The organism is Thauera mechernichensis, assembly GCF_029588855.1.
GTDB classification, from domain to species: domain Bacteria; phylum Pseudomonadota; class Gammaproteobacteria; order Burkholderiales; family Rhodocyclaceae; genus Thauera; species Thauera mechernichensis.
Window position 1 is genome coordinate 1 of sequence record NZ_JARQZE010000012.1, and the last position, 57,671, is coordinate 57,671.

Annotated in this window: 50 protein-coding genes and 1 tRNA gene (1 of these 51 running past the window's edge); 17 read left to right on the forward strand and 34 right to left on the reverse strand. The window is 64.0% G+C overall.

Annotated elements, in window-relative coordinates; genetic code table 11:
- The first annotated feature begins 86 nt into the window (after positions 1 to 86).
- Positions 87 to 722: a tetratricopeptide repeat protein gene (locus P7F68_RS14615; RefSeq protein WP_338405592.1), complete on the forward strand. Its 636-nt coding sequence runs from the start codon at positions 87 to 89 to the stop codon at positions 720 to 722.
- 577 nt (positions 723 to 1,299) lie between these two features.
- Here P7F68_RS14615 and P7F68_RS14620 read toward each other — a convergent pair.
- From P7F68_RS14620 to P7F68_RS14710, 20 genes are all read right to left on the reverse strand, one after another.
- On the reverse strand, positions 1,300 to 3,219 hold the full coding sequence (locus P7F68_RS14620) for an AAA family ATPase (protein WP_277834208.1): 1,920 nt from the start codon (positions 3,217 to 3,219) through the stop codon (positions 1,300 to 1,302).
- A gap of 100 nt (positions 3,220 to 3,319) precedes the next feature.
- Entirely contained in the window at positions 3,320 to 3,820 is a 501-nt protein-coding gene (locus P7F68_RS14625) for a hypothetical protein (RefSeq protein WP_277834210.1), read from the reverse strand.
- A 238-nt stretch (positions 3,821 to 4,058) separates the two neighbouring features.
- The gene (gene mobF / locus P7F68_RS14630; RefSeq protein WP_277834212.1) at positions 4,059 to 6,653 is read right to left on the reverse strand and encodes a MobF family relaxase; all 2,595 of its coding nucleotides are present in this window, start codon (positions 6,651 to 6,653) and stop codon (positions 4,059 to 4,061) included.
- A complete protein-coding gene (locus tag P7F68_RS14635) occupies positions 6,650 to 8,473 on the reverse strand; it encodes a type IV secretion system DNA-binding domain-containing protein (RefSeq protein ID WP_277834214.1) in 1,824 nt (607 codons plus the stop codon). The genes mobF and P7F68_RS14635 overlap by 4 nt, the downstream gene beginning before the upstream one ends.
- A complete protein-coding gene (locus P7F68_RS14640) occupies positions 8,470 to 8,781 on the reverse strand; it encodes a hypothetical protein (protein WP_277834215.1) in 312 nt (103 codons plus the stop codon). Before P7F68_RS14640 ends, P7F68_RS14635 begins: the two co-directional genes overlap by 4 nt.
- Before the next feature lie 186 nt (positions 8,782 to 8,967).
- Entirely contained in the window at positions 8,968 to 9,393 is a 426-nt protein-coding gene (locus tag P7F68_RS14645) for a hypothetical protein (protein WP_277834216.1), read from the reverse strand.
- Entirely contained in the window at positions 9,390 to 9,662 is a 273-nt protein-coding gene (locus tag P7F68_RS14650) for a hypothetical protein (RefSeq protein ID WP_277834218.1), read from the reverse strand. Before P7F68_RS14650 ends, P7F68_RS14645 begins: the two co-directional genes overlap by 4 nt.
- A complete protein-coding gene (locus P7F68_RS14655; protein ID WP_277834220.1) occupies positions 9,663 to 10,412 on the reverse strand; it encodes a hypothetical protein in 750 nt (249 codons plus the stop codon). It abuts the gene before it with no gap.
- Positions 10,409 to 10,975: a hypothetical protein gene (locus P7F68_RS14660; RefSeq protein ID WP_277834222.1), complete on the reverse strand. Its 567-nt coding sequence runs from the start codon at positions 10,973 to 10,975 to the stop codon at positions 10,409 to 10,411. Before P7F68_RS14660 ends, P7F68_RS14655 begins: the two co-directional genes overlap by 4 nt.
- 1 nt (position 10,976) lies before the next feature.
- Positions 10,977 to 11,954: a type IV secretion system protein gene (locus P7F68_RS14665; RefSeq protein WP_277834224.1), complete on the reverse strand. Its 978-nt coding sequence runs from the start codon at positions 11,952 to 11,954 to the stop codon at positions 10,977 to 10,979.
- Positions 11,955 to 11,999: 45 nt separating this feature from the next.
- On the reverse strand, positions 12,000 to 12,326 hold the full coding sequence (locus tag P7F68_RS19980) for a type IIL restriction-modification enzyme MmeI (protein ID WP_386041813.1): 327 nt from the start codon (positions 12,324 to 12,326) through the stop codon (positions 12,000 to 12,002).
- Positions 12,327 to 12,339: 13 nt separating this feature from the next.
- Positions 12,340 to 13,605 carry a three-Cys-motif partner protein TcmP gene (locus P7F68_RS14670; RefSeq protein WP_277834226.1) on the reverse strand — a complete coding sequence of 422 codons (1,266 nt, stop codon included), beginning with the start codon at positions 13,603 to 13,605 and terminating at the stop codon, positions 12,340 to 12,342.
- An 87-nt stretch (positions 13,606 to 13,692) separates the two neighbouring features.
- Positions 13,693 to 14,451, reverse strand: coding sequence for a DUF5131 family protein (locus P7F68_RS14675; RefSeq protein ID WP_270069110.1), 759 nt, complete (start codon positions 14,449 to 14,451; stop codon positions 13,693 to 13,695).
- Positions 14,448 to 15,086: a LexA family protein gene (locus P7F68_RS14680; protein ID WP_277834230.1), complete on the reverse strand. Its 639-nt coding sequence runs from the start codon at positions 15,084 to 15,086 to the stop codon at positions 14,448 to 14,450. The genes P7F68_RS14675 and P7F68_RS14680 overlap by 4 nt, the downstream gene beginning before the upstream one ends.
- 85 nt (positions 15,087 to 15,171) lie before the next feature.
- Positions 15,172 to 16,026 carry a three-Cys-motif partner protein TcmP gene (tcmP, locus tag P7F68_RS14685; RefSeq protein WP_277834232.1) on the reverse strand — a complete coding sequence of 285 codons (855 nt, stop codon included), beginning with the start codon at positions 16,024 to 16,026 and terminating at the stop codon, positions 15,172 to 15,174.
- 199 nt (positions 16,027 to 16,225) lie between these two features.
- A complete protein-coding gene (locus tag P7F68_RS14690) occupies positions 16,226 to 18,277 on the reverse strand; it encodes an RNA-binding domain-containing protein (RefSeq protein WP_277834234.1) in 2,052 nt (683 codons plus the stop codon).
- A 760-nt stretch (positions 18,278 to 19,037) separates the two neighbouring features.
- Positions 19,038 to 19,940 (reverse strand): plasmid replication initiator TrfA, encoded by a 903-nt coding sequence (gene trfA, locus P7F68_RS14695; RefSeq protein WP_277834236.1) that lies wholly within the window; start codon positions 19,938 to 19,940, stop codon positions 19,038 to 19,040.
- Between the two features lie 736 nt (positions 19,941 to 20,676).
- Positions 20,677 to 20,753, reverse strand: a tRNA-Pro gene (locus P7F68_RS14700).
- A 38-nt stretch (positions 20,754 to 20,791) separates the two neighbouring features.
- Positions 20,792 to 21,760: an octaprenyl diphosphate synthase gene (gene ispB / locus P7F68_RS14705; RefSeq protein ID WP_002945576.1), complete on the reverse strand. Its 969-nt coding sequence runs from the start codon at positions 21,758 to 21,760 to the stop codon at positions 20,792 to 20,794.
- Between the two features lie 131 nt (positions 21,761 to 21,891).
- A complete protein-coding gene (locus P7F68_RS14710) occupies positions 21,892 to 23,151 on the reverse strand; it encodes an extracellular solute-binding protein (RefSeq protein WP_002945578.1) in 1,260 nt (419 codons plus the stop codon).
- A gap of 188 nt (positions 23,152 to 23,339) precedes the next feature.
- Between P7F68_RS14710 and P7F68_RS14715 the strand changes: the two genes are divergently transcribed.
- On the forward strand, positions 23,340 to 23,756 hold the full coding sequence (locus P7F68_RS14715) for a hypothetical protein (RefSeq protein WP_002945585.1): 417 nt from the start codon (positions 23,340 to 23,342) through the stop codon (positions 23,754 to 23,756).
- Positions 23,757 to 23,794: 38 nt separating this feature from the next.
- On the opposite strand, the gene P7F68_RS14720 is transcribed toward P7F68_RS14715, so the two are convergent.
- Positions 23,795 to 24,832, reverse strand: coding sequence for an aldo/keto reductase (locus P7F68_RS14720; protein WP_277834343.1), 1,038 nt, complete (start codon positions 24,830 to 24,832; stop codon positions 23,795 to 23,797).
- Positions 24,833 to 25,010: 178 nt separating this feature from the next.
- Here P7F68_RS14720 and rlmM point away from each other — a divergent pair, with 178 nt between their 5' ends.
- The 3 genes from rlmM to P7F68_RS14735 all read left to right on the forward strand — a co-directional run bounded on the left by rlmM (position 25,011) and on the right by P7F68_RS14735 (position 29,785).
- Positions 25,011 to 26,105 carry a 23S rRNA (cytidine(2498)-2'-O)-methyltransferase RlmM gene (gene rlmM / locus P7F68_RS14725; RefSeq protein WP_002945598.1) on the forward strand — a complete coding sequence of 365 codons (1,095 nt, stop codon included), beginning with the start codon at positions 25,011 to 25,013 and terminating at the stop codon, positions 26,103 to 26,105.
- A gap of 277 nt (positions 26,106 to 26,382) precedes the next feature.
- Positions 26,383 to 27,876 carry a DEAD/DEAH box helicase gene (locus P7F68_RS14730; protein ID WP_002945605.1) on the forward strand — a complete coding sequence of 498 codons (1,494 nt, stop codon included), beginning with the start codon at positions 26,383 to 26,385 and terminating at the stop codon, positions 27,874 to 27,876.
- A gap of 100 nt (positions 27,877 to 27,976) precedes the next feature.
- Positions 27,977 to 29,785, forward strand: a complete 1,809-nt coding sequence (locus P7F68_RS14735) for a putative bifunctional diguanylate cyclase/phosphodiesterase (protein WP_002945609.1) — start codon at positions 27,977 to 27,979, stop codon at positions 29,783 to 29,785.
- On the opposite strand, the gene P7F68_RS14740 is transcribed toward P7F68_RS14735, so the two are convergent.
- The 9 genes from P7F68_RS14740 to P7F68_RS14780 all read right to left on the reverse strand — a co-directional run bounded on the left by P7F68_RS14740 (position 29,779) and on the right by P7F68_RS14780 (position 39,112).
- A complete protein-coding gene (locus P7F68_RS14740) occupies positions 29,779 to 30,141 on the reverse strand; it encodes a hypothetical protein (protein ID WP_002945614.1) in 363 nt (120 codons plus the stop codon). The genes P7F68_RS14735 and P7F68_RS14740 overlap by 7 nt on opposite strands.
- A gap of 93 nt (positions 30,142 to 30,234) precedes the next feature.
- Complete coding sequence (locus P7F68_RS14745; RefSeq protein WP_002945623.1) at positions 30,235 to 31,614, reverse strand: NAD(P)(+) transhydrogenase (Re/Si-specific) subunit beta; 1,380 nt, start codon at positions 31,612 to 31,614, stop codon at positions 30,235 to 30,237.
- The gene (locus tag P7F68_RS14750; RefSeq protein WP_002945625.1) at positions 31,611 to 31,916 is read right to left on the reverse strand and encodes an NAD(P) transhydrogenase subunit alpha part 2; all 306 of its coding nucleotides are present in this window, start codon (positions 31,914 to 31,916) and stop codon (positions 31,611 to 31,613) included. Before P7F68_RS14750 ends, P7F68_RS14745 begins: the two co-directional genes overlap by 4 nt.
- A 12-nt stretch (positions 31,917 to 31,928) precedes the next feature.
- Positions 31,929 to 33,053 carry an NAD(P) transhydrogenase subunit alpha gene (locus P7F68_RS14755; protein WP_002945632.1) on the reverse strand — a complete coding sequence of 375 codons (1,125 nt, stop codon included), beginning with the start codon at positions 33,051 to 33,053 and terminating at the stop codon, positions 31,929 to 31,931.
- Positions 33,054 to 33,263: 210 nt separating this feature from the next.
- Positions 33,264 to 34,040, reverse strand: a complete 777-nt coding sequence (locus tag P7F68_RS14760; protein ID WP_002927575.1) for a PP2C family protein-serine/threonine phosphatase — start codon at positions 34,038 to 34,040, stop codon at positions 33,264 to 33,266.
- 122 nt (positions 34,041 to 34,162) lie between these two features.
- The gene (glcF, locus tag P7F68_RS14765; RefSeq protein WP_002927578.1) at positions 34,163 to 35,419 is read right to left on the reverse strand and encodes a glycolate oxidase subunit GlcF; all 1,257 of its coding nucleotides are present in this window, start codon (positions 35,417 to 35,419) and stop codon (positions 34,163 to 34,165) included.
- A 3-nt stretch (positions 35,420 to 35,422) separates the two neighbouring features.
- Positions 35,423 to 36,493: a glycolate oxidase subunit GlcE gene (gene glcE, locus P7F68_RS14770; protein WP_002943641.1), complete on the reverse strand. Its 1,071-nt coding sequence runs from the start codon at positions 36,491 to 36,493 to the stop codon at positions 35,423 to 35,425.
- A 65-nt stretch (positions 36,494 to 36,558) separates the two neighbouring features.
- A complete protein-coding gene (locus P7F68_RS14775) occupies positions 36,559 to 38,070 on the reverse strand; it encodes an FAD-linked oxidase C-terminal domain-containing protein (protein WP_002943643.1) in 1,512 nt (503 codons plus the stop codon).
- A 160-nt stretch (positions 38,071 to 38,230) separates the two neighbouring features.
- The gene (locus P7F68_RS14780) at positions 38,231 to 39,112 is read right to left on the reverse strand and encodes a LysR substrate-binding domain-containing protein (protein WP_002927590.1); all 882 of its coding nucleotides are present in this window, start codon (positions 39,110 to 39,112) and stop codon (positions 38,231 to 38,233) included.
- Positions 39,113 to 39,285: 173 nt separating this feature from the next.
- Between P7F68_RS14780 and P7F68_RS14785 the strand changes: the two genes are divergently transcribed.
- From P7F68_RS14785 to P7F68_RS14825, 9 genes are all read left to right on the forward strand, one after another.
- On the forward strand, positions 39,286 to 40,977 hold the full coding sequence (locus P7F68_RS14785) for a SulP family inorganic anion transporter (protein WP_002943645.1): 1,692 nt from the start codon (positions 39,286 to 39,288) through the stop codon (positions 40,975 to 40,977).
- A gap of 95 nt (positions 40,978 to 41,072) precedes the next feature.
- Positions 41,073 to 41,384, forward strand: a complete 312-nt coding sequence (rplU, locus tag P7F68_RS14790) for a 50S ribosomal protein L21 (RefSeq protein ID WP_002927594.1) — start codon at positions 41,073 to 41,075, stop codon at positions 41,382 to 41,384.
- A 20-nt stretch (positions 41,385 to 41,404) separates the two neighbouring features.
- Complete coding sequence (rpmA, locus tag P7F68_RS14795) at positions 41,405 to 41,668, forward strand: 50S ribosomal protein L27 (protein ID WP_002927597.1); 264 nt, start codon at positions 41,405 to 41,407, stop codon at positions 41,666 to 41,668.
- Positions 41,669 to 41,776: 108 nt separating this feature from the next.
- Positions 41,777 to 42,973: an Obg family GTPase CgtA gene (cgtA, locus tag P7F68_RS14800; RefSeq protein ID WP_277834260.1), complete on the forward strand. Its 1,197-nt coding sequence runs from the start codon at positions 41,777 to 41,779 to the stop codon at positions 42,971 to 42,973.
- A 37-nt stretch (positions 42,974 to 43,010) separates the two neighbouring features.
- Positions 43,011 to 44,120, forward strand: a complete 1,110-nt coding sequence (proB, locus tag P7F68_RS14805; RefSeq protein ID WP_277834262.1) for a glutamate 5-kinase — start codon at positions 43,011 to 43,013, stop codon at positions 44,118 to 44,120.
- An 83-nt stretch (positions 44,121 to 44,203) separates the two neighbouring features.
- On the forward strand, positions 44,204 to 45,430 hold the full coding sequence (locus tag P7F68_RS14810; protein ID WP_277834264.1) for a glycosyltransferase: 1,227 nt from the start codon (positions 44,204 to 44,206) through the stop codon (positions 45,428 to 45,430).
- Positions 45,431 to 45,595: 165 nt separating this feature from the next.
- Positions 45,596 to 48,370 carry an XrtA/PEP-CTERM system TPR-repeat protein PrsT gene (gene prsT, locus P7F68_RS14815; protein ID WP_277834266.1) on the forward strand — a complete coding sequence of 925 codons (2,775 nt, stop codon included), beginning with the start codon at positions 45,596 to 45,598 and terminating at the stop codon, positions 48,368 to 48,370.
- 62 nt (positions 48,371 to 48,432) lie between these two features.
- Positions 48,433 to 49,683, forward strand: coding sequence for a sulfotransferase family protein (locus tag P7F68_RS14820; RefSeq protein WP_232431669.1), 1,251 nt, complete (start codon positions 48,433 to 48,435; stop codon positions 49,681 to 49,683).
- 11 nt (positions 49,684 to 49,694) lie between these two features.
- Entirely contained in the window at positions 49,695 to 50,288 is a 594-nt protein-coding gene (locus P7F68_RS14825) for a hypothetical protein (protein ID WP_232431670.1), read from the forward strand.
- A gap of 156 nt (positions 50,289 to 50,444) precedes the next feature.
- On the opposite strand, the gene P7F68_RS14830 is transcribed toward P7F68_RS14825, so the two are convergent.
- From P7F68_RS14830 to P7F68_RS14840, 3 genes are all read right to left on the reverse strand, one after another.
- A complete protein-coding gene (locus tag P7F68_RS14830; RefSeq protein ID WP_232431671.1) occupies positions 50,445 to 51,449 on the reverse strand; it encodes an EDSAP-1 family PEP-CTERM protein in 1,005 nt (334 codons plus the stop codon).
- A gap of 231 nt (positions 51,450 to 51,680) precedes the next feature.
- On the reverse strand, positions 51,681 to 52,772 hold the full coding sequence (locus P7F68_RS14835; RefSeq protein WP_002927625.1) for a nitroreductase family protein: 1,092 nt from the start codon (positions 52,770 to 52,772) through the stop codon (positions 51,681 to 51,683).
- Complete coding sequence (locus P7F68_RS14840; protein WP_002943685.1) at positions 52,759 to 53,652, reverse strand: ThiF family adenylyltransferase; 894 nt, start codon at positions 53,650 to 53,652, stop codon at positions 52,759 to 52,761. The genes P7F68_RS14835 and P7F68_RS14840 overlap by 14 nt, the downstream gene beginning before the upstream one ends.
- 68 nt (positions 53,653 to 53,720) lie before the next feature.
- On the opposite strand from P7F68_RS14840, the gene P7F68_RS14845 reads away from it, so the two are divergent.
- The 3 genes from P7F68_RS14845 to P7F68_RS14855 are packed head-to-tail and all read left to right on the forward strand — an operon-like array spanning position 53,721 to position 56,959.
- A complete protein-coding gene (locus P7F68_RS14845; RefSeq protein WP_002943690.1) occupies positions 53,721 to 54,962 on the forward strand; it encodes an ABC transporter permease in 1,242 nt (413 codons plus the stop codon).
- A gap of 6 nt (positions 54,963 to 54,968) precedes the next feature.
- Positions 54,969 to 56,183, forward strand: coding sequence for an ABC transporter permease (locus P7F68_RS14850; RefSeq protein WP_002927630.1), 1,215 nt, complete (start codon positions 54,969 to 54,971; stop codon positions 56,181 to 56,183).
- Positions 56,184 to 56,185: 2 nt separating this feature from the next.
- Positions 56,186 to 56,959 (forward strand): PEP-CTERM/exosortase system-associated acyltransferase, encoded by a 774-nt coding sequence (locus tag P7F68_RS14855; protein ID WP_002943692.1) that lies wholly within the window; start codon positions 56,186 to 56,188, stop codon positions 56,957 to 56,959.
- 62 nt (positions 56,960 to 57,021) lie between these two features.
- On the opposite strand, the gene P7F68_RS14860 is transcribed toward P7F68_RS14855, so the two are convergent.
- Positions 57,022 to 57,671, reverse strand: partial view of a propionate--CoA ligase gene (locus P7F68_RS14860; RefSeq protein WP_277834273.1) — the end only. 1,243 nt of this gene lie beyond the right edge of the window; 650 of the gene's 1,893 nt are visible here — the last part of the coding sequence; its start codon lies off the right edge, out of view; its stop codon occupies positions 57,022 to 57,024.

Sequence of the window (57,671 nt, forward strand, 5' to 3'; positions counted from 1 at the left end):
GCCGGTGCGGCCACGAAGACAATTCGAACGCGGTGCGAAGGCGATTCCGGAAAACGATGTCACGATGAAATACGACCTGAACCTCAGTGCTGGCGCGGTACCGCCGGCTTTTGCATCACGCTGCTAGCGGAGACCTACTTGCGAAGGTCGAACTTGGCAGAATGTACATGTATGGATGGGGCGTACAAAAGGACTATAAGAAGGCGCTCAGCTTACTCTGGGAGGCCGCGAAGCAGGATCACCCGGTCGCTCAGCAAGCACTTGGATACTTCTACGCAAGCGGATATGCATTCGAGCCTGATAATGACTTTACGTTCTTCTGGTTCAGGCGAGCAGCAAAGAACGGCATGGTTCTTTCCATGTTCAATATTGGAACTGCCTACGAAAAGGGCTTGGGTGTCCAGAAGAACCTTGTTGCTGCTCACGCTGTATTCCATAGCCTGTCGCAGGATCAGTCCCTTAGCCGTAGAGGTGATGCCCAGGATCGCGCCATTGCCTTATCTAAACATCTAACGCCCAATGAGCTGCAAAAATCTATCTTGCTTAGCGAGGTCGTCTACCGCGACGGCGGGCTTGTTCCGGCGGAGATCGATAAGATGACCGGGGACAAAAGATTTGTCTTCGAAGATCACGAACCCAAGGGTTTTGAGATTGGCATGGCCGTAGACAAGCTTGCTCTCATCTCAATGCGAGTAGAGAGAGAGATTAGTATGATTAAGTAAATTTATAACATTGCCCACTATCCAGCAGGCGACTTGGTCTTTCTCGCCTGCCAGAAAACCAGTAGCAGAGGTTGTCCCGGCGACGGTTCAAGCAGGAAGAATCGGCCAGCGTCTTCGTTGCGTCGCCAGACGTTGATGCCATCGACAGCAAAGCCTGCGGGGTTCAGGTTGTCCAAGCACTCAAGATGAACGCCATGCTGCAAGGCGACCCGCCCGAAGCAGTTCCGGTGCGCAAGCTCGAGACCAAACCGGTCCGCGAGGCGCTCCAAGCGTGCGTCCTGTCGCCGAACGATGGACCTAAGGAGTCGGCTGACATTAGAGATTTTCATGACAGCGAACCAGCTCACGGAGAATTTCAAGCGCATCTGTCCTCGGCTTGAAGATCGTTCTGCCAATGCTTGTGAGCCGTTCAGTGGGCAACGCAAGAAAAATTTCTGCGAACCTCGACGAAACCGAATACTCGGAGCACGCCTTGTCAAAGTCGTCTTTGAGAGCGGAACGAAGCGCTGAGAAATAGTACGAGTTGAGCCGGTCATTCATAACGAGGTCCACGCATTGGGGAAGCGCCTTAGGCATGTCACACCTCCCCCAGCACATGGCGCAACGCAGCCTGGATGTCGGCCAGGCACACTGCTGACGCGCTCCCCGACGTCAGCTTCCGAACAGCTGCATAGGTGACCGCCTGCTGCAACACAGCCCCTACATCGGCTAGAGCGAGGCCCAGTAGCTGCGGTACCGCTTGAGCGCAATCGCCGGCCCACTGTGCGGGCGAAGCATCAAAAAATCGACCCACGAACTCACGCAGTGCGTCGACATCCGGTGGCAGAAACTCGATTTTTTCTGCAAGGCGCCCGCCGCGCAGCGCAGCGGGATCGAGCTGTTCGGGGTAGTTCGTCGCGGCAATCCAGAGTACGTCCGGCGTACGCCCCCCTGCCCCGTCGATCGCAGACAGTAGAGAGTTCGTTATGGAAACGAGGGCTGGATGATTCCCAGCCCGACGGCCGAGCACATCATCAGCCTCGTCGATGAAGACCACAACCGGCCGCAACTCACGTGCCTCGCGCATGAGCGCAACAAGCCTGTCCGGGTTCGACAACAACTCGTTGCCCGTGACGCAGACGAACGCCCAGCCCGCGGTTTTAGCGAGCGACTGCGCGGTGACAGTCTTGCCGGTTCCGGGAGGGCCGTAAAACAGCACCCCGGCCGGCACTGTCCCGCCCGCGTCCTCGATCTCCTCGGCATGGGTCATCCGCGCAGCAAGGGCATGGAGCGCCTCCTTCTGGGCAGACGAGAAACTGAGATCCTCGAGCAAGGGGGCCGCCTCAGGCAGCTTGCCGGCACGACCTTGGATGCTCCGCAGTGCTAACTTCAAAGTTTTATAGTCGACGCCGAGTTCTCGGAACTTCTCGGCTGTGCGCAGCGCTTCGTCGGCGACTGCACGAATTCTCGCCACGCTGAAGCCTGCCCATCGCCGCGAGGCACGATCGATCGCGTCCTCGTCGAGACGGATGCGGCCACGTCGAGCAGCAGTCAATAGCCCACAACGAGCCTCGAGATCAGGCGCAGGCACCTCGATCTTGAAGTCAAAGCGCCCTTCCCGAACTGCGGCTGTGTCGAGACGGTCAAGATGGTTAGTGGCGGCGATGACTAGAACGCCTACGCCTCGAATCTTGGTCAGCTCGGCCAGCAATGCATTCGTGGCTTTTGCCTCTTCGGAATCGGCCCGCTGGATCTGTGCGCGGTCCACCATTAGTGAGTCAGCTTCATCCAGGAACAGCACACACGGAGCCTGTGCTCGCGCGTCTGCGAATAGCTGCGCAATCATTTCGGGGGTCTGATTCACCCACCTCGAAGCGACATCCGCGACCGAGACAGCTATGAGAGGAAGCTTCAACTCACCAGCCAGCGCCTCGGCAAAGAAGCTCTTGCCGTTCCCCGGCTCGCCGAACAGCAGCACACCATTCCGAGCAGTGGCCCCAGTTTTTGACGCTTTCACTTCGGCCCCGGCCTCCGCGAGACGCGACTTCAGCTCACCCATCCCAACGACATCAACGAACGAATATCGAGCGAGCTCCGCGCGGAACATAGGCTCACCGCTCGCGGCTGCCTCGGCCAGTCTGTCGCCCGTCGGGTGTGCAAGAGTGCGGATTTGGGCAGGCGTCAATTTGCCGAGCATCCATGCCAGTGAAAGCCCCCCGGCAGCGACGGCAAGGCCGTAGCCCGCCCCGACGATCAAAGACTCGGACACGGCAGCCAAGATCACGAACAGGGTTAGCCGGCCAAGCTCGGGAACGGCTCGCGCACCGCGCAGGAGCAGCATGACCAGCGCAATGACGCCCGCGGCAACCACTGCGAGGGAGAAGAATGTTGACCACTGCACATACACGAGTCGCTGGCCGGAAAAAACACCAAAGGTTCCGAGCCAGAGGGGCACCTGTAGCAGAGCACACACCAGAACAAGCAAACGAAAAACCCCGTTCAGAAACGGCATCATCATCGCGGCAGCCCGTCAACAAACATGACGTACGCATGAACACCGGCGCCGACTACGGCAACGGCGATCGCAACAGCGAGAAGGCTTTCAAGTCCCCTTCGCTTCATGCCAAGACCTCAGGGTGTGGGTGTGCAGCCATTGCCGAAGCCTGGAGGTAACTGAGCGCCCGCATCCTAGGCGTGGATTTAAGAATGCCGTCCTCTTCAAAAAGGTCAATCCACCACCACCCCTCGCACGGCATTGCACTCATGAGGCACATGATCGACATGCACCCGCCTGCAAGCCTTTGTAGCTGGGTTTTGGGCATGGGTTGATCGGACAGCAGAAGGACCCCGGGCTCCGACTCAACGAAATCGATCTCGACGAGAGCCCGCTCCGTTTCGCCGAAGACAGTAGCAAGCTCAACGAACGGATCCCACCGTCGCCAGTCCACGACGCGAACCAAGCCCTTCATGCCGTGCTCGTCAGAATTCAGCCATCCCTTCGGGGGTGGCAGTACGAAATCAATCGGATTCACTTCATCGCCCTCGATGATTGCTTGAATGGTGTTTAAACGTTCCTTCTGCCGCACGCGGTGGGCCTTTTGCCTGGCCGCAGGCGTCATCTTGTCAGCCTTGGGTGGCCGTCCTCGTCCCGCCATATCTATGCCTTTATTTTCTGTTACCCGTAACCGTTAATCAAAATTATAAGTTACGCGTTACGTTAAAACAAGTTAAAGGGAATCGTGAGAACCGTCGTTGAGTCGACGATGAAACGACGGTGCTGGGTCTTGTCCGGCCCTTACCTCACCTTGGATAGCATCGTTGCGCATAGCACCGTCGATACAACGACGTTGCTCGGGCTCAGAGCGCCATTCCCTCACCTCGCTGCGGCAATGATTCCTCCATCGAGCGTATGTGCGAGGGGCTCGGAGGAGCCGGGTCAGCAACCTTAAAGTCGAGCGTCGATGCTTTCTGTTGGCTCTTGGACATTGCGTCGAGAGCACCACGGAGCCGCTCGATCATCTGCTGCTCTGATCCGGGTTTTACCCCTGCGCTCTCCTCGAGCTTCCGGACTTTCTCCCCGCTGAAGATCCAGCGGGTCTCACCCCTTGCCCGCGAGGCCTGGACGTATGCCATTTCTCTACTCGTGTGCTCGGAGCCAAGCACAATTGCCCGCTCGACGGTTGCGCCTTGCAGTCTGTGAGTCGTCGCCGCGTACCCGTGCCGCATGGCGACCTTGCGCGGATCAACTTCGATCGTCTCGCCCGTGCGATCAAGCCGCAAAAGCACGGCGTTCCGCGACACCCACTGGACCGTCGCAAAATCCCCGTTCTTGAGCCCAAGCCGGTTTTCGTTTCGCGTGATCACGATCCGCTCTGCCTGAGCGAGTTCAAGCTTTGCAGGCTTCTCTGGGTCTTTGCCGTCTCGGACCTGGATCTCCTGGGGGTCGCGAATCTCGCCAGAGGCTTTGAGTCGCTCGCGAATCTCGCTGTTTAAATCGCGGACCTGGGCATTCGTCGCCCCGATCGCCTGGACGCGCTCGGCGCCCACTTCCCCGCGGTCCATGACGAAGCGATCGGCTGCCGCTCGGACGGCGGCCGCATGGGTCCTCTCAACACGAACAAGTCCGCGATCGATGAACTTTGAGAGCGCCACTTCAGCCTCGCCCCGGCTCATCTCGCGAACCGCTTCGCGCGCCCACTGCTCGCGCTGGCGTCCGATCTGCTGCAGCCGAGCGACCGGCTGCTCGGCCGCCAGGTGTCGGAAGGTCGCACCCGCGCCGACCGGCTGCAGCTGCTTGTGATCGCCCACGAGAATCAGCTTTGCGCCCGCGTCGCGGGCCAACTGGGAGACCCGCGCCATCTTTCGCGAGTCGATCATTCCGGCCTCGTCGAGCACAATCACGGTTCTCGAGTTGAGGACTGTTCGCCCCCCGTCGACGTCGATCAGCAGGCGATCGATGGTGCTGGATTGAATCCCCGCACCCGCCTGGAGCTCGGCAGCGGCCTTGCCTGCCAAGGCTGCGCCGATTACTGAAAAACCTTGCGAAAGGTATGCCTCGCGGACCGCTGCCAGCGCAGTAGACTTGCCGGTCCCCGCGTCGCCAACCATCAGCGCCGTCGCACCTTGATTGGTCGTGAGCGCCAGCACAGCGTCACGCTGCTCCGCGCGAAGTCGGAACGGCGCACCACCTGTTGAGCGCTCTGCTTGCATTGCAGTGATGGCCTTTTCGACGACCTGAGGTGACAACCTGTGCGCTGATTCTTGGGCACGGGCACAAGCAATCTGGAGGACACTTTGCTCTGCGGCCAGCATCTCACGCGTGGTGTACAGTGTGCGCCCGCCGACATGATCGTACAGAGGGACCGCAAGCAGCTTCGCGGTCTCCGCTAGCCGGGTCGCATCCCGGATCCCGCCTGCGCCCTGGGCGGCCTCGGCCGCGGCCTGGTAGATCTTCCGCTCGTCGACAACCGCATCGAGCTCCGTCAGCTTGTCGAGCAGTTCGCCTGCTTTCAGCAACTCCAGCGGCCTGCCCGGCTCATCTCCGCGTAGCTCAGCCGCCGCCTCCGGGGTCAGCCCAAGCGCTTCCGCGCGGGCAGTCCACTGCCGTTCCAGTTCGAGCTGCCCGACTATCGCCTTGGCTCGCCGGGTTTCTAGCGCGACGTTCTCGCTAGATTTTGCATCGCGAAGCCCCAGCTCCTGGAGCCTAGCCGTGATCTGCTGCCGCCGCTGACTGAACTCGGCTTCGATGGCACGCGAAACGCCCACCACGCGGAACGCGTCGCCGTCGCGCTCAACCTGATAGCCCAACCCACGGAGATTCTCGGCCAGCTCGGCGCGATAGGCCGCGCCGATCGCCTTCTGCCAACGCATCATCTGGCGGGGGTCGATCGAGCTCACTTTCCCATCGTCGCGAACCGCGAGGTTCATGACGAAGGCGTGAGTATGCAACTGCGGATCCTGCTCGCGACTGGTGCCATGGCGGAACGTCGCGGCTACAAGCCGGGCCTGTTGCGCGACCTCACCGTCGCGACCTGTGCGAGCAAAGAAGGCCTTGCCCTCAAGCATTCTTAGTGCTGCATGGACCGCCTTCTCCTGCGCCTCTTCGACGGCTACACGGCGCTCGTCGTCGGCCAGCGCCCAGACCACCGACACGCCCTTCGGGGCAGAAAACGTGCAGTCCCACCCCGCGCGACGATCAGGGTCACCTGCGTTTTGCGCCAGCTTTTCCCCGCCAATTGAAATCCCCGCGGCGACGCGCGCGAACTCACCATCCCGAATTTCACCGGCTTGGAGTCCAACTCGTTCGAGCCCTCCACCGACCCACTTCCCGGGGTCGCCCTCCGCAGCGTAGTAGTCCTCTACCTGGCCTTTCTCAGCCGCTCCCTCCCGCAGATGCGTCGAAAAGTAGCTTGCGGCCGCGCCCGCGGTCTTCGGCTTGGAGATACTCATCATCGATGTCGCTCCTCACCGTCAAGGTCGCTCATCTCCTCATCAAGCTCGCCGTTTAACTCTGCCAAGAGCTCACGCTCATCAATCCCATCCTCCTCGATCTCTTGGTCCGGCTTCGTCTCAATGCTCTCTGGGCGGCGAATTTCCGTGACAAAATCCTCGCATGGAAGCCACGCCGCCACGCGTTTTTTGAAACTGATCACATCGATCTTGATGCGCGCAACGGGGTACTGACCAGCCAGCTTCAGAAAGCCCGCGAGCGGGGGAAGCGCTTGAATTTCGCTTGGCAGAACGGCCTTCTCCACGACCCGCGCCTGGCGTTTTGTGTGGCTGCTGGCATCACCGATCTTGCCGCTGGTGCTGGTTTCCTCTCTCGCCACCTCAGACTCCCCGAGCTCTCTGGACAGCAGATCTGCGGATTCGGAGTCTGCGGTTGAAAAAACGATCTTGTTTTGCAGACACGCAAGAACTGTTGTCGCTCCCTCCTTGCCGTAAAGTGCGCGGACCTGTGCGATGGTTTGGATCCCTGCAATTGCGCAAAGACCAAACTTTCGCCCTTGCGCGAGTGCGTCCGCAAGGGCGTTCACCTTTCCCAGCGCAGCAAGCTCATCGAGCACAAGAAACAGCCGACGGCCACGATCAGAACCCAGCGTCATCACAGCTGTGGTCGCAATATCAATAGCAGAAGAGAACAGCGTCGCGACCGCTGCGCGGCTGTCGGCGCGATAGGGAAGCCACAGCACCGCGCCAGTTTCGCGCGCCGACTCGACAAACCTGGCGATTGAGAACGACTCCTCACCGGCCTCTGGATCCAGGTAGCTGAATGGAGTAATGAAGGTCGTGATCACGCCAGTAATAGACCCAAGGGGCCGGTCGTTTGCTGGCTCAAACCACCTTGCGGCGGGCGAGTTCTGAACGAGGTTGGCCCACTCGTCCGTCGGCGCAGCGCAGCACATGTATGTCAACCAGCCGTTTTTCGCTCGCCCGGAGGCCCGGAGACGATCGATGGTGACCTGCAGAACTTGCTGCGCGTAGATTCGCCACTGCTGGTCTTGCCCTTCCGCGTCGGGGATGATTGACTTGACGATTCTGACTGTGTCGTGGGCGCCCCGGATCTCAGCGAAGGGTGACCATTTAGCGCTCCGCGCGTCGAACGGGTTCAAAATCAAGTCCTTTTTGAGCATCAGCGACTGCATGAGCTCGCCGCCCGAATCGGCAATCACGGCCGCGTCGCCGCGCTGCCGAAACTCAAGAACCATTCGACTGATCGCTTGCGATTTTCCGCTCCCAGGGGACCCGGCGAAGCGGAAACTCAGCGGCTCCAACGCACTCGGAATCGGTATGCCTGCTACTGTCAAACCGCCTGGTTGATCTTTCTTGGTTCGACGTCGGAGTCGATTTGCGGTCACGATTTGAGCGCCCCGCAGATGCTTCTTCCCGTCGGCACCTCCCGCGAAAAGCAGTCGCGGAGCAAGGTAGCTCGCGACGATCCCGGCCAGAAGAATGGCGAAACTGACTCCAACCATCTCCGCTACCAGCGGGAACGCTTGATCAAGCAACGGACCGAGATTTTCTCCAACCGTCCCCCGATACTGCCCGCCGTCGACCCAATCCATAACAAATGTAGACGTCGGGTCGGCCAGCGGACTGAGAACCCGCGGATTGCGCTGTACCACCAGAACCCCGCACGCGGCCACGCTGCCTGCATGGCAATCTGCAATGGTCGGCCAGCCAAGGTAGAGATAAAGGCAGACGAAGACAGAGGCGATCGCGACAGCAATCACACGGAAAGCGAGCTGCGTTTCTTTACCAACCAGGTTCATTTCTGCCCACCCTGCAGTATCCGGATCGCGTTGGCTAGGCGCTTTTGCTCGGCCTGGTCGGCAGCCTCAAAAAGCTTTTCAACCCCTCTTTCCAGCTCATCGAGTCGGGCGAGAACGGCCTCGACTGCTGCCTCGAGTCTGTTCGGATCGCACGTCTTTTCTTGATGCACATCCTCACGTCGCAGCCCGCGTTCGATCGCGCGTGCTGCCGCTTGCGAGCGCGGCAACCCGAGCCTGAGCGCTTCCCGGTCGAGCGCAGCAAGCGGCAGCGGTGAAAGTCGGACACTAAATTTTTCTGCCATGGTCATCCCTTAAGTCGGCAGCCAAGCGGCTGCCGGCAATTTCCGTGCGGCAGCCACATGGCAGCCGGAACGAAGCCCGGCATTTGCGCGAGCTTGCGGCGGTTTTGGCTGCCGATTGGCAGCCGGGTTGCATCGAAAGATGCGTGGGGTGTGAGAGAAGTTGGCAGGCGGAGCCTGTTAACTTCTCGACCCTCATTTGACTAACGTTTTGATTAGGGGAAGATCGTTTTCTTGCACCCAGACCGACGGACCAAATGAAACCTGCCCGTGGGATTTAGCAAGCCACTCTTCTAGCGTTGATGACTGCCGCGCGAAGGGGGAAAAATAGTGGACAGTGGTAGTGGGCGGCAGCCGACGGAGAAGTTGGTTCTGCTCGGTCTCGGTCATCGAAACGACAACGTATGTCGAATCGGACGCGTGGAAGCCCAAGCTTTCACTGTTTGCAGTCACAGCAACCAGGTGCAGATCTATGGTTATGCCCGAGCCGCTGAATGTCAGGCTGCCATCTTGTGCGCCAATCACATTCAGACCGCTTTCAAGTGTCATCTCAAACCAGCTCACGGGCCAGCGCGACGGCCCACCCTCTTCTTCCCGCTCCGTTTCTGTGCTCGTGATCACGATTGCAGTTGCTCCACGCGCGGCGATGCGGGCGCCTTCGCGCCCGCATCGCAATCCAAGCCAGCCGTTACGAGCTCGTTGCGGGCCTCAGCAATAATCTCCAGCAGAAGATTTGAAACAAGTTGCGTGACCGGAATCTCAAACCCTCGATCGCTGGCGATCTGCTTGACCTGATTAAGCTCTTCGATCAGACCCTTCGGCAACCTCACAGCAAAGGTGCCGTGTTCGACCGACTTGGCTGCAACCAAAACTGTTTTCTTCCGTGCCATTTATTTTGCCTCCTGAATTCTCTTGAAAACTGCTCGGGATTCTTTGTCGTGCTGTCGCGCGCGCCGCTGAACTGTTTCAGCCAACCCATTCAGGCGTTCTCGATCCGCATCCTCGATCATCTGCCGCTCGGTCACACGACGTGATTGTGCGGCGTTGAAACTCAGCATCTCGTTGATCGAACCGTTCAACATGGCCATTTGACCATTCATGATCTGAAGCGCCTGGTGGCTACCCTCTGTCCGTGGGATCTGTGAGGAGTATTCCCGCATCTGTTCGTAGTTGTCCTGTACGGAGTTCATGACATGAATCTCGTGATCAGTCATGACGCTGCCTGTTTGGCGGAAATGATCAGACATCCGAGCGGAGCGATTGATGTAATCCTCCCAGGTCAGACCACTGGCGCCGAACTCACGGTATCGGCCCTCCGCGAGGGATTTCATCTGCTCGAGTGATCCGTACAGCCGCTGACCAGTCGAATAGACCTGGGAGGCCTTCTGGATCACACCGTTCACTTGTTGAACGGTGTCTAACGCGCCTGTAAGCTCGGCCGGCATCTGCTGAAGGAGATCGGTGTAGTACTGCTCGAGTTGGGTCGCGTACTGCAGCTCTTGGTTAACCGACTGCATGGCCAGCTGGACGTTATTCAGAAGCTGCGTAACTTCGGTTGCTCCTCCCGTCATTCCCCCTCCCGCCATAGCAGGAGACACAGCTGAAAGAAAAACGAAAGCTGCAAGACTCGCGTTCTTCATCTTTTCACCATCTCGCCCATCGACTTTGCTTCCCCACCGAGCCGGTTGAATTGCTCTGCGAGCTCAGAGGTCAGCGTGATAAATATCTCTGCGCCTGCCGCGACAATCGCCTTCCGCGGCAGCAGCGACGTGGCGAACCGCGCACGCTTCTCGTCGACCATGACAGTGCCGTCTGGCTGCTCCACCACATCAACACCGCCCGCGGAAAGTGTTTGGTACATTTCTCTCATGAGAAAATCGTCATGTTCGAGCGTGGCTGCATCAAGCTCCACCACTTCAAGGCCGCTCAGCTCTGCCCGCGCGATCCCTTCCTGAGAAAGCTGCGCAATCAAGATCGAGCGTCGCTTTCCGCCTGAGCGTCGGCGAATCTCAACCCATCCCTGCCGCGCTGCGGCGCGCAGCGCCGCGCGGGCGCCCACTTCAGTCGCGAGCCCCAGGACTCTTTTTGCGACCGCGACTGAGATAAATCCATGACGTGCAAGCCACTGGATCAGCAACTCTGATTTTTCATCCTGGCGTTTCTGACGGGTTGACGGCGGCATCAGGTTTGCAGTAATGGACATATCACTTCCTATTGAAAATTGATTTGAGTTGGTTTGCGATCGTTGAGCCGATTCGTTCGCCACTGCTGTTAACCGCGCGCATGCTGTTCTGCCCGGCGCTGCCGATACTGAATGCGGTTGAGTTGAATCCTCTCGTGAGCCCGGATGCGATCGACTGGACCTGCAACATTAAGTAAGCCATAAGGCCAGACAGAAGAAAGACGCCCGCGTAAATCTGAAAATTTACCAAGGGATCACCAACGGCTGCGGCAGACATGTCTGCTGCTTTCTTGATAAATCCACCCGTAGCAGCCAACATCCCAGCACCGACAATCTTGAGTACCCCCGCGCTGACCATGAACTGAAACCAACCCGTCGCCAGCCAGCTGAAGCTATTAAGCAGCAGCCATGGGAGGAAAATTGGCGCTAGCATCCAGGCCAGGTCAAACATGATCTGGCTCAAGATGTAGTTGCCGGCATAAATCAGCGCGCTCGCGAGAATCAAGAGACTAGTCAAAATCTTGAATACTGCCCCGCTCAGGGCAACCGGGACCGAGAGCAAGCCATTCATCAATCCCTGACCGCTGAAGGCGCCCGCGAACTTATCCCAGGTTGAAATCTCCGGGGCTGGTGCAATCTCAGCCGCATCAAAACCCCACACGTTTAGTGCTGTGTAAAACATCCGGCCGAGCGCGGGCCCGAGCTCCGCTTCGGGCGCGATCGTTCTGGCGATTAGATCAAATCCTCCCCGGACCTCCTCTACCAACCCCGGGCTGGTCAGTGCAAATCGGACAAGGCCTGCGGAGAAAGCTGTGGTGATCAGGAGTGACACATAGCCATTAAATGACTCACCCTGCAGAAGGTGCTTTATGACACCCCATGAAATGGCGATTCCCGTGGTGGCTGCGAGCAACCACAAGCCGACATCAGTCAACAGCGAGGGATCAAATTGCGCCCGCAGTTCGTCGACAAGGCTCGGAAAAATCTGCGCCAGATCCATTATTATTTGCCGTTTGTTTTTACTGTCTGCAATTGTGCGCTCGAATTACAAACGGAGTTCCGGGACAAAACACCAGAAATGAGGTGTTTTGTGAGGTAGATAAATTCTCGCTGTTGATGTAAGTGTGGAACAAATGTGACGTGTGGATTGTGCAATCCAGCTAAGCGAAAAAAAACCCGCACGAGGCGGGTTCTTATCTAACTGGAAATCTCTCGCGATGATGTCCGCGCAGAGAAAGGCGGTGGGAATGAAGCGACGACGTTCGGACGAGACTTCGGGGACACCGAGATAGTCCTTGTCGCGTTGGCGATCCTGGGTAAAGAGCGTGGGCTTGTCCGCAAAGGCTTGAACGCTTTTGGTCGGACTCTTCAGTCGCGCCTAGGATCTAGATGCTGAAGTTGAAGGTGCGCTGCGAGGGCAGCCGCAACACATTGTCGGCCTTGAGCTTGACGCGTGCCTTGGACGCATCGCCGGCGTCATCCATAACGATGATTTCGCCGCTCTGATGTAATTCGAGCAGCGTCGCTTCTACCATGTTACGCGTTGCTGGCGTCGTGTTGATCAGCCCGAGGAAAAACTGCTCGAAGGTCATGCCATCGGCGCCCTCGAATAGCATGGCGGGAATCTGCGCCATCATGGTTTCCTTGCAGACCGTTGCTGCTACTTCACTGAAATCGAATCCCATCTGTAGTCGGTTCTCATCGTCGATCTTGCCGATGTAGCCCGTGCTGAACATGTGGAACCCAGCCTTGCCGTAGTGTGCAAAGTGGTTGTGGTGTTGCCAGTGGGTAGTCGCCATCACATCGCGCGCCTTCCAGTGCTGCGAGAGATGCAGTAGCCAGAAGTCGCCATGCCCGCGCTCGGGCCTGATGAAGAACGGCGTGTAAAACTGTGCCGAGCACTGGCTGGTCAGGCTCTGGTACAGGGAGGATTGCAACTGCACCCGCCATCGCGGCGACTGCTTGATCTCGTCCAGATCGGCAGCACACACTGACGAGCACATGCCAGTCGACAACTCGAAATCTGCGAGGTTCTTCTCGTTGAGGTAGCTGATCAGGCTGTCGATGTAGAAGGTGAGGATTACCTCGGCGTGCTTTAGTTTTGCGAAAATGTCGCGCAGACAGCTCATCGGCACGGCGGAGTAACCATACTGGTCGAGCACGAACAAGGCGCGTCCCGAACGTGGGCTGCGAGAGTGCGCCCGCTGGATAGCAGCTCCGCAGTGGTCGGCGAACTTGCCTTTGACCAGCTTGATAAGACCTTTGGCTACGCCTCCACCGTACCCCCGTTCATCGAGGACATGCCCCAGGTAGTCCAGCGCATAGCTGCAGTCATCGATGCAGATCAACTCCACATCAATCTTGATTGGCTTGCGGCGCTCCTGACGCACATTAACCAGGACCTCGGCCTCTCGAATTGCCTCAAGGATCACCAGTGGGGAGCCTGGCACCTCCTGGCCGGACTCGTTTTGGTAGAGCCCCCCTCCGCAGAAGCCATCTACTATGGTCAGCTGGATCTTGTCCTGCTGTGGCATCGACACAAGCGTCAGGAAGTAGTCGATCAGGTAGTTGCGCAGAAGCGCGTGTTTGACTTCACTGTGCCGTTTCAGCAGCGGGGGCGGGTCTCCCCAAATCCAGTCGTAATGTGGCATTGAACGGCGCGCTGAGAGCGCTCTGATGGTCCCTGCGCAGCAATGTGCCTGCGGAGCTTCTCATAATCAAGCACATTGTCGTAAAGCTCAGAAGGCGCTGACGCGATGAATGGCCGTCACCGGCATTTCGTCCCATGTCCGGCCGTTCAACTCGCGGCCGTTGGCTGCTTTTGCGCGTTTCTTGCCATCTGCTCCCCAGCCGCCCCACTGCTTGAAGAAGAAGGCCACGTCCTGCTCCTGGCACTGTTCGCGTACGGCCTCGACCCACTCCATCTTCATTGGCCGCGCCCTAGGTCCGGACTCCCCGCCAACGATGACCCAATGGATGTCGGTCAGGTTGAGTTCGCCCACATCGGAGAGTAGAGGCTCGACCGATAGGAAGCGGATGGTGGCTGGCACTTGACGGAGGTAGTCGATGCGAGGCACCCCGGAGTCGCGGTCTTCGACGGAAACGCCCAACCAGGCATTGTTCGGCACCGAGCGCGTCCGGAAATACCGAGCCATGCGCGCGGCGCGTTTGGTGAGGATCTGATACGTGTGGTGAGGTGTCTGCGCGATGACCTCAAACACCTTGTCGATGTAGTGATCCGGCACCCGATCGTGGAACAGGTCCGACATCGAGTTCACGAAATACACCGTTGGCTTCTTGCGCTTAATCGGGTCATTGAGCCGTTCTGGCAGTAGGGTCAGCGCAAATCCGTTCTCATAGCCAGGCGTGCCCATGGCGTTCAAGCGCTTGGACATGGCCTCGGCATAGCAGTGCTTACACCCCGGAGATATCTTGGTGCACCCAACGGTCGGGTTCCAAGTCTGCTCCGTCCACTCGATCTTGCTGGTTGTTGTCATCGCGATACTCCCTGCGTTGCTAGCTTAGCTTGACCCGCCTGCGACGGCTTGTAGCTCCGGATGATTCCCCTGACAACGCCGAGGATGTTCAGCGTCTCTTTGGCTCTCATGCTGGGCATGCCCCCTCCGTGTGCGGCTAGGTGTGGTTGACCACGGTCGGTTCTGTATTCCTTGATGGTGTGGCTGCCATCGATCTCGGCCACTACCACATCACCGTGGACGGCCTGCATGCTCGTCTCCACCACGGCCACATCACCGCTGAGGATCCCGGCGTCGACCATCGAGTCGCCACGCACCTTCAGGAACATGGTCTTCGACGGCCTGGCTATCAGCAACTGATCTAGCGCCTGCGCATGAACGAGATTGGTGGCATTGCCTTCACAGCCAAATCCGGCTCGCACCTCGCTATCACTGACATCGACGGTGAAGAACTCGGGGCCGGGCACGAGCCGGGCACCCACGGATTTTTCCAAATGGCCTGAGGCAATCAAGCGCTTGGTCAGTTTGAAGGCCGCGTTCTTGGCTTTGAAGCCCAGCGCCTTGGCCATTTCGCTGTACGAGGGGATGCAACCCACGCGGGCGTAGAGGTCACGGAGGCGGCGCAGATGCAGAGCGTCATTGTTGGTTCGAGCCATAACAAAATTATGGTGTCCATTCGTCCACTAATCAAGGACAAGATGCACGCAGGACGCTGTGGCGTCCTGGCGGTTGCAGGCGTGATCAGTTAGAGAACAGGTCCAGATTCCCGCTGCGGGCGATGTCGTTCCAGATGCGGTCCGGTAGGGGATGGCGCGAGAAGAAGACCAGGCGGTAAATCGAGCGCCCTTTGCCGTCGCTGATCAGCGGCATCTGCCCGCTGATCCTGAATCCCAAGGCTCCAACCGCCCTGCACCAAGCGTCGAAGAACCAGATGGGGAGTCTCGACTTGGACAGCTCGTCGATCGGTGCGGCAAGGCGCCAGCCCGGCAGCGCATCGTCAAACCGGTCCCGCTTGGGGTCCAGTTCCATGTCGATATTGCGCGTCAGGTCCATCAAGCTGAAGTGGACTGCGAAGTCCACGTACTGTAGCTTGGCAAGCCGCTCGATAATCGAGAATGACAGGAACTCTAGGTTGTAGGGATCAATGTATGCGAGCGCTAGGGCTCCAAAAGGGACAGCCTTGGCCATCTCGTCAACGGTCTGCTTGGCCGGTCCCACGAAGCTTTGTATGTTTGCGCCCGCGGCCTTAAGCCTCATTTCGTTGGCGTGGACTCGGTCGGGTTCAATGTCGCCCACGAGCAACTTTGTGAATGGTGCGCCGGAGCGTACAGACTGGCGGTAAGCCGCGACCGAACCGCCGTCCCGCGTGAAGCTCTCGCCCTCAACCTGAACGCGACCAGGACCGCAGAATGGGTCAATCAGTACCCGCTGCTTGAATTTCTTCTGCGCTTCGCGCGTGGCGTCGAGGTAGCGGGTTAAGTAGCGGTGCTTTTCATTCACTACCCAGCGCCCGACGCCGCGTCCGTGAGGTCCTCGTTCTACCGGCAGTTCGGGGTAGGGATCGGGCGATACATCGTAGGGTATCTCTGTTTTCAAGCTATCTCCCAGCACAGTGCAACCGGATGACACCGCCGCCTACCGCGGGTTGATTGCATCGAGAGTGCCATGGCCGCCAACGCTCCGCGTTCCGAAACCATCGCCAACGCGCTCTTTAATCGGCTCGATGGCCACATCTTCGTGATCCACACTCTACGCGTGCCGAGCTCCACCGACTTCGCTGAGCAATGCAAATCGTTCATGCCGTATCGCCCGGCGCGCTCGGCAAGGAGAACGTCGCGCAATAGGCCTGTCTTTCATGGGTCGGCGTGGTCGGGAAGGCCAGGCTCAGTGTTCTTGCCCGTACCATCGGCGACAAGTAGGCATTGCGCAGTGAAGCGGGTTGGCGGTTCAACAGGTCGGCCAGGGCATTCAGGGTCAGGTAGTGCCCGTCGCACACTGCGAGAACCACAGTCTTCAGCGCTTCCGAATCCATCTTCTTCTTCCCGCGGGGCTCTGCGGCCAGTTGTTCCAGGCGGTTGCGTAGAGCGGGGGACAGCACGTGCAGGTCGTTGATGACCGGCAGTGGGAGTTGATCGGTGTGCAGGTACCCGTGTTCATCCCGCTGCTGCCCGGAGTTCGGCATGCTGAGCTCGTCCAAAACTGAGGAGCTGTCGTCCAAAACTGAGGAGCTCGCCTGCAAGACTGAGGAGCTCGGACCGATAGCTGAGGAGCTCGGACCGATAGCTGAGGAGCGGGCGGCGCCGGGTAACGGGACGGGGCCGAACACATCGTCCGGCGTCGGCATGTCCTGACCGGGTAGGAAATAGACCGCACCTCGACCGCTCCCCGACGAATCGAGCATGCCCAACTGCATGAGATGCTGCAGTGTGCGGGTCAACTCTGCCGGGTGTGCCGACGACACGGTGCACAAGCGGGCGTGATTGACCGTACCCTCGCTGCCCGCGAGCGCTAGCGCGACACGCTCCTCGCCCTTGAGCCGATCGAATCTCCCCCCAAAGCGAGTGCGCAGATCGGCGATGACCGCCGGTGGGAACAGGTCGATCATCCGCAGCTCCAGCAAGGTCTGGTTGTACGGTGTCGACAATTCATACAGCTTGGGCGGATTCCAGTGCTGGGAATGCCAGCCCTGGAATATCCGCGGAATGCCGGTGCCCGCCTGTTCGCCCACGCCCACGAAGCGAAACATCTTGTGCAGGTTGCGGTTGCGGCAGTCCGGCTCGCCGCCGTGCAGCGCCACTTCCACCGGGATGCGCATCAAGCCGGGGTTGCGAAAACCGAACATGTCCGGCCGCTTGACCACCAGCACCGAGGCACGCTCCGTATAGTCGGCATGGACCAACACATTCGCCAGTGCCTCGCGCAGGGCTACATGCACAGGGGTTTCATCCTGGCGCTCGCCCTTCTCTAACTGGAACGGCACCTTCAGATCGGCGGTGAGCTTGAGATAGACCTTGCGGTAGAAGTCGTAAAGATTGCCCGACCACTTGCCATCTAGGGTCAGCCGGTCGATCCAGCGGCGCTCGGCGCGGGGCTCCGGACGCTCCTGGTAATCCAGCATGTAGTTGGGAAGTGCCTCCTGGATTGCGCTCATCTGCCCGAACATCAACAGGCCGGCCAGCGTCAGCCCGGTCTCATCGGTTTCCCGATCGCGGCGCCAGCCGCCGATCAGGCGCAGAAAAGCCGGATCGTTCTGCTCGTTCCAAGGATGGCCCGGGTCACGATTGGCAAAAACCTGCCGATAGCTGCGGAAAGTCCCCATGTCCAGATCGTCGAAGCCATAGCCACGTAGGATACGGTCATCGCGACTGTCCTCCACCTGCTCGGCCAGCATGCGTTTGACGTCCTCGTCAGGCAGCGGGTGGTCCCCTTCGTTGAGGCGGCGGTAGGTGTTGCCGTTGAACGGATTGGTGGTGAGATAGACCGGCCGCTGCTGACGCCGTGCGCGGGGGATCTCCACCACGAGCAAGGTCCTGCCGGCCACATGCCATTCGCGCACCTGCGCGTCGCTCAAGAGGTTGATGCTGACCTTCTGGCGGTTGTTCAAGTTATTGAACAGCTCGGTGCGTACCTTCTCGACATTCTCGATGCCCACCGGCTCCAACTGCCCCTGGCGCTCGCGCATGCCGAGGATGACGATGCCACCATCGGTATTGGCCATGGCGCTGTAGCTGGGCCAGAAATCCTCCGGCAGCGCGCCCTTGCCATCGCGGCCTTGGGCCAGCTTGCATTCGAGGGAGACGGATTCGCGCAGGAGGGCGAGTTCATCGAGGCTCTGAAGTTCGATCATACCGCGTCCCTCATGCCGCTTCATTTCGCATCATGTCAACGATCTGCCGAGTGACTTCGTCGCGCGGCGCGATAGGATAGCCGAACTGGCACTTGATGACGCGAAACACGTGCCCAACCCGCGCACGGGTCGAGGACATCTTGTGGGTGAAGCGCTTGTTCGCCTCGGTCTGCAGCTACATGGCATTCGTGCGGATCGTTTGTGCGGTGATTTCATATCGTTGTATGTGAACATCTCCTAGGGCGCGTGACTTGATTTCGTTCCACGACAAAGGCATGAGATAGAGGTCTCCTTGAATGCGTCATTTTAGCGGTATGCCATGCCCGTGAATCACACTACGAAACACCCCGACGGCCCTTGGGTTAACCGCAAGTCTCGTCACAAGCGGCGTCCACAGACGCCCGACTGAGGCCTCGTGCCGCTTGCGGCCCGAGGCCGATTTGTCCGGGTCTAGGCGGCCGAGCGTCGACCCGGGGGACTCTCTCGCCCCCTCAGGGGGCGTATTAGACCGGGAGGGGGTGCCGGCAAAGCCGGGGGAACCCCGCAGGGGTGCCCTGCGTGCTAGCACGCACATGATTAAATAAATGATTAAAGAAAAGGATTAGGCGCACAACAAAAAACGCCTGAAACCCTTGCCAGCGTTGCCTTTCTGTCCTGTTCGGCCCGCAGCTAGCGGGGTCGCAGGAACGGTATAGTCGGGGTCGCAGGAACGGTAAGCCGGGGTCGCAGGAACGGTATAGTCGGGGTCGCAGGAACGGTATCAACCGGCACGCGACCTAAACTTGGCAGCCTTCTTGGCCAAGTGCCGCAGTTGAGAACCCCTAGCCTTCTTCTTAACGTGCACAAGGTCGCCGCAAATGTCGTAGCTGAACCCCTCCCCGTGGGCCGCGCTGGTCTCGGCTACGGCGTCCAGCGCCTTGCGCAGCGTCTTGGCGTAGTCGCTCATCAAGGTAGCCTCGCTACCGCAAAGCCGGTGCAGCGTCTCAACCTTGAGCGGGAAAGGGTTCGCGTGGCTGGCGTAGAAGCCATGCAGCCACTGGGCCAGCGGCTGGCCGTCTAGCGCGTGGCGAACGGCCCATTCCACCTGAGTGAACTGGTCGGCAGCGAACAGCGGGCGCAGCTTGGCGTCCAGCTCGATCACCCATTGCTGCGTTTCCTCGTCCTTGGCTGCCCCGGCGATCAGGCCGCCGATGTAGCAGTAGCGGCCCTGCCGCACCTCCACGGCGTTCGCACGTAGGCGCGTGATGCGCTCGTGCAGGGTCGCCCTGTTCTTGCCGGTGTCGGTCTTGCCCATGAGCTTGAGCAGGGCGTAGGACGTGACGCGGCACTGACTGCCCAGCTCCTGAAGGCGCACGGCGTGCAGCACGCTTTCCCACACATCGAGGTCGCCTTGGTCGAGGCGCTCGCCCGTGTACCGGATCTCGATGCCATCGAGCGCGGCGAGCTGCTCGGCCTTGAGGTAGCGCCGCCGCCCCTTGCGGATCGCACCGAACAGGGCCGACCGCAGGAAGCCGTTCGGCACCGCCCGGACAGGCTCCGGCCATAGCGGGAGCTGCGCATTGGGCTTCGGCACTGAAGAAACGGCCCTTCCAGCCAGATCTCGTTGCCTACGCCGCTGACGTGTGGCCTCTATGTTCTGCAGCATCACGGCCAGCGGGATCATTGCTGGCCCTCCCCCGCCTTACGGCGGCGAAGCTCGCTGACCGTGACCCCCTTTCGCCTAGCCTCCACCTCCTCCCGCTTGGTCGCTCTCCCTTTCCTAATTTCAGCCGCGTTGAATGCGGGGCGGGGGGGAACATGTCGCTGACTCGTGAGCCAGCATGTCAGAACACCAACATCGTAAAAAACCCGGCGGCCAACCTTGAGAAATGGGATCCCAAGGCGACCGCTGCACCTGTCATGCCGCAGAGTCTGCTCCGAAAGCCGCAAGAAAGCCGCAGCCTCGAGAGAAGTCAGTAAAGATGCCATCGCCGCGTCTCCACGGCGGGCAGCTCGCCAAGAAACGGCGTGAGCGCTGACCCTCAGCGCGCTCGAAGTGTAAAAGAGAGGATCTGAAAAAGTGCGAAGAGAACCGCGGCTGCCGCCCAGAATGGGCGCGGCCCGTCGTGCCAGCGGAGCGCTGGCTTGCGGATTCGTTGGCGCTGTAAGGCGCCGATTTTGATAGGCTCGCCCAGGCGCAAGAAGCGCTGCGACGTGAAGTCGCTGCCAGCTGGTTCAATTGTGCCTGTTTGTTCCCACATGTCAAGCTGAGCCCATCCGCAGTGTTGGCACATTGCTGGCACAGTGAGCCACGAAGACACTGAGGAACAGGGGGGAACAAGCAGGAACAACGCAGAACAAAAAAACCGCCTAAGCGGCGGTTTTTTAAGAGGAAGTATCGGGACTTCCTCAAGAATTACTGGTCGGGGAAAGAGGATTCGAACCTCCGGCCCCTGCGTCCCGAACGCAGTGCTCTACCAGGCTGAGCTATTCCCCGACACTTTCACTCGCTGCCTTGCGAAGCCCACTAATATATCAGTGATTTCGCCTAACTGCAAAGTCCGATAATTGTAGCAGCGCATCCTTGAAAATGGAAGGGGGAAGTGTCGATATTGCGTCTATGGCCAGCTGCGCCTCTGCCGCAGCGTAACGACGCGTCTCTTCCAGCGCACAGGTGTCCTTGATTGCCGCCAGCACGGCAGCAAAGTCATCGCGACCGCCATTCTCGATCGCACTGCGGACCAGCGCGGCCTGCTCGGGACTGCCCTTCTGCATGACGTGAATGAGCGGCAGGGTCGGCTTGCCCTCGGCGAGATCGTCGCCCAGATGCTTGCCGGTGTCGACTTCGTCGGCCGAGTAGTCGAGCACATCGTCAATGAGCTGGAAAGCCGTTCCCAGATGCATGCCAAAGGCTGCAAGACGTTCCTCGAGGGCGCTGTCGGCGCCCCCCAGGATGCCGCCGAGGCGCGCAGCCGCTTCGAACAGCTTGGCGGTCTTGTAGCGGATCACGCGCAGATAATCGTCGATGACGACATCTGCGTTGTTACAGTTCAGGAGCTGCAACACCTCGCCTTCGGCAATCACGTTGGTCGCATCGGCCAGCACGCGCATCACGCGCATGTTGTCCACCCCGACCATCATCTGAAAGGCGCGCGAGTAGAGAAAGTCGCCCACAAGCACCGAGGCCGCATTGCCGAACATCGCATTGGCCGTCTTGTTGCCACGCCGCAGGTCGGACTCGTCGACCACGTCATCGTGCAGCAAGGTCGCGGTATGAATGAACTCAACCACCGCAGCAAGCTCATGGTGCTGCGTGCCCTTGTAACCCATGGCGCCCGCGGTGAACAGGACCAGTGCCGGACGCAAGCGCTTGCCGCCGCTGTGGATGATGTACTCCGCCACCTGACGGATCAGGACGACATCGGAGTAGAGACGATCGCGAATGACGGCGTCGACTGCCTGCATGTCGGCGGCGATCGGCGCGAATAGCTGCTTGACGGACAAGGCGGACACGCTCGCGAAAAAAGCGGGATGTTAGGCGCCGCGCGCGCGCGGCGTCAAGCCGACCAGCCGGGAGCGAAACCTGCTTCCGGCTGGTCGCAAGTGCCCGTACCCGCAGGCAATATCCACAAGCGCTACTGGCCGCCCTGCGCCCGCATGACGGCGTTATCGAGCGCCTCCTTGGCGGCCTTCTCGTCCGCCCATACACCGGCCAGTTCCTCGTCGAGGATACGACGCACCTTGCTGCGCTCGACCGCAGGCTGAGCGGAAGACTGCGGCGTTGCCGGCTTGTTGGTGAGCTGCTCGACCGCAACGCGGACGTTGTCGAGGTCATCACCGAGCAGTTCGCTCGTCGACGCCAGCAGGCCGGCACGATTGAGCGGCAGATAGCCCGTCTCGCGCTGCCACGCGACCTGGTTCTCAGGCTGCAGCCAGAAGGCCACGAAGCGTGCGACCGCCTTGTATTCGGTCGGCTTCTTGCCCGCCGAGACCCACAGTGCAGGGCCGTCGGCAACGGTGTTCTGCGGCGCACCGGGGAAGTCGTCGTAATACGGCAGACGGACGACACCGACATCGACCTGACCACTGCGCCGGAAGTCCACCCAGCTTGCCGAGGGGGCGGCAATCACCGCGCAGTCACCACTGGCAAAGCGGCGCTCGGACTCTGCCTGCTGATCGAACACATGCAGATAGCGGGCACGCGTCCAGCTCGCCATCATCGCCACATGCTTGACCTGGAACATGCCGTTGAAACTGGGCACGACGCGCTTGTCACGCATTGCGGCCACGGGCTCGTTGTGCCACGCACTGAGATTCTCCACCATCACCCGGCCCGGCTCCGACACGGTGTAGGGGCAGGTATGGCCGGCATCGGCCAGGCGCCCCAGTGTCTCCTGAAGGTCGAACCAGGTGGAGATGGCCGTCGTCTCGGGGTTCATGCCGGCGCGCCGCAAGGCATCGCGGTTGAGGAAGAGCACCGGCGTGGACAGTCCGATCGGCAAGGCCAGCAGACGCCCCTGGGCATCGACAGGCGTACGCGTCATCATCGCCGGCGGGCGCACGGCCTGCAGCGCCACGCCGCTCTCGCGCATGAGCGCATGCAAGGGCTTGAAGCGCGGCTTGCCGGAGACGAACTCCTCCTCGTCATCGCCTTCGAGAATCATCATGTGCGGATTGCCGGCACGCCAATCGACGTCGCTGAGCACGACCCGCACGTCCTTGGACTGGGCATTGAAGCGCTCGACCAGGTCGGCCAGCGCGCCGACCCGGCTCTCGGGCAGGCGATGATGAAGCTCCACTTGCAGAGGGGCCGCGGCCTGCGCCGGAAGCGCGCACGCGACGGTGACGAAAAGGCTGGCGGCCAGAGGGCCGAATGAACCACGAAAACGCTTCATATACATATACTTGACACACAGGACGAGAAGCCCGGACCGACGGCCCGCAAGCACGCGGATTATAGTGTTGCCAGCGCGTCAAGCGGGTGCCCCCGGATGTAACATGCGGGGCCGGCATCAAGTATCCGACGCGCCTGCCGATAAGCACTCAACGCCCTACCCTGCAGCCCACTCCGATCGCCCCGACCATGCACCGTCGCACCCTGCCCAAGCTCCTGCCCACCCTTGCGCTGCTCGCGTTGCTGCCGCTTGCGACGGGATGCGATCAGATCGCCGAACTGCTCGAACTGCCCAACCCGGAGCGCGATGCGGCACGGATGGAAGCGGAAGGACGCGCCATTGGCAGCGGCTGCCGACATTCCGGCCGCTCACTGGAGGACTGCTACACACTCAACCCCTCGGCCGACAAGGCCGCGGTGTTTGCCGGCTGGCGCGACATGAACGACTACATGCTGGAACGCAAGCTCGAGGTCGTGCCGGCCCAACTCACCCAGCTCCCGACCCTGCCAGGCACGCCCGCGGCAGCCGATCCGTCCGCAGCCACGGCGTCCCCGGCAGCGGGCAGCCCCGCTCAGCCCCCCGCACAGGCACCGGCCACGCGCTGAGGCCGCTGGACGCAGGCACGCGTCACGCGGCTCGGCACTCAGGGCGCAGGACTGCCATGCACCGCATGCAGTGTCTCGACCTTGGCCAGCACCTCCGGCGGCAGGGCGAGATCCCAGGCGGCGACGTTCTCCTGCAGCTGTGACAGGGTAGTGGCGCCGATGATGGTGCTGGTGACGCACCAGCGCGTGTAGACGAAGGCGAGCGCGAGCTGGGTCAGGCTCAAGCCGTACTCGCCCGCCAGGCGGGCATAGGCCTGCACGGCGCCGCCCACTCCGGGCTTTGCATAACGTGCGCCGAAGCTCTCGAACAGGGTCAGGCGTCCGCGTGCCGCCGGATCCTGGAGGTACTTGCCGGACAAGTGACCGAACGCCAGCGGCGAGTATGCGAGCAAGCCCACCCGTTCCCGGAAGCCAATCTCGCTGAGCCCGAACTCATACGTGCGATTGAGCAGACTGTAGGCGTTCTGCAAGCTCACCACGCGCGGCAGATCGAACTCACGCGCATGGCGCAGGAACTCCATCACCCCCCACGGCGACTCGTTCGACAGGCCAACCTGGCGCACCTTGCCCTCCGCGACCAGCTCGGCGAGCACCTCGAGCTGGCTGCGGATGGGCGTGCTCTCACGCTCGCGTGCCGGATCGAACAAGCCCTGCCCGAACAGAGGCTGATTGCGCGCCGGCCAATGCAGCTGATAGAGGTCGATATAGTCCGTGCGCAGGCGACGCAGACTCCCTTCTACCGCTGCGCGGATGTTCGCGCGATCAAGTGCGAGCGGGCCGCCGCGGATCCAGTCCACGCTGCGCGCCGGCCCAGCCACCTTGGTCGCGATCACCAGCTTTTCGCGCGCCTGGCGTGCCAGCCAGCTGCCGACGATCGATTCGCTTGCACCGCTGGTTTCGGCGCGCGCCGGCACCGGATACATCTCGGCCACATCGATGAAGTTGATCCCGTGCGCCAAAGCATAGTCGAGCTGCTCATGCGCCTCGGCCTCGCTGTTCTGCTCGCCGAAGGTCATCGTACCCAGGCAGATCGCCGACACCCGCGTTCCATTGTCGCCCAAGGGCCGGTAAACCATCTCGCGCATCTTCATGTTCTCCTGTCGTTTCCAAACCCGTTACTACACGACCAAAAGCGGCGGGCTCGCCACCGAGGCCGCGGCGGCTTATCATCGGGACCTCGGCCCATGCTGCGCCCCGCCCCGGCATGCAAGCTTCGGGCCCCATCATACTTCAGCGCCTGCGCGCCCTCGCCCAATGAACCAGCACACCCCCGCCGCCGGCCTGCTCTGCGCCGGCCTCATCGGCTATTGCCGCGCCGGCTTCGAAAAGGAGCTGGCAGCCGAGCTAGACGACCTCGCCGCCGAGGCCGGACTCATCGGCTACGTGCGCGCCGAGCCCAATTCCGGTTTCGTCGTATACGAAACCTTCGAGCCGACGCCGCTCGGCAACTTCGGTAACGCTACCGACTGGCAACGCGCCACCTTCGCCCGTCAGCTGCTGCCCTGGTTTGCACGCGTCGAAGGCCTGCCCGAGCGCGACCGCGCCACCCCGATCGTCGATGCGGTCAAGGCCTCGGGCCAGCGTTTCTCCGGCGTCATGCTGGAAACCCCGGACACCGACGAGGCCAAGCAGCGCTCCGGCTTCTGCAAGCGCTTTACCGAACCGCTCGCCAAGGCCCTCGAGAAGGCCGGCTGCCTGCGCACCAGCCGCGCCGGCCTGCCGGTGCTCCATGTGCTGTTCTCGGACGCCACCACCGCCTGGCTCGGTGCCGGCCAGCCCGGCCAGTGCTCGACCTGGCCGATGGGCATCCCGCGCCTGCGCATGCCCTCGAGCGCCCCCAGCCGCTCGACCATGAAGCTGGCCGAAGCATTCATGGTGCTGCTCGACGACCACGAGCGCGACAACATGCTGCGCGCCGGCCAGCGCGCGGTAGACCTGGGCGCCGCCCCTGGGGGCTGGACCTGGCAACTCGTACAGCGCGGGCTGCGCGTCACCGCCATCGACAACGGCCCGCTGCGCGACACCGTGATGGCAACCGAGATGGTCGAGCACCTGCGTGCCGACGGCTTTACCTGGCGCCCGCACCGACCTGTGGACTGGCTGGTGTGCGACATGGTCGAGCAGCCCAGCCGCATCGCCTCACTGATGGCGGAGTGGGTCGCCACCGGCCGCTGCCGCTACGCCGTCTTCAACCTCAAGCTGCCGATGAAGCGCCGCGTCGAGGCCGTCGAACAGTGCCGCGAGCTCATCCGCAAGCGGCTCAACAGCGTCGGCCCGTTCGATCTGCGCATCAAGCACCTCTACCACGACCGCGAGGAAGTCACCGCCTTCCTGATGCTCAAGAAGTAGGTGGCGACAGGCCCGGGATGACGAAAGGCCCGCGGCTTGCGCCGCCCCTGCCGCGAACCGTGGCGCGCTTCACCCTCTGTGGTGCGGCGCGAGCCACGAGCTTCCGAAGGCGGTCATGCCTGTGCATCCGCAAGGCAAGCGACACTTGATGCAATTGCCCTCGACGCGAAGCCCCTGTGCGGTAAACGATTTTTCGCGCCGTGTATAATCCGGCCTTTACCAATCCGGCAGTCGCGCGCACGTTTGCAGCGGGGCTGCACTCTCCGCAAAGGCGCCCATGAGTTTCGCCGATCTCGGCCTCATTCCCGAACTGCTGCAAGCCGTCACCGACGCCGGCTACACCGAACCCACGCCCATCCAGCGCCAGGCCATCCCGATCGTGATCGCTGGTCACGACGTCATGGGCGGCGCCCAGACGGGCACCGGCAAGACGGCCGGCTTCACCCTGCCGCTGCTGCACCGCATCGCCCGCCACGCCAACACCAGCACCTCGCCCGCCCGCCACCAGACGCGCGCGCTCATCCTCGCCCCGACCCGCGAGTTGGCGATGCAGGTATTCGAGTCGGTCAAGACCTACAGCAAGCACCTGCCGCTACGCTCGATATGCGTCTATGGCGGCGTCGACATCCGCCCCCAGCAGGCCGAACTGCGCCGCGGCATCGAGGTCGTCATCGCCACCCCCGGCCGGCTCCTCGACCACATCGAGCAAAAGTCGATCAATCTGTCCCAGGTCGAAGTGCTGGTGCTCGACGAAGCCGATCGCATGCTCGACATGGGCTTCATCCCCGACATCAAGCGCATCCTCTCCCTGCTGCCTGCACAGCGCCAGAGCCTGCTGTTCTCGGCCACCTTCTCGGACGAGATCAAGAAGCTCGCCGACCAGATGCTGAAGAACCCGCAGCTGATCGAGGTCGCGCGCCGCAACATGGTGTCGGAGACCATCACCCATGTGGTGCACCCGGTGTCCTCGGGCATGAAGCGCAACCTGCTCGCCCACCTGCTGCGCCACAAGCCCGACACCCAGGCCCTGGTCTTCGTCGACACCAAGCTGCTGTGCGGTCGCCTGGCCCACTTCCTGGAGCGCAGCGGCATCTCGGCTGACGCCATCCATGGCGACAAGGGCCAGCAGCAGCGCACCGAGACCCTGGAGGCATTCAAGTCGGGCAAGCTGCGCGTGCTCGTCGCCACCGACGTCGCCGCACGTGGCCTTGACATCGACGAGTTGCCCTTCGTGATCAACTTCGAGCTTCCGCACACCGCCGAAGACTACGTGCACCGCATCGGTCGCACCGGCCGCGCCGGTCACCAGGGCAACGCAATCTCGCTCGTCAGCGCAGAAGAGAAGCACTGGCTGGCCGAGATCCAGAAGCTGATCAAGCTCGAGATTCCCCAGGAGATCGTACCCGGCTTTGACCCCGACCCGGACTTCCACGAGGCCGGCTCACGCGGCCAACGCGGTCGACGCAATCCAGGGAGTGCACGTGGTGGCGACGAGGCAGCACACGACATCGCGCCCCCCCGCACGCTGGACAAGCGCCGGGACGGTGACCGCGAACGCAGCCGCGACGACACGCGTCACCAAGCGCGCCGCGGACGGTCGACGATCGCTGCCGACGGTTTCGACTTCAGCAAGCCTTATGAACCCGCCAGTGGCGTCGGCACCGGCATCATCGAGGCGGCTTCCACGCTCACGACCACAGGCGAAGCCGACCCGCTGCGTCGGCCGAAACGGCCGATCGCGGTGCTCCTGGGCGGCTTGGGCAAAAAATAGCCCCCACAGCGCGGCCTTTTCCGGTCACGGCTCGGACACAGCATCAAGTATCCTGCAGGTCGTGCCGTAAAGGCAGGAAACCTCAACGCTGAAGCCGCCCGTGAATCCATCTGGACGCCCCCCGGGCACGCCCCCCAAACCGGGCCTGCCCACTACGACTGAAGCTTTCGTTCCCGACCTCTCGGAGGGCGCCGAGACCGGCGTCTACCTCGCCCTGCTCGAGTTGCTCGACGAAGGCCTCGTCATTACCGGCGATGAGGTCGTGCTCGATGCCAACAGCGCCGCCTGCACCCTACTGGGGCGAGACTATCGCCAGGTTGCAGGCCGCCCGCTCGCCGAACTGTTTCCAAGTGAAGAGGCCTTCCTGGCCGCACGCGCACGCGTGCTCATCCAGGGCGAAAAGCGCGGCACACTCGCCTTCGCGCTGCCCGGCGGTGGCGAGCGCGTTCTCGAGTTCATCGCGGCCCCCCGGCTGCGACCGGGCATCCACGCCATCATCCTGAGCGCGCCCGCGCAGCCCGGCGCAGCCGTGGAATCCAGGAGCCGCAAGGCGATACAGCCAACACGCGGTGCCTCTGCGGCAAGCGAAGGCAGCGCCGACTTCCGGGCCATGTACCTGGCCTGCCACGACCTGCTCACCGGCCTGCCCAATCGACGCCTGCTCGAAGCGCGCTTCGACGACAGCGCCGCCCGCGTGCGGGCCCAGCACGGCACCATGGCGCTGGTGCGCATCGACATCGACGGCTTCAAGGCCGTCAACCGTGCACACGGCGACCATATCGGCGATGCCGCCCTGCAGCATCTCGCACATCGCCTGAAGGAAGCGGCAGGACAGACGGCGATCGTCGCACGCGAGCGCAGCGACAGCTTCCTGGTACTGCTCCCGGAGATCGACCTGCCGAGCCAGGCAGCGCGCGTTGCCAGCACCCTGGTCGCCAGCGTCGCACAGCCCCTGCTCGTTGGCGTCTGCAGTCTCGCGCTCACCGCCAGCGCCGGGGTCGCGCTCTTCCCGCAGGACGGGCGCGACCTCGACACCCTGCTCCGCCACTCCAGGCTTGCCCTGCAGCAAGCTCGCCGACTGGGCGGCAACAACCATCAGCATTACGACGTCCTCGCCGACGACCCAGGGTTCGATGACGCCTATCTGGAGAGCGGACTGCGCGACGCGCTCGAGCAGCATCAGTTGCTGCTGCACTTTCAGCCCCTGGTCGATGCACGTACCGGCATCGTCCAGGCAGGCGAAGCCCTGCTGCGCTGGCAGCACCCCGAACTCGGCCTGCTGCCCTTCCGACGCTTCATCGGCGCGATCGGCGACCCGGTCCTGCTCGCTCGCCTGGGCGACTGGGTCCTGCGTACGGCTTGCCGACTGGCCCATGACTGGCCAGCGGTCGCGGGGGGCAGGCCGCCGCGCCTCACGGTGAACGTCGGTCTCGAGCAATTGATCCACGGCGACTTCGCCGAACGCGTTGCGGTCACCTTGCGCGCAACCGGCCTGTCCGCCGATCGGCTCGAACTCGATCTCGACGAAAAGATCCTGGAAGAACAGGGCTCCGAGCTGAGCGCAACCCTGGACCGCCTGAGCGAGATCGGTATCCGCCTTGCAGTTGATGACTTCGGGCGCGGCCTGTCTTCGATACCCCGTTTGCGCCGCTACCCGGTGAAGGCCCTGAAACTGGACCCTGCCCTCGTCCGCGGCGTAGGCAAGGACGAAGATAGCGAGGCCGTCGTCGAGGCCGTGGGCAGCCTGGCGACCACGCTCGGGCTCGAGATCTACGCCCGCGGCGTCGAAGACCCTGGGCAGCAAGCCTTCCTCTGCGCCCTCGGCTGCCAACTGCAGCAGGGCCCGCTGTTCGGCCGCCCGCTCCGCGCAGAAGAGTTCGCCGCTTTCCTGGCCAGCGCCGCTCAGTAGTCGAGCAGCGTGGTGCAGGTTTCCTCGCGCCCGGTGAGCTGACTGAAGCGCTGCAAGCGGGCACGCACGAATTCGTCTGACACGCGGCGATCGGCGCAGTAATCCCGCAGCCGCATGGCGTGCGCCACGTTCTGCATGCGCGCCACCGTGTCGGCCAGCGCCGGGAATGGGTAGCCCGCGGTGCTGCGCCACTCGGGCGGCTCGCGCCCGTCGGCGCCTTGATTCGCTGTTTCTGCCCCCTCCGGAGTCCCATCGACGGCAGCGTCATCGATGCCGGCAGCACCGTCGGCCTGGGCATGTACCTGCCCAGCGGCAAGCATCAGAATCATCGACATCAACAGAGGCAAGAAACGCATCGGGCCGCTCCCGGGAACACATGGTTCCGGTAACGGCCCGATGCCAGTCAGACTTGAGCACCCCGCCGCAAACTGGCGGCGGGGCAGAACGCGTCAGACCTCCAGCGCCTTCACGTGCTGGATCACTTCACCGATGGCTTCCTGCGCGCTGCCGTAGAGCATGCGGCAGTTATCCTTGTAGAACAGGGCATTCTCGATACCCGAGTAGCCGGCACCCTTGCCGCGCTTGACCACGATGACGTTCTGCGCCATGTCGGCATTCAGGATCGGCATGCCGTAGATCGGGCTCGACTTGTCGGTGCGCGCCACCGGGTTCACCACGTCGTTGGCGCCGATCACCAGCGCCACGTCCGCCTGCGCGAAGTCGGCGTTGATCTCGTCGAGGTCGAAGATCTTGTCGTAGGGCACGCCGGCCTCGGCCAGCAGCACGTTCATGTGGCCCGGCATGCGGCCCGCGACCGGATGGATCGCGAACACCACCTCGACGCCGCCCTCCTCGAGCAGCTGCGCCATCTCCCACACCTTGTGCTGGGCGCCGGCCACCGCCATGCCGTAGCCCGGCACGATGATGACCTTCTGGCCGTAGCGCATCAGTGCCGCCGCGTCCATCGACGACAGTTCGCGCATCGTGCCTTCGACCGCCTCGCCACCTTCGGCCGCCGCACCGGTGAGCGGAGTGAAGATGATGTTCTTGATCGGGCGGTTCATCGCCTTGGCCATGAGCTGGGTGAGCAGCATGCCCGAGGCGCCGACCACGATACCGGCCACGATGAGCGCCGGGTTGCCGATCACGAAGCCCTTGAAGCCCACCGCCAGGCCGGTGAAGGCGTTCAGCAGCGAGATCACCACCGGCATGTCGGCGCCGCCGATCGGCATCACCAGCACCACGCCGAGCGCCAGCGCGAGCACGAAGAACAGGAAGATCTCGAAGCCGCCGGGCGAATCGGAGTAGGCCACGGTCAGGCCCACGCCGAAGGTCAGCAAGGTCAGGAAGAAGTTCACGTTGTTCTGCTGCGGCAGGCGGATCGCCTTGTTCATCAGGCCCTGCAGCTTGGCAAAGGCCACGCACGAGCCGGAGAAGGCGACCGCACCGATGATCGCGCCCAGCGCAAGCAGGGTCGAGGTGATGGCGTCGTGCTGCACGCCGCGCACCAGCTCGATCGCGGCGATGCCCGCCGCCGCGCCGCCGCCCATGCCGTTGTAGATAGCGACCATCTGCGGCATGTCGGTCATCTTGACGATCTTGCCGCTGTACCAGGCGGCACCGCCACCGAGCACGATCGCCAGCACCATCAGGCCAACGTTGTTAAGGCCGGGCATGAAGAAGGTCACCACGGTCGCGCCGACCATGGCGAAGCCCGCCCACACGATGCCCTTGCGCGCCGTCACCGGCGAGGCCATGGCCTTGAGGCCGAGGATGAAGACCACGGCGACGATGAAGTACGCCATGCTCACGAACCAGTTAGACGTCATTTGGCACCCCCTTCCTTGCGGCCGCCGGCCTTGAACATGCCCAGCATGCGCTCGGTGACGATGTAGCCACCGGCGGCATTGGCCGCACCGAGGAACACGGCGAAGAAGCCGATCACCAGCTGCACCGGGTCTTCCGGGTCGGCGTGACCGAGCGCGACCATGGCGCCGATCAGCACGACACCGTGCACGAAGTTGGACCCCGACATCAGCGGGGTATGCAGGATCACCGGCACGCGCGAAATCACCTCGTATCCGGTGAACGCGGCCAGCGCGAAGATGTACAGCGCGGTAAAGCCATCCATGGCGTGTCCTCCTTACAGGCCCAGCGCGGCCTTGACGCCGGCGTGGCGAAGCTCGCCCGCATGCGTCAGGCAGCTGCCTGAGAGCACCTCGTCCTGCCAGTCGAGCGCAAGTGCGCCGTCCTTGACGAAGGGCGAGATGAAATTGAACAGGTTCTTGGCGATCATCTCGGACGCATGCACCGGCATGCGGCTGGGAATGTTGGTGGGGCCGATCACGAGCACGTCGTTGATCCACACCTTCTCGCCGGCGACCGTGCCCTCGACGTTGCCGCCGGTCTCGGCCGCCATGTCGACGACCACGGCGCCCGGCTTCATGCGCGCGATCATGTCGGCGGTAATGATCTTGGGTGCTTTCTTGCCCGGGATCGCCGCGGTGGTGATGAGTGCGTCGCACTGCGCCACGGCCTTGGCCAGGCGTTCGGCCTGCTTGGCCTTTTCCTCGTCGGTGAGTTCGCGCGCATAACCGCCCGTACCCGCAGCCGACACGCCGGTGTCGACGAACTTGGCGCCGAGCGACTCGATCTGTTCGCGCGTCTCGGGACGCACGTCATAGGCCTCGACCATGGCACCGATGCGGCGCGCAGTGGCGATCGCCTGCAGACCGGCCACGCCGGCGCCGATCACCAGTACCTTGGCCGGGCGGATGGAGCCGGCGGCGTAGGTCAGCATGGGGAAGAACTTGGGCGAGTGGTCAGCGGCGATCAGCGCGCACTCGTAGCCGGCGACCGCCCCCTGGCTCGACAGGATGTCCATGCTCTGCGCGCGCGAGATGCGCGGCAGCAGCTCGAGCGCAAACGCGCTGATCTGGCCGTCGATGAGCTGTTGCGCACGCTCGGCGCTCGCCCACGGCTGCAGCATGCCGCACAGCACGCTGCCCGGCTTCATGGCACCGATGATGGCGGCCGGCGGGGCCTGCACGCACAGCACCACGTCGGCCGCGGCAGCAACCGCTTCTGCGCTATCGACGAAGCTCACATCGGCAAAATCGGTATCGCGGAAGTGCGCGGCCTTGCCCGCCTCCTTCTGCATCACCACCTGGGCGCCAAGGCCCTGATACTTCTTGACCACATCCGGCACGACGGACAGGCGTCGCTCGCCGGGATGGGTCTCCGCTAGCACTCCGATGACCAGAGGCATGGGCGTAGTCCTCCCTGTAGAACAGTATGAAATTGCAATCGAAAGACGCGTCGGCCGCCCTATTGTTGATCTCTCCCTGCCCCGCGCTCAAGGCGCATGGGGCCGACACGAAAGCCATATTAACGGCATTCGCGGCCTATGCAATCATCCAAATGCACCAGAAGGGGGAGCGGGCCCCGCGCTCGCAGCGCGGCAAGGCCCTGCAATGGGTCAGCGCAGCGGCGGCAGCGCGCTCTTGGGCGCGGCAGGAACGAGCTTGATGATGGCAAGCGAGATGTTGTCGCCGCTGCCGCAGGCGCGCTGGCGCGCAAGCGCGATCAGGCGCTCCGCCGCCGCCCGCGGCGCCAGCTCCTGCAGCGTCGAAGCGAGCTCGGTATCGCTGAAGTAGGCCCACAGACCATCGGAGCACAGCAGGAAACAGTCGCCGGCAACGGGCGCCTCTTCGCTGCCGTACTCGATGCGCGGTTCGCGCTCGCTGCCAAGGCAGGCGAGCAGCACGTTGCGCTGAGGATGGTTGAGGGCGCCGGCTTCGTCCAGGCGCCCCTTGCGCTGCAGCTCGCCCACCAGCGAGTGGTCTGCGCTGCGCGACACCGTGCGTACGCCGCGGAAATGGTAGATGCGCGAGTCACCGCAGTGCGCCCAGTACGCCTTGCCTTGCTGGAGCATGAAGACAACGGCTGTGCTGTGCGGATCCTGCTCGCTGGTGAAGCGGGTGAGCTTGATGACCGTGTGCGCCTCGTCGATCACGCTGCCGAGCAGGTGCTGGGGGGTTTCGTGCAGGGGCGCGTAGGCCTCGAAGTTCTGCCGTGCGCGCAACAGCACCTGCTCGGCGGCCATGGCACCACCGCTGTGCCCCCCCATGCCGTCGGCGAGCACGGCCATCATCATGCCGGGCCTGGTCGGATGCCCGAAAAGGCCCACGCGGTCCTGTTGTTCCTTGCGGTCGCCCGTGTGCATGGCGACGCAGGTCTCGGCGGTGAATGACATCGAAGAAGATGCAGCCCAAGGCATGGTGACGAAGCATCATAGCAAGGGCGCCGGCAGGGCGGCAGAGGCGGCACGCGGTCAACCAGACCGGGCGACCTGCGGCGGCGTGATTTATTTCACGTTCAGCCGCCAACGCCTGGCTCACGCCCGGCCAGGCAATCGTCGACAAGCTCGACCCAGTGCCGCACCGGCGTCCCTGTCCCGCCCTGAAGGTGGGATATGCAGCCGATGTTGGCCGAAGCGATCAGCCCCGCGCCACCTGCCTGCAGCGCATCGAGCTTGTCGTCGCGCAAACGCGTCGACAGCTCGGGCTGAAGCAGGGAATAGGTGCCCGCCGAACCGCAGCACAGGTGAGCGTCACGCACGGGAGTCAGCTCGAAGCCGGCCGACGCCAGCAAGCGCTCCACGGTGCCGCGGATGCGCTGCCCATGCTGCAGCGTGCAGGGCGCATGCCAGGCCAGGCGACGCCGCGGCAGCGCGCGCGCGCCGAGCGCAGCAACAAGCGCATCGGCCTCGGCGGCCACGACCTCGGCGATGTCGCGCGTCAGCTCGCTCACCCGCGCGGCCTTGTCGGCATATGCGGGGTCGTGCTGCAGCAGATGCCCGTAGTCGCGCACCTGGACCCCGCAGCCGGAAGCGGTCATCACGATGGCTTCGATCGCGCCGGACTCGATGGCAGGCCACCAGGCGTCGATGTTGCGTCGCGCATCGTCGCGCGCGCCCTCCTGGTCATGGAGGTGGAAGCGCACCGCGCCGCAGCAGCCGGCGCCTGGCGCCTCGGACATCGATACCCCCACGGCGTCGAGCACGCGCGCCGCCGCCGCGTTGATGGAAGGCGCCATCGAGGGCTGCGCACACCCCGCCAGCGCGAGCACCCGCCGAGCGTGGCGGGCCGCCGGCCATGCCCCCGCCGGGCGCGGCACCATGACCTTGGCCTTGAGCGTGGCCGGCAGCAGCCCGCGCATCGCCTGGCCAAGCTTCATCGCCGCGCCGAACAGACGCGGACGCGGCACGAACTCGCGCAGCACCCAGCGTGTCATCGCCGCGCCGCCGCGCTGCGGCACGCGCTCGTTGACCATGTGGCGGCCGATGTCGAGCAAGCGGCTGTAATGCACGCCCGACGGACAGGTGGACTCACAGGATCGGCAAGTGAGGCAGCGGTCGAGGTGCAGGCGGGTCTTCTCCGTGACCTCAGCCCCTTCGAGCATCTGCTTGATCAGGTAGATGCGCCCGCGCGGTCCGTCGAGCTCGTCGCCGAGCAATTGATAGGTCGGACAGGTCGCGGTGCAGAAACCGCAATGCACACACTTGCGCAGGATCTCCTCGGCCTCGGCACCCTCGGGGGTGCCGCGCACGAAATCGGCGAGTTGGGTCTGCATGCTTCAGAACTCCGCGTAAAGACGGCCGGGGTTGAGGATGCCGGCAGGATCGAAGGCCTTCTTGAGGCGATGGTGCAAGGTCGCGACGGACGCGGCGAGCGGATGAAACACCGCGCCGCGGCGATCGCCACCGCGGAAACAGGTGGCATGGCCACCCACGGCCGCAGCACGGGCGCGCACGACTGCGGCATCGGCCGTCCCTGCCAGCCAGCGCACACCGCCACCCCACTCCATCACCTGACGCCCGGGCAGGCCGAGCGCGGGCGCCGTGGTCGGCACGGCCAGGCGCCACAAGGACTCGCCCGGCGCCAACGCGAACGCGTCGTGGGCGTGCTCGCGCACCGACTGCCACAGCGCGGCGGCCGTTGCATCGTCGATGCGCTCGCCACCCAGGCGCGCACAGGCAGCGCGCACGGCGGCATCCGCCCCCGACAGGCGCAGGTGCAGGACACCGGCCTGCCAGAGCGTGGCCGACACCGGCAGGGGCTGTCCGCCCCACGCATTCATGCGCTCGATCGCCCCAGCCTCGTCCATCTCGAAACGCAGCGTCGCCTCGGCTACCGGCCGCGGCAGCACCTTCAGCGAGACCTCGAGCACGATGCCGAGGGTGCCGAGGCTGCCGGCAACGAGCCGCGACACGTCATAGCCGGCGACGTTCTTCATCACCTGGCCGCCAAACGAAAGCAGTTCGCCACGACCATCGAGCATCTTCACGCCGAGGACGAAATCGCGCACTGCGCCCTGGCTCATGCGCCGCGGCCCCGCCAGCCCCGCCGCCACACAGCCGGCGACCGTCGCGGCCGGACCGAAGTGGGGCGGCTCGAAGGCGAGGAACTGGTTCTGCGCCGCGAGCAGCGCCTCGAGCTCGGCCAGCGGCGTACCGCCGCGCACGGTAACCACCAGTTCGGTCGGCTCGTAGGCCACCACGCCGGTGTTGGCGCGCAGCTCGAATACGTCGCCGCCTGCCTCGCGTCCGTAGAAATCCTTGCTGCCACCGCCACGCAGGCACAGCGGCGTGCCCGCCGCAGCCGCCGCCCGCACGCGCTCGCGCCACAGCGCTTCGATTGCCGTCATTGCCATCTTGTCCTGCCGCCCCCTCGTTGATTGTCGCCCTGCGTCCACCACGCCCCTGCTCCGGCTCAGAACCGCGGCAGATCCGGGTAGGGCACGTGATCACGGCTCACCCGCATGCGGCCGTACTCGGCACAGCGGTTGAGGGTCGGGATCGCCTTGCCGGGGTTGAGCAGGCCGGGCGGGTCAAACGCCGCCTTGACGCGAAAGAACTGGCGCACCTCGGCGGTGGTGAACTGCGAGCACATCTGGTTGATCTTCTCCAGCCCGACGCCATGCTCGCCGGTGATGGTGCCGCCCAGCGCCACCGACAGCTCGAGGATCTCGGCGCCGAAGGCTTCCGCGCGCTCGAACTCGTCCGCCTGGTTGGCATCGAACAGGATCAGCGGGTGGAGGTTGCCGTCGCCGGCATGGAACACGTTCATGCAGCGCAGGCCATAGCGCCCCTCCATCGCCTGGATCGCGGTCAGCATCTCGCCCAGGCGCTTTCTCGGAATGGTGCCGTCCATGCAGTAGTAGTCGGGCGAGAGTCGCCCCGCCGCCGGAAAAGCCGCCTTGCGCCCGGCCCAGAAGCGCAGGCGCTCGGCCTCGTCACGCGACACGCGGATCTCGGTGGCACCACTGCCCTCGAGCACCGCGCGCACGCGCTCGATCTCTTCTGCGACTTCCTCCGGCGTGCCGTCGGCCTCGCACAGCAGGATCGCCTTGGCGTCGAGCGGATAACCCGCACGCACGAATTCCTCGACCGCGGCGGTCGCGGGCTGGTCCATCATCTCGAGGCCTGCCGGGATGATGCCGGCAGCGATGATGCGCGCGACCGCCTCGCCCGCGCGCACGACATCGTCGAAGGCCGCGAGCACGCACTGGGCAAGCTGAGGCTTGGGCACCAGCTTGACGGTAACCTCGGTCACCACCACCAGCATGCCCTCGGAGCCGGTCGCCAGGGCGAGCAGGTCGTAACCCGCAGAATCCGGCGCATGGCTGCCGATCTCGACGATCTCGCCCTCGATCGTCACGCCGCGCACACGCAGCAGGTTATGCACCGTGAGGCCATACTTGAGGCAGTGGACTCCGCCCGCATTCTCGGCGACGTTGCCGCCGATGGTGCACGCGATCTGCGACGACGGGTCGGGCGCGTAATACAGCCCGTGCGGCGCAGCCGCCTCGGAGATGGCAAGATTGCGCACCCCCGGCTGAACGACGGCAGTGCGTGCCAGCGGGTCGAGAGCGAGGATGCGGTTGAAGCGCGCCAGCGACAGCAGCACGCCCCGGGTATGCGGCAGCGCACCGCCCGACAGTCCGGTGCCTGCGCCACGCGCAACCACCGGCACGTCCAGTTCATGGCAGATGCGCAGCACCTCGACCACCTGCGCCTCGGTCGTCGGCAGCGCGACCACCAGCGGCAGCGCGCGATACGCGGCCAGGCCGTCGCATTCGTAAGGACGCAGGTCCTCGGTCTCGTACATCAGCGTGTCCGGAGGCAATACGCGGCTCAGCGCTTCCACGACGCGTGCCTTGTCGACGCTTGAGAAATCGCGTTCGGCTTCTCCGAACGGCAGCACATCGGCTTCTGGGTTCATCATCGAGAGTCCTCGCGACAAGCGTCCGCCAGGGCCCGCCCCTGCCGCCGCAGGCTCAAAGTATAGGCGGCGCTCGGCGCAACCGGCTTGAAGCAATTTCGCCACACCCTTGAAAAAACTTCACGCCGGCAAGCCGGGCTTGCGCCCTGCACCCCTCCACTCAGGGCAGCACGCTTTGCAGCCAGTCTGCAAACGCAGCGCACTCCCAGCGCTCGAGCGCGCCTGGCGTCCAGCAAATGTAATGCCCGAAGGGCGAGTTCATCGGTCGTGCCGACAAGCTGAGCAGGCGGCCGCTGTCGAACCACGCGGCACCGAGCTTGTGGCGCACCAGCGCCACGCCGAACCCGCTCGCCGCTGCATCGTAGACCAAGCCGAGGTCGTTGAACTGCGCGCCGCTGGCCGGTTCTGCGAGCGGGAGTCCGCAATGCGCGTACCAATGCGCCCAGGGCTCGAGCGGGCTGCGAACCAGGCGCACGCGCGTACATTCGGCCTCGTGCTCAAAACCGTCGAAGGGGCCGAACTCGTCCAGGAAGGCCGGGCTGCACGCCGGCGTCACCACGTCACTCAGGATCAGCCTGTGCTCGACATCGGCGTAACCGCCCAGGCCGTAGCGCACCTCCAGGTCGGCCGCCTCGGCGGTCACGTCGCGCAGCGGGATCGATACCTGCAGCGTGAGCTCGATGTCGGGATAGCTGCGCCGGAACAGCTCGAGCTTGGGCATCACGAACTGGCGGCAAAAGGATGGCGTCACCGCGACACGCAGGCGGCGCGGCCCCACCGCGGCGCGCTCGCCGGGCATCTGCTGCAGCGCGGCGAGCGCGGTAGCGACATGCTGCAGGTAGGCCGCACCCTCGGCCGTGAGGGCAAAGTCGCCACGGCAGAACAATCGCACGCCCATGTGTGTCTCGAGCTGGCGCAGTCGATGGCTGACCGCACTCACCGTCACGCACAGCTCTTCCGCAGCACGGCTCGCACTACGCAGGCGCGCCACCGCCTCGAAGGTGAGCAGGCACTGGATCGGGGGAATGCGGCTGATCGCCATCTGCACGGGGCTCCGGACACGTCGGGGGAGGCCTGCATTATGCCCTCGCGGCTCGCGCCGCTCCCACTGGAGAGCGCCAGCGCCGGGGTTTGTCCTTAAAATGTGAGCTCCCGCCCCGCTTCGCACTCACGACACGCCTGCCCGCTCGCAGTCACCGCTGCCGCACAGCCCCCATGCCGCCTTCCGTGCGTTTTCTCCCCTTTCTGTCCTGGCCAGCGCAATGGCGGGCGCACGGCGTGCGCGGCGATCTTGTGGCCGGGATCACGGTGGCGCTGGTATTGATCCCGCAAGCGCTGGCCTATGCAAAGCTCGCCGGCCTGCCGCCACAGGTCGGGCTGTACGCGGCCCTCCTCCCCGCCGTGGTGGCGGCACTGTTCGGCTCCTGCGGGCAGCTGTCCACCGGACCGGTGGCACTCACCAGCCTGCTCGTCGCGGCCAGCATCGTGCCCCTGGCCGGGCTTGCCGGCGGCGACCTGCTCGGACTCGCCCTCCTGCTCGCGCTGCTGTCCGGGCTCATTCAGCTCGGGCTCGGGCTGATGCGGCTGGGCTGGTTGCTGAACCTGCTTTCGGTGCCAGTGCTGATGGGCTTCGTCAATGCTGCCGCGCTGATCATCTGCCTTACCCAGGTTCCGCCCCTGCTTGGGTTGTCGATGCCCCATTCGCAGCACCTGGTGCTGGACTTCACCCAGGCCCTTGGCGGCCTCACTGCCCCTCACTGGCCGTCGATGGGCTTCGGCCTGGGTAGCCTGGCCGCACTGGTCGCGCTCAAGCGCCTGTGGCCGCGCCTGCCCGGCGTCCCCCTGGTAGTCGCCACCGCCACCGCACTGTCGGCGTGGTCCGGTTTTGCCACCAGCGGCGGCGAGGTGGTCGGCGACATCCCGCGCGGCCTGCCCCTGCCCAGCCTGCCACCGCCGAGCCCGGACCTGGTTGCGGCAATCCTGCCGGCCGCCTTCGTGGTGGCGATGGTCAGCTTCATGGAAGCCGCCTCCAGCGCCAAGCTCATCTGCGGCCGTACCCGGCAGCCTTGGCGACAGGACCAGGAACTCATCGGACAAGGGCTGGCAAAGATATCCGCCGCCTTCACGTCCGGCATGCCCGTGAGCGCATCGTTCTCGCGCTCGGCGCTCAATTATGTAAACGGAGCCCGCACCGGCCTGTCCTCGCTCGTCACTGCCGCTCTGCTGGTACTTACGCTGCTCTACCTGACCCCGCTGCTGTGGCACCTGCCCAAGCCGGTGCTGGCCGCGGTGATCCTGCAGGCCGTGGCCGGCCTGATCGACACCGGGGTGCTGCGACGCGCCTGGCGCGCGAGCAAGGACGACGGTGCGGCAGCCGCCGTCACCTTCCTCGGCACGCTTGCGTTCGCCCCCAACATACAGAACGGCATCTTCACCGGCCTCATCCTGTCGCTCGGGCTGATGGTGTATCGCGGCATGCGCCCGCGCGCAGCCCTGCTCGGCCTGCATGAGGACGGCACCTACCGCGACCGCGAGCGCTTCGGCTTGCCTCACCCCCACCCACAGCTCGTCATCCTGCGCTTTGACAGCCCACTCACCTTCGTCACTGCAGCCACCTTCGAGGACGCCATGCTTGCAGCCGCGCGTGCGCAGGACAAGGTACGCACGGTGCTCGTGTCGGCGACCGGCATGAACGACATTGACGCCACCGGCCTGCACACCCTGGCCGGTCTCATCGAGCGCTTCCATGCCCAGGGCCAGGCCATCGCCTTCTGCGGACTGAAGAAGCAGGTTATCGATGCCATGGAGCGCGATGGCCTATGGCCGCGCATCGCCGCCCAGGCCAGCTACCGCACCGAACACCAGGCGCTCGCCGCCTTGCTGCCCGGACTGGCGGCAAGTGACTGAGCAAGCACGCATTGCAGCGCAATTTGCATTGACTTCGCGCGCCAGCTCAGTTATCGTGCGCGATTCTTTGCAGACCCATCAACTGGAGTAACACCATGTACGCGGTGATAAAAACCGGTGGCAAGCAGTATCGCGTTGCCGCTGGCGAAAAGATCAAGGTAGAACAGATACCGGCCGACGTGGGTTCCGAAATCACCATCGACCAGGTCTTCATGGTCGGTGAAGGCGAGGCCGTCAAGATCGGCACGCCGGTGGTTGCCGGAGCTACCGTCAAGGCGACCGTGGTTTCCCACGGCCGTCACGACAAGGTCAAGATTTTCAAGATGCGCCGCCGCAAGCACTACCAGAAGCACCAGGGGCATCGTCAGAACTACACCGAGCTTCGCATCGAAGCGATCTCGGCCTAAGGCGCAGGGGGTAATCCGACATGGCACACAAAAAAGCTGGCGGTAGTTCGCGTAACGGCCGCGACTCGGAATCGAAACGCCTCGGCGTGAAGCGTTATGGCGGTCAGTTCGTGCTCGCCGGCAACATCATCGTTCGCCAGCGCGGTACCGAGTACCACCCGGGCGACAACGTCGGCATCGGCAAGGACCACACCCTGTTTGCACTCAAGGACGGTGTCGTCAAGTTCGCTGTCAAGGGCGCCCTGCGTCGCCGCACCGTGATCATCGTGCCGGAAGCGGCCTGATCGCACGCGTTCGATCGCATCGCAGTCCAAAAGCCCTATCCACGTGGTAGGGCTTTTTTGTTTCCAGGGCGCGCACTGCTGCGTGTTCCGCTAAGAGGTTGATCAGGCATGAAGTTTTTTGACGAAGCCCGCATCGAGGTCTACGCCGGCGACGGCGGCAACGGCGCGGCCACCTTCCGCCGCGAGAAGTTCATTCCCAAGGGCGGCCCCAGCGGCGGTGACGGCGGGCGCGGCGGCAGCGTTTACGCAGTGGCCGACCGCAACCTCAACACCCTGATCGACTATCGCTACACGCGCAGCTTCCGCGCAGAGCGCGGCGAGAACGGCGGCAGCCGCGATTGCTACGGCAAGGGCGGCGACGACATCACGCTGCGCTTCCCGGTCGGGACGGTGATCAAGGACCTCGAGAGCGGGGACCTCGTCGCCGATCTCGACGAGGACGGCAAGACCGTGCTGATCGCCCGCGGCGGCCGCGGCGGTCTCGGCAACATCCACTTCAAGTCGAGCACCAACCGTGCACCGCGCAAGAAGACGATGGGTCAGGAAGGCGAGTACCGCAACCTGCACTTGGAACTGAAGGTGCTGGCCGACGTCGGCCTGCTCGGCATGCCCAACGCCGGCAAGTCCACCTTCATCCGCAGCGTCTCGGCCGCCAAGCCCAAGGTCGCCGACTACCCCTTCACCACCCTCGCCCCCAACCTCGGTGTGGTACGCACCACCGAGGCACGCAGCTTCGTGATCGCCGACATTCCCGGCCTGATCGAAGGCGCAGCCGAGGGTGCGGGCCTCGGCCATCAGTTCCTGCGCCACCTGCAGCGCACCCATGTGCTGCTGCACCTGGTCGACCTCGCACCATTCGACCCCGAGGCAGACCCGGTCGCGGACGCCAAGGCGATCGTCGAGGAGTTGCGCAAGTACGACGAGGATCTTTACAACAAGCCACGCTGGCTGGCGCTCAACAAGCTCGACCTCATCCCCGAGGATGAGCGCGAAGCGCGCGTCAAGGCCTTCCTCGACGCCTACGGCCCGGTCGAGCGCCACTTCGAGATTTCCGCCATCAAGGGCGAAGGCACCCAGGGGCTGATCTTCGCCATCCAGGACTTCCTCGACGCCGAGCGCGCCCGCATCGAGGCCGAGCGCGCAGAACGCCAGGCTGCCGAAGTCGCACGGCTGGCGGCACTGGAAGCGGCACGCGCGGCAGCCGACGCGGCTTTCGAGGAAGAGGTGCTGGGCGAAGACGAGGACGCCCTGCCCGAAGACGATGGCACGCCCGACGCCGGGAGCGACGCGCCGAGCCAACCCTGACCGACAGAAGCCCATTCAACCGCGCACACGCATCGAAATGAGAACCAAGATCCGCAACGCCCGCCGCCTCGTGGTCAAGGTCGGCAGCGCACTCGTCACCAACAACGGCGCCGGCCTCGACAAGGACGCACTCGACGCCTGGGCGCGCCAGATCGCCGCATTGCGCGCCGAAGGCCGCGAGGTAGCGCTGGTGTCCTCGGGTGCCATCGCCGCCGGCATGCAGCGCCTGGGTTGGGCGAAGCGCCCGCATGAGATGCACAAGCTGCAAGCCGCAGCCGCAGTCGGCCAGATGGGCCTGGTCGAGGCCTACGAGAAAGCCTTCTCGCGCCATGGCCTGCACACCGCGCAGATCCTGCTCACGCACGAGGACCTCTCCGACCGCACACGCTACCTCAACGCCCGCAGCACGCTGACCACCCTGCTCGAGCTCGGTGTGGTGCCGATCATCAACGAGAACGACACCGTGGTCACCGACGAGATCAAGTTCGGCGACAACGACACCCTGGGTGCGCTGGTCGCCAACCTGATCGAGGCTGAGGCGCTGATCATCCTCACCGACCAGCAAGGCCTGTATACCGCAGACCCGCGCCGCGCCCCCACTGCGACACTGATCAGCGAAGGCCGCGCCGAAGACCGCCAGTACGAGACCATGGCCGGCGGCGCCGGCACCGGCATCAGCCGTGGCGGCATGATCACCAAGATCCGCGCCGCCCAGCGCGCTGCCCGCAGCGGCGCCCACACCTGCATCGCCAGCGGGCGCGAAGCCGACCCGCTGCTGCGCCTTGCCGCAGGCGATGCGCTCGGCACCCTGCTCTACGCCACCAGCACGCCGCTGCAGGCACGCAAGCAGTGGATCGCAGACCACCTCCAGCTCGCCGGCGACCTCGTCATCGATGACGGTGCCGTCGCTGCCCTCAAGGGTGGCAAGAGCCTGCTGCCGGTGGGTGTGATCGAGGTGCGCGGCGACTTCAAGCGCGGCGCAGCCGTGGCCTGCCGCACATCCGCTGGCGAGGAGGTGGCACGCGGACTGGTCAACTACTCGGCATCCGAGTGCAGGCGGATCGCGCGCAAGCCGACGGCAGAGATCGAGAAGCTGCTCGGCTACATCGACGAACCCGAGCTCATCCACCGCGACAACATGGTGTGACGCTAGGCGCGGTACCGGCAACGCGGGGATAATGAAGCCAGCCGCAGCGCGCGGCATCCTTATTCCCGCAACCGGATGCGCCCATGCCCGACCATACGCTGCAATCCGTCCTGCTGCTCGCGGAAGGCTCGACGCTGGCGCACGTTGGCCGCCCCCTGCTCGTCGCGCGCCTGCTCCACAGCCACGGCATCCGGGTCACGCTCGCGCGCCCACCTGCCTATTCGTGGATGACCCGGGACGAGCCTTTCACCGTCGTCGACCTGCACACCCAGCCCCCCGCCGAATTCGCCCGCCGTCTGGATGCGGGCCAGCCGCTGTACGACCTCGAGACCCTTGAAGCCTATGTCACGGCCGACCGCGCATTGTTGAGCGGCCTCCGCCCCGATGTCGTGGTCGGCGACTTCCGCCTTTCGCTCTCGGTGAGTGCGCGCCTGGAGGGCATCCCCTACGTCACGTTGTGCGATGCCTACTGGAGTCCGGAAGCACCGCTCGAACCAGCACTTCCGGTCTTTCCGTGGACGCGCTTCGCCCCCATCCAGCTGGCACAGGCCGTGTTTCAACGCGTCGCACCGCTCGCCTTCCGCATCCACGCCCGTCCGATGGAGCGCCTGCGCCGTCGCCATGGCCTGGGCAGTCTCGGCCACGACCTGCGCCTGTGCTACACCGACGCCGACCTGCGCCTGTTCGCCAACCCGCGCGCCTTGTTTCCAAAGGTGCACGAACATGCGGGCGCCGCCTTCATCGGCCCCCTGGCGTGGTCCCCTGCAGGTGAGGGCGAACTGGCCGCACTTAAGCAGGACGGCCGCCCTCTTGTGTACGTGACCATGGGCAGTTCGGGCTCCCCGGCGGTCCTCGCCGCCCTGCTGCCCGCGCTCGAGCGCTTCGACTGCGACATCGTGCTCACCACCGCAGGCAAGCCACTGCCGATGGGCCTCGACACCGGCCGTGCACGCATCTTCGACTACCTGCCCGGCGACCGTGTGTGCGCCCAGGCCAGCCTGGTGATCTGCAACGGCGGCAGCCCCACCACCAACCAGGCCCTGAGTCACGGCGTACCAGTGCTGGGTATCGCACGCAATATGGATCAGTTCCTGAACATGCGGGCGATTGAAGACTTCGGCGCCGGACTGCTGATGCGCGCGGACCGCGTATCGCCTGTGCTGGCGGCCACTACACTCAGGGCATTGCTGACACATCCGGGCTTCACGCAACGTGCACGCGACCTCCGCGATACGGAACAGGGCATCACAGCAGGTGCCGCAGACAGCCTTGTCGGCCACCTCACGAGCCTCACCGGCGCTACCGGCTAGGCCATACCGTCTGACGAGTTCACGACGAACGGACACCGTCACCGCGGCATTGCGTCACCCTATGGCGTGCGCCCGCTTTGCTACAATGCTTTTTGACTGTGACCGCCGGGCGCAACCTCGACACGCGCCCACCCCGACACACCCCAAGCCCACCGAGGATGCCGTATGCCGCACCGCCGCCCAAGCAAGTCGCTCCGGATCATTGCCCTTGCAAGCCTGCTCGCCCTCGGCGGCTGCGGCAAGGACCTCTCCCCGGACGACTACATCCGCAAGGCTGCGGGCCATATCGACCAGAAAGCCTTCAACGCGGCCTCGATCGAGCTCAACAACGCCTTGCAGCAGGCCCCCCAGAATCTGGAGGCACGCTGGCTGATGGCGCAAGTCGCACTCGAGCTCGGCGACGGCGACAAGGCTGAGCGCGACGCCCGACGTGCCATCGAACTCGGCATTGCGCGCACGGAAGTACTTCCGGTTCTTGCACGCGCCCTCCTGTTGCAGCAGGACCCCGCGCGCCTGCTCACGGAGACCTCGATCCTGCCGCAGGACGCCTCGCCGGAGGTCCAGGCAACGCTGCTCGCCCTGCGCGGCAAGGCGCTGCTGCTTCAAGGGGAAACCGAAAAGGCGGACGAGCAGTTCGCGCGCGCGCAGGAGATCGACATCGGCAACGTGGATGCGAGCATCGGCGCCGCCTTCGTACTCGCCACACGCGGGCGGCTGGACGACGCCAAGGCGAGCTTGCGTGCGGCTGTCGAACGCCACCCCGACAGTGCAGACGCGTGGGCCTTGCTCGGCGATCTCGAGCTCGAACAGGGCAATTACGAGGCCGCGGAAGCCGCTTACGACAAGGCTGTCGCCAACCGCGCCTATCTCACGCTCGACCGCGCCAAGCGAGCCCATGCAAAACTGTTGCAGAACAAGGTCGAAGAGGCGTTCGCCGACCTCGCGCCGCTGTCAAAGGTTGCGCGCACGTCCTATGTCGCCTACGTGCGGGGCCTGGCCCATTTCCAGCAACAGAAGCTTGTGGAGGCGGCCAACGAGTTCGAGGTCAGCCTCAATGACGACCCCAACTTCATCCCCAACCGCTACTTCCTGGCCACGACGCGCCTGCTGTTGAACCAGCCTGAACAAGCGCTCGTCCACGCCGACTTCATCCGCTCCCGTGCGCCGCAGTCGCGATCGGCGAACATCCTCGTCGGCGCGGCCCAGGCGGGTCGCTCGGACTTCGCCCTTGCAAAGGCACCTCTCGAAGCGGCACTCAAGGCCAATCCCGACGACACCCTGGCGTTGCAGATGGTCGCATGGACGGCACTTCAGGAGGGCGACGCCCCTCGTGCCCTGCTGCATGCGGAGCGGCTTGCCAGGCTTGCCCCTGATTCTCGCGAATCGCTCAACCTGCTGATGCTGGCTCAACTGATGGCCGGACAGCAGCTTCCCGAACTCGGCGCCGACAGCGAGGACGCCTACAGGACCTCCTTCCTGCTCGCTCTGCAATCCTTCAGGGATCAGCGCTATGACGAGGCGCGCACGCGCATCGCGGCCCTGCGTGCCAGCCACCCCGACCAGCTGGGACCACTCGGCCTCTCTGCCGCCATCGACCTTGCGACCGGTCAATGGGAAAGCGCCCGCGGCATCCTCGAGCAGGTTCTGCAACGTGACCCCGCCAATGCGAGTGCGCGTATCAACCTGGCCAGACTCGCCCTCAACGACCGCGACTTCGCGCGCATCGACACGCTCATCCGCCCCTTGGCCGACCAGCGCCCGAACGACGAAGTGGTCGCACTTCTGCTGGTCGCGGCCGCACACGGCCAGGACAAGCAAGCGGAGGCAAACCGGATCCTCGAGCGCCTGCTGCAACAGAACCCGCGCGCGATCACCGCTCGCAGCCTGCTGGCGCGCCGCCACCTGAATGCTGGCACGCCGGACAAGGCCCTCGCGGTGCTGGGCGAACTCAGCCCCAAGCAGATCGAGACCACCCCAATCTTCCTGGAACTACAGGGCACTGCCTACCTGGCCAAGGGCGATGCCGAAGCGGCACGCACCGCCTTCATGCACCTCAGCCGGATCGCCCCGGATGCGGCTTATGCACGCGTTCTGCTCGCCGAAGCACTCCTGCAGCAGCGGGATTTCCGTGGCGCCCAACGCGAGCTGGCCGAGGCACTCCGCCTCAATCCGCGCCACCTTCCGGCGCGTATCGCCGAGTTGCGCTTCCTGACCCAGTCCACCCAACTCGAGAAAGCGGCCGGCGCCGCCTCGAAACTTGCGGCGGATTTCGGTGAGCTGCCCGAGGTTCTCGCGGCCACCGGTTGGCACGCCTTGGTGACCAGCGACTTCGCAAAGGCCGAGGACCTTCTTGGCAAGGCACTCGAACATTCGCCCCGCTCAGAACTTGCCCAGCAGTTCGCCCGCAGCCTATGGGGGCAGAAGAAGCATGACGACGCCTTCCAGTTCATGAAGCGCTGGCTCACCGACCATCCGGACGATACCGGCATGCTGCTCCATCTTGCCGGTGCCCACCTGGAACTGGACCAGACGACGGAGGCCATCAGCGCTTACCGGAAGTTGCTCGAACGGCATCCCGACCATGTCCCGTCGCTGAACAACGTCGCCTGGCTAAGCCGCAAGAGCGCACCCGACGATGCCTTGCGATCGGCGCGCCGGGCCAACGAGCTTGCTCCCGAAGACCCGCACGTCCTCGACACCCTGGCCATGATCCACTTCGAGCGCGGCGACCTGACCCAAGCACGCTGGTTGCTGGACCAGGCACTCAAGTTCAACCCGGAGAGCGGCCAGGTTCGGCTGCATGTCGCCCAGGTGCAGGCCGCCCAGGGTGATGCTGCGGGCGCGCGGGCAACACTCGAGAAGCTCATCATAGACGGCGTCGGCACCCGCTTCGAGGCCGAGGCGCGGGCGCAGCTTGCGGAGATTGGATCACAGCGCTGAGCGCTACGGCTTTCCAAGCGCAGCATCCAGCCGCCTGAGGGCAAGAGCAAGGAGAACCGACCGTGCCATCGAACACACCCCCTCAGCAAAGCTTGCTGGTCAGGACCTGGAACCTGCTGTCGAGCACCCTCGGGCGATCGGCAAGCCAACCGCTGTCTTCCGCAGCACTCATTGCCTCGGCGATGGAGAAGAGCGGCAGCAAAGTGTCCTTGCCCGCGGATGCCGCAACAGGGCTGGAGCATCTGGTGGGCGCATTGAACGAGTCAGCGGACCTCCATCCGTTCGGTCGCTACTACGTATCCGAGCTGCTCGTCGGCTTGCTGAGCAACCACCTCAAGCTGTTGACCTACCAGGCCGCACACCCGGAGGTCATCAACGCTCCGGTAAGCCGCCCGCTCATCATCCTGGGCCTGCCGCGATCGGGAACCTCTTTCCTCTTCAACCTGCTCGCATGCGACCCTGAGCACCGCTATCTCAGCAACTGGGAGACAACCGTTTCCCAGATGCCGCCCAGGCAAGCAACAGCCAGGGAGCACGACCCTCGGCGCCGAACCGGACGCTTTCTGATGGCGTTCCAGCGCTATCTCGCACCACAGCTGGAACACATCCACGAGTTCTACCTCGACGGCCCCGAGGAATGCACCCCGATCCTGATGCAGAGCTTCGCAACGCAGGCACTTGCGGGCATGTTCAACGTGCCCGGATACTCCACATGGCTCGACCATGTGGACCACCGGCCAACCTACCTGCATCACAGAGGCGCGCTGCAGGTACTGCAAGCCACGTACCCCGCCAAGCGCTGGTTGCTGAAGTCGCCCGACCATCTGGCCGCCCTCGACTGCCTGCTTGACACCTATCCGGACGCCTGCCTGGTTCATCTGCACCGTGACCCGGTTCAGTCGGTTGCCTCCTGGGCCAGCCTCAATGCCGCATTCCGCGGCATATGCGCGTCACGCATCGACAACACGGAGCTCGGCCAGCAGGTGCTGCAGCGCCTTGCGACGGACATGGACGCATATCTGGCTGCACGCCGACGCCGGCCAGAACACGGCGTTCTCGATATCCCCTACAAGCGCCTCATCGCAGACCCGATGGGCTCGGTGTCCGCCATCTACGGTCACTTCGGGCTTGAATTCGGAGGCAGCGCACGTTCGCAGCTCAGCGATTTTCTCGCCAAGGACCGCGAAAAACCGCGCAGCCATCGCTACACGCCCGAGGACTTCGGCTTGTCGGGCGAGTCGATTCGGGAGCGATTTGCGGACTACATGAGCACCTTCGACCTGGGGCCGGGCAAGCCAGCCAGCTCTGGTTGAGGCTTCGTCGCATGAGACGCTGGACTCGCATGGCCCTGCCCCCAAAAGCCCTCGACCGGCTGGCGGTACTCACACCCTGCACCATACTGCTGAGCACCGGGCTGGCACTGGCTGCAGCCCCCCTCGAAAGCGCCGTCATGCCGACGGCGGGTCTGGCCAGCCTGTGCATCTGCACGCTGCTGGCGCACGCCTGGCGACGCGCCCCGGAGCTGGCTTGCCAGCGCACCGGATCAGACGTCCGCTGGGTCAAAGCCCACATCATCACTCACGTCGTCCCAGTGGGATTCGCGTTTGCGCACTTGAGCACGGGAACAACCCCGGCACCGGACCCAGCATGGATCGTCGGATTCGCGCTGTTCTTCTACTCGGGGCGGCGCACCTGGCTTGCACTGGAACAGGCGTTCAAGCGCCCGCTCTACGTCATCTTTAGACGCGGCAACAGCGCCATGCTGATCACCACCACCACGCTCGCAGTCGTTGGGCAGCTCGTCGACGCCAACGCGATCAGCAGCTTCGTCGCGCGTGTCCTGTCGATCTACCTGATCATTCACCTCGCCCTTACCGGCCTGGCCGTTGCCCGTATCGATCGCGATCTGGGGCGATGAACGAAACAAGTGGGCCGGGCCGAACGGGGCACAAGGACGTACGAACAACTGCGCACGCACCGCGAACGCAAAGAAGCCGCGGCTCCCTGAGGAACTCGCGGCTTCTTCCACCTGGCGGCCTTGCTTCAGGCTGCCAAGCCAGCACCGATCACAGGATCAGGCGGCCACTTTCTCTTCGCGACGACGACGCAGGCCACCCACACCCAGCGCAGCGAGCGCGCCGCCGAGCAGCACCAGCGTACCGGGTTCCGGCACCTGGGTGACGTTGACACTGGTCAGCGCCGCCAGCGTGAGCGAGTAGCGACCTTCGGTCAGCCCCTGTGCGATCAGCGAGAAGTTGGTGCCAGCCGTGCCCAGGCTGTGCTGAGCGCTTTCGCTCTCAGGACCAACGCCAAGGGTGATGTTCAGCGACTCGCCCTCAGCAGCGTTGCAAGTCAGGCCAAAGCCGCACAGCAGGCCGGTACCGGCGCCATTCGGGCTCCAGACGATGAGCGGGACACCTTCACGCGACAGCGTGAAGTTCGTCGTCAGGTTGGCTTGGGCCAGACCCGAGGTGTAAGGCGGGATGAGCGAGACATCAGCCTTCATTTCCGGATTGGCGACGAAGCTCAGGCTCATCAGCGCCGTGTTGGTGTCGATCACGAAATCGAACGTCCAGGTGGTGTTCGACTGGATGTTGGACGATGCCTGACCTGCACCCGAAACCAGAAGCTCGGCCTCGGCAACCTGCTGGCTTTCCGACGGGAAGCCATTCACCAGTTGGGCGGTGGTGATCTCGGCGTTCGAGTTGGCGTAGGTGCCGTTACCCTGACCGAGCAGCGTGTAGTCGTTGTTGGCGCGCGTGAGGCTGCTGCCCGGCGCGTTGGCGGCATTGACTGCCAGCACCGGCGGCACCGCGCTGCAGTTGCCCAGCAGGCTGCTGCAGGATGCGGCAAAGGCCTGGGTCGAACCGTTCAGCGTGGCGGAATCTTCCACGTTGAAGGTGAAGTTCGGGCTCAGGTTGGTGATGACAGCGCCAGTATTCTGGTTCACAAAACCGATCACCAGGTTGCTGACATCCAGCGACGAACCAGCGTAGACACTCGCCGAGGCCTGGCCAGCCGCACCCATTGCCAGGGCTGCCACCAACGCCGTCGCGAGCGATGTTTTCTTAAGTTTCATAATGTCCTCCGTTATTCAAGTAGTACCGCAGGTATCGAGCGCTCGCGATCAAAGCTACCTTGCCAGCACTGCCGAACCGCTCGGACAACATAAAGCAATCAGCATGCCAGATTTACAAACCCCTTTTCTTTCATCCACTTGAGGAAGCGACATTACTCAACCAAACCCTCCAGGCATGATGAGTGTAAAAATTCCCGACACTCACTCGACCAGCCTGAAGGCATGGTGGACCTAGCCCGGAGCCTCCGGGCGCTCGCCAAGCAGGCGTGCCAGGGGCAAGCGAAGCGAGCGCGCATGCGGCGTTGCCGAGCGGCCCACGCGGCAAAAGAACATGAAGGCATCGTCGGACGCAGCCGGGACCAGTTGCTCGAACCGCTCGGCGAGTCGTGCAGCCGCAGCATCGATGCCAGGGTGGGCGGAAAACGAACGTCCGGCACGCGCGTACCAGCGAAAGATGACCGGCGTCATCTCAGGCTGCAGGTGCAGCCCCTGCGCCTCCGCCGCCAGCCACAGCCGCTGCATCGCCACGCCGGCGGCGAGGTAGTCCTCGATACCTTGGGGCGAGCGCGGCGGCAGCAAGAGGATATGGGCAGCGCAGCCGAGCGCAGGCAGCAGGTCAAGCTGGATGCGCGGCGCCACGGTGCCAAACAGATAGCGGTTGAAGAAATCCACCCGTTGCCAGCTCTGCATCACCCAGCGCATCAGCTTGGCGGTGGCGGGATCAACGCCGACCGCCTGATCGGGGATGCGATCGTCGCTGTACCGGGCGTTCCATTCAATGATGCTGCGATGAACCTCGAAGGCCTCGGGCGTGGTCAGCCTGATATGAGCGTTGGCCCACAGCAACCTGCCGACGGCCAGACGCTCGGCGAAGCGCTCGAACAGGCGCAGCCTGAAGGCCGGGCCAACGGCATCGACCAAGGCAGCACGCTGAGCGTCGGTGAGCGGCGTGGTGCGCATCGGCCGGCGCTGAACGACTCGGGTTTCGATGTAGCGCGCGAGCGGATCGGGCTCCACGCTGGCATCGGCGAAGAAGCGCACATCGTAAACGGGGGCATCGTCCGCGCAACCGGGCCGGACGGACCATTCGGTGCGCAACCCTTCGCAGCTGGCCGCCAGGCGCAGGGTCTCGAGCAGCGCGCCATGGGCAATCTGGCTGGCACGACCATCGAAATCATAGAGGACGTGGTCGCGGGTATCGAACCCACGCACCACCACATGGCCCTCGGCCGGGATCTCGAAGCGCCACGGTTGGGTGTTGTCGCCACTGGGCGCCCAGCGCGCGCGTTCGAGGATGCGGTGCAGCTGTTCACGACTTGCCATGCTTGAGCGCCTCCTGCTTCATGCGTTGTAGCTGCATGCGACCAAGCCAGAGGCCGATGCGCTGCAGCGGATTGCGATGCCCACCCGGGCGCCAGGTGCGCTTGAGACGGTTCTGGTAGGCATCGAACTGATACCCCCAGGGCGCCTTGAAGACCTTGCCGCGGCCGAGCAACAGTTTCAAAGCCTCGACTGCGGTGATACCGGCGCACAGCTGGCATGCGGCGATGGTCGAAGGCCCCTTGCGCGCGGCCAGGTCAACCCGCGACGGATCGGCCAGGTAGGCGCGCTGGAGCATGCCCGGCGACAGGCCAAGCAGGAATCGCAGCGCCATCTCATCCTCATCGCAGCCCTCGAGACCAAAATAGTCCTCGAACGACATGCTGTCGGGCGCAAACACGAGCACGGCAGCCCCCATGCCGAGCGGGGCTGCCGTCACCGCTGGAATGCCGCGACGATGACAGGCGGCGAAAACGGCTCGCCGAGCGGCAAAGGCAAAGAAATCCAGACCGTCGACGTAGAGGTCGACGTCCTCCAGGAAGGCATCGAGGCTATCCTCGCCGACTCCCTCGGGAAAGCAGCGCAGATCGACAAGGGGATTGATGTCGCGCGCCATGCGCGCCAGGGCCTCGACCTTGGGCTCGCCCAGCGTGCTCATCATCGCGCCGGCCTGGCGATTGAAGTTGACGATGTCGAAACGGTCAAAGTCGGCGATGCTGAATGCACCGATGCCAAAGCGCGCGAGGGTGAGCAGATGAACGCCACCAACCCCCCCCATGCCAGCAATGGCGATGCGCCGCGAGCGCAAGGTCTGCTGCTCGGCCTCGGTCACCCAGCCGATGTTGCGCGAGAATGCCGCGCTGTAATCGAATTCTGGCCGCATCTCGGCCCCCTCGTTCCAAGTCCGCCGAGAGGCTATCATAGACTTACTTTTCGACCACACGAACGAGCATGCTCAACGAAGCCGCAAATCGCGCCGCGCGTGCGACGCTGGTCGCAGCGCGCAACCTGTTCCGGCAGCGGCGGCGGGCATTGCTCGCAATGCTCATCATCTGCGGTGGGGTGGTCACCTTCGTGCTGGCGGGCGGATTCATCCACTGGCTGCTCGACAACATGCGCGAGTCGACCATCCATTCGCAGCTCGGTCACATCCAGGTCATCCGTCCGGGCTATTTCAAGAAGGGGCTGGGCGACCCCTACAGCTACCTGCTGCCGTCGGGCACGGAAGCGGTGAGCGCGCAGCCGCCGCAGGGCATGGTCACGATCACGCCACGCTTGTCCTTCAACGGTTTGCTCAGCAGCGGCGACAACACCATTTCATTCATGGGCGAGGGCATCGACCCCGAGCGCGAGGCATTGGTGGGGCGCTCCATCCGCATCGTCGCCGGCAGCAACCTGGACGGCACGGATGACAACACCGTGCTCGTGGGGCGCGGGCTGGCTGCCAACGTCGGCGTCCAGCCCGGCGACACCGTGGTGCTGCTGGCGACGACAGCCGAGGGCGGACTCAACGCCGTCGAACTGACGGTGGCGGGCCTGTTCGGCACCACCGTCAAGGCCTACGACGACGCAGCGCTGCGCGTGCCGATCGAGACTGCACGCAAGCTCATGCGAGTCGAGGGAGCGACGAGCTGGGTCGTGCTGCTCGAACGCACGGCCGACACGGACGCTGCACTCGCATCACTGAAGGCGCGGCTCCCCGCCAACGAGTTCGAACCGATTCCCTGGTACGACCTGGCTGACTTCTACAACAAGACCGCGGAGCTGTTCACCCGCCAGGTCGGTGTAGTGCGCATCCTGATCGCGCTGATCGTGGTGCTGAGCATTTCCAACACCTTGTCGATGGCGGTTGTCGAGCGCACGGGAGAAATCGGCACGGCAATGGCGCTGGGCGTGCGCCGTGCGGGCATCCTGCGCATGTTCCTGACCGAGGGGGCGCTACTCGGAGTGATCGGCGGCGCAGTCGGGGTCGGTCTCGGCTTTCTGCTCGCTACCGCGATTTCGGCAGTGGGCATCCCGATGCCCCCCCCGCCGGGCATGGAGACCGGTTTCACCGGTCGTATCTCAGTTCCCCCGACGCTGGCATGGGAGGCCTTCCAGCTCGCCTTTGCGACCACCCTGCTCGCGAGCATCCTGCCAGCCTGGAAGGCATCGCGGATGAACATCGTCGACGCACTCCGCCACCAGAGGTAAGGCCGCATGCTGATCCGGCTCGCCATCCGCAACCTGCTGCGCCAGAAGATCCGTACCGCGATGACGCTGGCCGCGATCATCTTCGGCGTATCCGGCCTGATCGTGTCCGGCGGCTTCGTGCAGGACATCTTCGTGCAGCTGGGCGAATCGATCATCCACTCGCAGACCGGGCACGTACAGGTGTTCCGCAAGGACTTCCGCGAGAAGGGTACCCGCCAGCCGGAGAACTACCTCATCCCGGACCCCGAGGCCCTGGCCGCACGCATCACTGCGTTGCCCGAGGTCAAGGAGGTCTCGATGCGGCTGAGTTTTGCCGGTGTGCTCAACAATGGCCGGCGAGACCTGGGCATCGTTGGCGAAGGCATCGAACCCGACAAGGAAGCACGCCTGGGTACCGCGCTGGAGATCCTCGCCGGCCGCCAGCTGCGGGATGACGACCTGTTCGGCGCAGTCATCGGCCAGGGGGTGGCGCACGCCATGAGCCTGGAGGTGGGCGACTCCATCGTGCTCGTGCTCAACACGGCCGAAGGCGCGGTCAACACGCTCGACTTCGAGGTGGTCGGCATCTTCCAGAGCTTCTCGAAGGAGTTCGATTCGCGCGCCGTGCGCGTTCCGCTCGCCGCCGCGCGCGAGCTGCTCTACACCGACGGCGCCAACATGCTGGTGACGACCCTGCACCGCACCGAGGACACCGCACGCGCCTACGCGGCAGTAGCCGCGCTGGTCGACCCAGCCCAGTTCGAGGTCTTCGACTGGAAGATGCTGTCGGACTTCTACGAGAAGACGCTCGGGCTCTACGAGCGCCAGTTCGGTGTCCTGCAGGGCATCATCCTGGTGATGGTGCTGCTGTCGGTCGCCAACAGCGTCAATATGGCCGCATTCGAGCGCCAGGCCGAATTCGGCACCATGCAGGCGCTCGGCAACCGCAGGCGCGACATCTTCCGCCTGCTGGTCGTGGAGAACACGGTTCTGGGGCTGGCCGGCGCCGTGCTCGGCGCGCTGATCGGCATCTTCCTGGCGGTGACCATCTCGGCAATCGGCATCCCGATGCCGCCGCCGCCGAATGCCAATGTCGGCTACACCGCCATGATCCGCGTCGTGCCCTCCGTCGTGCTGGGCGCATGCCTCGTCGGCCTGGTCGCCACCACTCTCGCCGCACTCTTCCCGGCACGACGCGTCGGCGCCACGCCGATCGTCGATCTCCTCAGACAAGGAAACTGAACATGTCTCTCCTTGACCGCTTCAACCTGGGTCACGGCTTCAAGAAGTACTTCGAGCTGATCCCGGCGACCGACCAGGCGACGCGCGATCTCGTGTTCGGCATCCGGCACGAGGTCTACTGCTCCGACCTGCACTTCGAGCCCGAGCGCCCGGACAAGCGGGAGATCGACACCTACGACGCGCACAGCCTTCACTGCCTGCTGCGCACCAGGGACGAACCGCACGAACCCGTGGGCTGCGTACGCATCGTGCTCACCGACCCGGACGATCCCGCCAAGCCCCTGCCATTCGAGCACACCTGCGCGGAGGTGCTCGATCGCCGCATCATCGACCCGGCCGCCCTGCCCCGCGGCCGCATTGCCGAGGTTTCCCGTCTCGCCGTGCGCTCGCGGTATCGCCGCCGGCGCGGCGAAGACCGCGAGGCAGCGCCGATCAACGACGACGACTTCGGTTCGCGCGAACAGCCGCGCTTCCCCTACATCCCGATCAGCCTGTACATGAGCGCCATCGCGCTGGCGCACCGTCACGACATCGACACCTTGTTCGTACTCACCGAACCGCGCCTGGCCAGCCACTTCGCCAAGCTGGGCGTGGACATCCGCCGCATTGGCGACGCGGTCGAACATCGTGGTGCACGCGTCCCCTCGGTACTCGACGTCAATAGCGTGATCAAGAACATGCGTTTCATCCTGCGCCCGATCTGGCGTGTCGTGCAGCAGGAAGTCGATGCCGGTCTCGAGCGCGCCCGATCAGGCGAGCACCAAGCCCGGGCCTGAACCCCCCGCACGAAGACAAATGGGGCGCCGAAGCGCCCCATTCAACGCTGACTGAAACGAACTCAGCCCTTCAGCGCTACCTTGATCTGCTCGAGCGTGCTCGGGTCGTCGATGGTGGTCAGGTCGCCTGCATCGCGACCTTCGGCCAGCGCCTGAATGGAGCGGCGCAGCATCTTGCCCGAGCGCGTCTTGGGCAGGCCGTTGATGAAGTGCACTCGGGCTGGACGGGCGATGGCACCGAGGCTCTCGTCCACCTTCTTCATCACCTCCTTCTCGAGCGCAGCGCGCTTCTCGGCGGTGTCGACCGTGCTGGCGTCCTTCACCACCGCGAAAGCCATCGGCATCTGGCCCTTGAGCTCGTCGTGCACACCGACCACGGCAACCTCGGCGATCGCCGGGTGGGTCTGCACCGCCTCCTCGATCTCGCGGGTGCCGAGGCGATGGCCGGCGACGTTGATGACGTCGTCCATGCGGCCGAGGATGGTGTAGTAGCCCTTGTCGTCACGAATACCCCAGTCGGAAGAAGAGTAGACGACCGGGTCCTGGAAGGTGGAGAAGTAGGTCGACACAAACCGTTCGTCCTGGCCCCACACGGTGGACAGGCAGCCCGGCGGCAGCGGCGGCACGATGCCGACGATGCCCTTCTCGTTGGCGCCGCACTCGCTTCCATCCTCGCGGAAGATGCGCAGATCGTAGCCATACACCGGGAAGG

Coding starts and splice junctions, on each gene's coding strand:
- P7F68_RS14620 (WP_277834208.1), bottom strand. CDS start 3,219: ATGATGATGCCGTTTCTGAACGGGGTTTTTCGTTTGCTTGTTCTGGTG.
- P7F68_RS14625 (WP_277834210.1), bottom strand. CDS start 3,820: ATGACGCCTGCGGCCAGGCAAAAGGCCCACCGCGTGCGGCAGAAGGAA.
- mobF (WP_277834212.1), bottom strand. CDS start 6,653: ATGATGAGTATCTCCAAGCCGAAGACCGCGGGCGCGGCCGCAAGCTAC.
- P7F68_RS14635 (WP_277834214.1), bottom strand. CDS start 8,473: ATGAACCTGGTTGGTAAAGAAACGCAGCTCGCTTTCCGTGTGATTGCT.
- P7F68_RS14640 (WP_277834215.1), bottom strand. CDS start 8,781: ATGACCATGGCAGAAAAATTTAGTGTCCGACTTTCACCGCTGCCGCTT.
- P7F68_RS14650 (WP_277834218.1), bottom strand. CDS start 9,662: ATGGCACGGAAGAAAACAGTTTTGGTTGCAGCCAAGTCGGTCGAACAC.
- P7F68_RS14655 (WP_277834220.1), bottom strand. CDS start 10,412: ATGAAGAACGCGAGTCTTGCAGCTTTCGTTTTTCTTTCAGCTGTGTCT.
- P7F68_RS14660 (WP_277834222.1), bottom strand. CDS start 10,975: ATGTCCATTACTGCAAACCTGATGCCGCCGTCAACCCGTCAGAAACGC.
- P7F68_RS14665 (WP_277834224.1), bottom strand. CDS start 11,954: ATGGATCTGGCGCAGATTTTTCCGAGCCTTGTCGACGAACTGCGGGCG.
- P7F68_RS14670 (WP_277834226.1), bottom strand. CDS start 13,605: ATGCCACATTACGACTGGATTTGGGGAGACCCGCCCCCGCTGCTGAAA.
- P7F68_RS14675 (WP_270069110.1), bottom strand. CDS start 14,451: ATGACAACAACCAGCAAGATCGAGTGGACGGAGCAGACTTGGAACCCG.
- P7F68_RS14680 (WP_277834230.1), bottom strand. CDS start 15,086: ATGGCTCGAACCAACAATGACGCTCTGCATCTGCGCCGCCTCCGTGAC.
- P7F68_RS14690 (WP_277834234.1), bottom strand. CDS start 18,277: ATGATCGAACTTCAGAGCCTCGATGAACTCGCCCTCCTGCGCGAATCC.
- trfA (WP_277834236.1), bottom strand. CDS start 19,940: ATGATCCCGCTGGCCGTGATGCTGCAGAACATAGAGGCCACACGTCAG.
- P7F68_RS14710 (WP_002945578.1), bottom strand. CDS start 23,151: ATGAAGCGTTTTCGTGGTTCATTCGGCCCTCTGGCCGCCAGCCTTTTC.
- P7F68_RS14715 (WP_002945585.1), top strand. CDS start 23,340: ATGCACCGTCGCACCCTGCCCAAGCTCCTGCCCACCCTTGCGCTGCTC.
- P7F68_RS14720 (WP_277834343.1), bottom strand. CDS start 24,832: ATGGTTTACCGGCCCTTGGGCGACAATGGAACGCGGGTGTCGGCGATC.
- rlmM (WP_002945598.1), top strand. CDS start 25,011: ATGAACCAGCACACCCCCGCCGCCGGCCTGCTCTGCGCCGGCCTCATC.
- P7F68_RS14730 (WP_002945605.1), top strand. CDS start 26,383: ATGAGTTTCGCCGATCTCGGCCTCATTCCCGAACTGCTGCAAGCCGTC.
- P7F68_RS14740 (WP_002945614.1), bottom strand. CDS start 30,141: ATGCGTTTCTTGCCTCTGTTGATGTCGATGATTCTGATGCTTGCCGCT.
- P7F68_RS14745 (WP_002945623.1), bottom strand. CDS start 31,614: ATGACGTCTAACTGGTTCGTGAGCATGGCGTACTTCATCGTCGCCGTG.
- P7F68_RS14750 (WP_002945625.1), bottom strand. CDS start 31,916: ATGGATGGCTTTACCGCGCTGTACATCTTCGCGCTGGCCGCGTTCACC.
- P7F68_RS14755 (WP_002945632.1), bottom strand. CDS start 33,053: ATGCCTCTGGTCATCGGAGTGCTAGCGGAGACCCATCCCGGCGAGCGA.
- P7F68_RS14760 (WP_002927575.1), bottom strand. CDS start 34,040: ATGTCATTCACCGCCGAGACCTGCGTCGCCATGCACACGGGCGACCGC.
- glcF (WP_002927578.1), bottom strand. CDS start 35,419: ATGCAGACCCAACTCGCCGATTTCGTGCGCGGCACCCCCGAGGGTGCC.
- glcE (WP_002943641.1), bottom strand. CDS start 36,493: ATGACGGCAATCGAAGCGCTGTGGCGCGAGCGCGTGCGGGCGGCGGCT.
- P7F68_RS14775 (WP_002943643.1), bottom strand. CDS start 38,070: ATGAACCCAGAAGCCGATGTGCTGCCGTTCGGAGAAGCCGAACGCGAT.
- P7F68_RS14780 (WP_002927590.1), bottom strand. CDS start 39,112: ATGGCGATCAGCCGCATTCCCCCGATCCAGTGCCTGCTCACCTTCGAG.
- P7F68_RS14785 (WP_002943645.1), top strand. CDS start 39,286: ATGCCGCCTTCCGTGCGTTTTCTCCCCTTTCTGTCCTGGCCAGCGCAA.
- rplU (WP_002927594.1), top strand. CDS start 41,073: ATGTACGCGGTGATAAAAACCGGTGGCAAGCAGTATCGCGTTGCCGCT.
- rpmA (WP_002927597.1), top strand. CDS start 41,405: ATGGCACACAAAAAAGCTGGCGGTAGTTCGCGTAACGGCCGCGACTCG.
- cgtA (WP_277834260.1), top strand. CDS start 41,777: ATGAAGTTTTTTGACGAAGCCCGCATCGAGGTCTACGCCGGCGACGGC.
- proB (WP_277834262.1), top strand. CDS start 43,011: ATGAGAACCAAGATCCGCAACGCCCGCCGCCTCGTGGTCAAGGTCGGC.
- P7F68_RS14810 (WP_277834264.1), top strand. CDS start 44,204: ATGCCCGACCATACGCTGCAATCCGTCCTGCTGCTCGCGGAAGGCTCG.
- prsT (WP_277834266.1), top strand. CDS start 45,596: ATGCCGCACCGCCGCCCAAGCAAGTCGCTCCGGATCATTGCCCTTGCA.
- P7F68_RS14825 (WP_232431670.1), top strand. CDS start 49,695: ATGAGACGCTGGACTCGCATGGCCCTGCCCCCAAAAGCCCTCGACCGG.
- P7F68_RS14830 (WP_232431671.1), bottom strand. CDS start 51,449: ATGAAACTTAAGAAAACATCGCTCGCGACGGCGTTGGTGGCAGCCCTG.
- P7F68_RS14835 (WP_002927625.1), bottom strand. CDS start 52,772: ATGGCAAGTCGTGAACAGCTGCACCGCATCCTCGAACGCGCGCGCTGG.
- P7F68_RS14840 (WP_002943685.1), bottom strand. CDS start 53,652: ATGCGGCCAGAATTCGATTACAGCGCGGCATTCTCGCGCAACATCGGC.
- P7F68_RS14845 (WP_002943690.1), top strand. CDS start 53,721: ATGCTCAACGAAGCCGCAAATCGCGCCGCGCGTGCGACGCTGGTCGCA.
- P7F68_RS14850 (WP_002927630.1), top strand. CDS start 54,969: ATGCTGATCCGGCTCGCCATCCGCAACCTGCTGCGCCAGAAGATCCGT.
- P7F68_RS14855 (WP_002943692.1), top strand. CDS start 56,186: ATGTCTCTCCTTGACCGCTTCAACCTGGGTCACGGCTTCAAGAAGTAC.